Consider the following 57,671-nt stretch of genomic DNA (forward strand, 5'->3'; position numbering starts at 1 on the left):
TGAGGTGAGTTCCTAGACAGCTCCCACCACACCGGAGGTCTTCGCCATGTTCAAGACCAGACCAGTGTCAACAACGCTCGTGATCAATACACCTAGGGCAGCGCCCCCGCCCGCCGGGCCGCCACCACGGCCTCCAGACGGGTGTGGGCGCCCAGCTTGCGCATCGCCGAGCGGAGGTAGCCCTTCACGGTCTCCGGGCGCAGGCCGAGGCGCTCGGCCGCCGCCGTGTTCGTCGCACCGGAGGCGACCACCGCGAGGACGTCCGTCTCGCGCGGCGTCAGGGAGACCCCGGGGGCGGTGGGCCCCGCGCCGGAGGCCGATTCGAGGCGGCCGCAGACGGCGATGAGACGCTCTCTGAGTGAGGGGTCGACGATCTTCGGGGCCAACTCGCGCAGCTCCCCGTACGCCTGGCGGACCTCCTCCCAGGACGGGGCGGGAGGCGGAGGAGCGAGCAGCTGCCGCACCTCGTCCCGCACTGCGAGGGCCTGCTCGATGTCACGGGCCGCCGCCATCGCGGCGTCGAAGACACGCTCTCCGATCGGGAGGGACTCGCGCAGCGCCCCGTACAGCACACCGCGCACCTTGCGGCGGACGACGACGGGGACCGCGATCACCGCGCGCAGGCCCTCCGCGGAGACGGGCACGTCGTACTCGTGGGTGATGTGCCGCGAGGACGCGTAGTCCGTGACCGCGCACGGCCGCGACAGCGCCAGACACTTCCCGCCGAGACCGGAGCCGGCCGAGATCGCGAGGCCGCTCAGCGCCGGCGTCACAGCCCCGCTCAGCTCGGCGATCCGCAGCGTGCGGCCCTCCTGGAGCAGTCCGCCGAAGACGACGGGCAGCCCGCTGGCGCGCCTGAGCCGCAGCAGCGCCGTCCGCAACTCCACCGCTTCCGTCTTCTCGGGCACGGAACCACTCCTTCACCCCCGAAAGGGGGTAGTGAGACCTGGGTCACTGATTACACGATGTCCGGGACCGGTCCCGCAACGAGGAGGACACATGACGGCAGCGAGCGCGACCAGCGCGACGGAGGGGTTCCGGGCGGCCCGGGACTTCCTGCTCCGGCATCGCGACGACTACGAGACGGCCTACGAGGGCTTCGCCTGGCCCCGGCCCGACCGTTTCAACTGGGCGCTCGAGTGGTTCGACGTGATCGCCGAGGGGAACGACCGGACCGCCCTGCACCTCGTCGAGGAGGACGGCTCCGAGACGAAGGTGTCCTTCGCGGAGATGTCCGCCCGCTCGAACCGGGTCGCGAACTGGCTGCGCGCCCAGGGCGTGCGCGCCGGCGACCGGATCATCGTGATGCTCGGCAACCAGGCCGAGCTGTGGGAGACCGTGCTCGCCGCGATGAAGCTGCGGGCCGTCGTCATCCCCGCCACGCCGCTGCTCGGCCCCGCCGACCTGCGGGACCGCGTCGACCGGGGACGCGCCCGGCACGTGATCGTGCGGGCCGAGGACACCGCCAAGTTCGACGACGTGCCCGGCGACTACACCCGGATCGCGGTCGGCGGCGACGGCGTGAGCTGGCTCGGGTACGAGCACGCGGCCCGCGAGTCCGCCGATTTCGAGCCCGACGGCGGCACCCTCGCGGACGACACGCTCATGCTGTACTTCACGTCCGGTACCACCGCCCGCCCCAAGCTCGTCGAGCACACCCACACCTCGTACCCGGTGGGGCACCTCTCCACCATGTACTGGATCGGCCTCAAGCCCGGCGACGTGCACCTCAACATCTCCTCGCCGGGCTGGGCCAAGCACGCCTGGTCCAACCTCTTCGCCCCGTGGAACGCGGAGGCGACGGTCTTCATCCACAACTACACGCGCTTCGACCCGGCGCGGCTGATGAGCGAGATGGAGCGCAACGGCGTCACCAGCTTCTGCGCCCCTCCGACGGTCTGGCGGATGCTCATCCAGGCCGACCTCGGCCAGCTGAAGACCCCGCCCCGAGAGGTCGTCGCCGCCGGCGAGCCGCTCAACCCCGAGGTCATCGAGTCGGTCCGGCGGGCCTGGGGCGTCACCATCCGGGACGGCTTCGGCCAGACCGAGACCGCCGTGCAGGTCTCCAACAGCCCGGGCCAGCGCCTCAAGGAGGGCTCCATGGGGCGGCCGAGCCCCGGCTTCCGGGTCACCCTCGTCGATCCGGTGACCGGCCGCCCGGACGTCGAGGAGGGCGAGATCTGCCTCGACCTGTCGGCCCACCCGGTGGGCCTGATGACCGGCTACCACGGGGACCCGGAGCGTACGGCCGAGGCGATGGCGGACGGCTACTACCGCACCGGCGACATCGGCTCCCGCGACGAGGACGGCTACATCTTCTACGTCGGCCGGTCGGACGACGTCTTCAAGGCCTCCGACTACAAGATCAGCCCCTTCGAGCTGGAGAGCGCGCTGCTGGAGCACGAGGCCGTCGCGGAGGCCGCCGTCGTCCCCGCCCCCGACCCGGTGCGGCTCGCCGTCCCGAAGGCGTACGTCGTCCTCGCCGCGGGCTGGGAGCCGGACGAGGAGACCGCGAAGGCGCTCTTCGCCCACTCGCGCGCGGTCCTCGCCCCGTACAAGCGCGTCCGCCGCATCGAGTTCGCCGACCTGCCCAAGACCGTCTCCGGCAAGATCCGCCGCGTGGAGCTGCGCCGGCTCACCGCGGAGGGCGGCGGCAAGGAGTACCTGGAAGGAGACCTCGGATGACCAGCACGGCGAAGAGTGCCACGGGCGTCGCGGAACTCTCGTACGCGCACGGCGTGTCGACCACCGCGCTCCTCGGCGACACGATCGGCGCCAACCTCGACCGGGCCGTCGCCGCCTGGCCGGACCGGGAGGCGCTCGTCGACGTGCCCACCGGGCGACGCTGGACGTACGCCGAATTCGGCGCGGACGTCGACCGGTTGGCGTGCGCGCTCCTCGGCAGCGGTGTCGCCAAGGGCGACCGGGTCGGGATCTGGGCGGTCAACTGCGCCGAGTGGGTGCTCGTCCAGTACGCCACCGCCCGCATCGGCGCCGTCATGGTCAACATCAACCCGGCCTACCGCGCCCACGAGCTGGCGTACGTGCTCAAGCAGGCGGGCATCTCCCTGCTGTTCGCCTCCCTCGCCCACAAGACGAGCGACTACCGGGCCATGGTCGACGAAGTCCGCGGCGAATGCCCGCGGTTGCGGGAGACCGTCTACTTCGGCGACCCGGGCTGGGACGAGTTCCTCCGGCGGGGGACGCCCGACCTCGCCGAGGACCTCCGGATCCGCGCGTTCGAGCTGTCCTGCGACGATCCCGTCAACATCCAGTACACCTCGGGGACTACGGGCTTCCCGAAGGGCGCCACGCTCTCCCACCACAACATCCTCAACAACGGTTACTTCGTGGGCGAGATGATCGCCTACAGCGAGCAGGACCGCGTCTGCATCCCGGTGCCCTTCTACCACTGCTTCGGCATGGTCATGGGAAACCTCGCGGCCACCTCGCACGGCGCCTGCATGGTGATCCCCGCCGCCTCCTTCGACCCGGCGGCCACCCTCCGGGCGGTGCAGGAGGAGCGCTGCACCTCCCTCTACGGCGTGCCGACGATGTTCATCGCCGAACTCGGCCTGCCCGACTTCGCGACGTACGACCTCTCCTCGCTCCGCACCGGGATCATGGCCGGCTCGCCGTGCCCGGTGGAGGTGATGAAGCGGGTCGTCGCCGAGATGAACATGGCGGAGGTGTCGATCTGCTATGGCATGACCGAGACCTCGCCCGTCTCCACGCAGACCCGCCGCGACGACGACCTCGAACGTCGTACCGGCACCGTCGGCCGCGTCATGCCCCACGTCGAGGTGAAGGTCGTCGACCCGGCCACCGGCCTGACCGTGCGACGCGGGACGGCCGGGGAGCTGTGCACCCGCGGCTACAGCGTGATGCTCGGCTACTGGGACGAGCCCGGGAAGACCGCGGAGGCGATCGACGCCGGCCGCTGGATGCACACCGGCGACCTGGCCGTGATGCGGGACGACGGCTACGTGCAGATCGTCGGCCGCATCAAGGACATGATCATCCGGGGCGGTGAGAACGTCTACCCGCGCGAGATCGAGGAGTTCCTGTACGGGCACGCCAAGATCGCCGACGTCCAGGTCGTCGGCGTCCCCGACGAGCGGTACGGCGAGGAGATCCTGGCCTGCGTCATCCCCCGCGACCCTGCCGACCCGCCGACCCTGGAGGACGTCACGGCCTTCTGCCGGGACCGGCTCGCCCACTACAAGGTCCCGCGCAGGGTCGAGATCCTCACCGAGTTCCCCATGACGGTCAGCGGCAAGGTGCGGAAGGTGGAGCTGAGGCAGCGGTACGGCTCCGCCTGAGGCAGGGCCTCCGCCGTCAGTCGACCTCCCGGCGCATGCAGATCCGGGGCCACGCGGACAGACCGTGCGCCGCCTCGGCCCGGCTGATGGCGAGCAGGCCGTCCGTGAGGGCCGGGTCGGACTCGGCGAGCGGCCGGAAGCCGAGCCGCGCGTAGTACGGGGCGTTCCACGGGACCTCGGTGAACGTCGTCAGGGTCAGGGCCGTCAGGCCCTGCTCCCTGGCGGCGGCCGCCAGGTGCTCGATCAGCGCCCGGCCGACGCCCCGGCGGGCGGCGTCCGGGTGCACCGACACCTGCTCGATGTGGGCCGAGCCGTCGACGGTGTCCGCGAGCAGGTACGCGACCGGGCGGTCGGCGGCGTCCACCGCGACCCAGGCCCGGCCCGCGCGGCGGTACGTCTCCAGGACGTCCAGGGGCAGGGGGTCGTCGTCGGCGATCGCCGCCATGCCGAGAGAACGGAACGGCTCGCCCGCCGCCCGTTCGATGTCCTGGAGCAGCGGGAGTTCGGCCGGAGCGGCCGCTCTGATGCGCATAGGACAGTATGGCGCGGTGTCACGGACGAGACCCGCCCGTGCCGGGACCACCCTCCGGACGCGGCTGGTTCCCGTCTCCACCGTCGGCCGGGTCCGTGGAGGGGCTCCGGCGCGGGGGCCCGTCGGCGGGGTTCGGGTAGGAGCTCCGGCTCGGGGGCCCGTCGGCCGGTTCCGGGCAGGGGTTTCGGCTCGGGTCTTCGGCGGTCGGGATCGCGTACGGGTTCCCGCTCGGGGGCTCGGCGGCGGGGCGGTCCAGGAGGCCGCCTTCGCGGGAGAAGCGGGGCAGGAACAGCGCGAGCGCCGGATCGCCGTACAGGGCGACGTACAGCTGGACGAGACGCCCGTCGGTGACCTCGCTGCGGAGGGCCGGCAGCGGGTACCGCTCGCGCAGGCCGTCGAGCAGCCGCCCCGCCGCCCGGGTGGCAGGCGGCAGCCGCAGCAGCGCCACCGCCGCGAGGACCGCGGGCACGCCGGCCGCGACCGCCGCCGCGACGTGCGCACCGGAGGGCCCCGGCGCGACCAGCCCCGCCGCCGCTCCCGCCACCACCGTCAGCGGCACGCAGCCCAGCAGCACCCGGGCCGCCCACAGCCGGGCGAGCGGCCGCAGCAGCCCCGACCCGCGGAGCTCGGCGCGCAGCGCGTCCACGCCCCGCCGCGCCTCGGGGCGCGAGGCGAGGGCCCGCAGCGCGAACGCCCGGTGGAGCGCCCCGTGCACGCCGAGCTGTACGGGGTCGCTGGTCCGGCCGGGGCCGCCGTTGGCCCGAATCGTATGTTTGCGGCCCGCCGCGACCGCCCCGCGCTGGTGCAGCGCCACCAGCGCGACGGTCACCGCCGCCCGCCGCCCGCCCCGCAGCAGCGCGAGCGCCTGCGGCGGCGGCACCTCGTTCCCGTCCAGTGCACCGCTTTCCCGGCTGCGGGTTCGCAACAGCGCGGCGGCGAGGAGGAGTTCTCCCCACGCGGCACCGATGAACCACCACATCCCCGTCGTCATGACGCCCACCCCCAGAGGGAGTTGTGCCCGGCGGAACATGATCGTCACGCGTGAATGGCCGGTTTCGGATGCCGAGGTGTCGTGTGCGGGGCGCCTCGGCACCCCCTGAGCCCTCAGGCTCCGCCCGCCGCCAGCTCGTCGGCCGCGTGGTTCACCGGCTGCGGGGTCCCGGTCAGGTCGAGGACGAACAGCGGGAGGCCCACCTCGGCGGCGCGCGAACGGGCCTCCGGGGTGTAGCCGGCGAGCGAGAAGAACACGCTCACCGCCGAGGCGCTCAGCCCGTTCAGCCAGAGGCACTCGACCGCCCGCAGTCCGGTCTGCCGGGTGCTCGGGTCGACCTGGGCGACGAGCCCCGGCGCCCGCAGGTCCACCCCGGAGGCCGGGCGCTCCTCGGGCTGGACGACGTCCCGGAACCCGAGCCACCGCAGGTACCCGGCCGCGGCGGCGACCGCGTCCCGCGCGGTGCGGATCGTCACCGGCCGGAACGCGTCCCGCACGGGGGCCGGGCGCGGCGCCGTCGGAGGCAGCGGAATGTGCGCGGGGTACCGATCGGCGAACGAGCGGTGCGCACCGACCCGCGGCGGCACGCCCGCCGCGCTCTGCGTCGCCGCGCCGGGTCCGGCCGCCGCGCGCCCCGTCTCCGGCTCGTCGGCCCGCGAGGTCTCCGCCCGCGGCCCGTCCGCACGGCGGCCCTCGGCGTGTGATCCGCCCGCACGGGGGTCGTCCGCACGCGGTTCGTCCGCGCGCGGGCCGTCCTCCCGGGGGACGCCGGCGCCGTGCCCGCCGCCGGCGCCGTGCCCGCTCGCACCCGCTCCGCCCCGCGCGCCGGGCCCCCTGCCGAACCACTCCGAGCCGGGCTCGGCGGCCCGTGACCGGGCCGGGGCGGAAGGGTCCGGGCCTCCGCCGCTCCCGTCGGCGCCGCACCCGCTGCTGCCCGACCCGGTTCCGTCGGACCCCGCGGTCCCGCCTTCGTTCCCGCTCCCGCCCGCGCTCCCGCGGCCGTGTGCCGTTTCCGGCCAGGACTCGACGTGCCCGCCGCCGGACGCGGGGGCCCCGGAACCGGGGGCGGCCGGTGCTGCTCCGCCGCCCTGCGGGGCGGCTCCCGGCGCCGTACGGGTGGGGCCGGCGTCGTCCGCGCCGGGGAGGGTGCCGGGCGGGGCCGGGGAGGAACCGGGTGCGGACGCGGAGCCGGGGGCCGGTGGTGTGCCGGGGTCGGTCACCGGGCGGACCGGGACGCGGAGGACCGTGCCGCAGGAGCAGCCGAGCTCGGGGTGGGGCCAGTCGTCCTCGCGGCCGCAGGCGCCGCAGCGGACGGTGACCCATTCGTCCGTCCAGTTCCGGTGCGTGATCGGTTCCGCCGTGGCGCCGGCCGTCACCGGTGGTGCCACGGGGCTGCCGCACGCACAGGGGAAGACCGGCGCCGCGTACGCCTGCGTACGCAGGCACTCCGGGCAGCGCACCGGTACGGAATCGCCCACAACCCAACCCCCTGTCGTTCCGCCCCATCGTCCACCCTTGCGCCACCCCGGGGGAGGGTGTTCGGCCACTTCGCTGATCCCGCCGGGCGGACTTCTCTTGACGGCCCTCCGTGACCCCACCTACATTGCTTCCGTATAGCAGAACAGTATTTCCGCATTACGGAAACAGGCCGCGATGGGCTTCCGAGCCCGCAGCGCGCGCCCGTCTCCGACCGGCCGAAGCAGGAGCACCCCATGCCTCGTATGACCGCCGCCGCAGCGGCCGTTGAGATCCTCAAGCGCGAAGGCGTCACCCAGGCGTTCGGCGTCCCCGGCGCGGCGATCAACCCCTTCTACCGCGAGCTCAAGAACGTGGGCGGGGTCGGCCACACGCTCGCCCGCCACGTCGAGGGCGCGTCCCACATGGCCGAGGGCTACACCCGTGCCAAGGCCGGCAACATCGGCGTCTGCATCGGCACCTCCGGCCCCGCCGGCACCGACATGATCACCGGCCTGTACTCGGCGATCGCGGACTCCATCCCGATCCTCTGCATCACCGGCCAGGCCCCGGTCTCGAAGCTCCACAAGGAGGACTTCCAGGCCGTCGACATCGCCACGATCGCCAAGCCGGTCACCAAGGCCGCCACGACCGTCCTGGAGGCCGCGCAGGTCCCCGGCGTCTTCCAGCAGGCCTTCCACCTGATGCGCTCCGGCCGCCCGGGCCCGGTCCTCATCGACCTGCCGATCGACGTCCAGCTGACCGAGATCGAGTTCGACCCGGAGACCTACGAGCCGCTGCCGGTCTACAAGCCGCAGGCCACCCGCGCGCAGGCCGCGAAGGCGCTGAGCTTCCTCCTGGAGTCCGAGCGCCCCCTGATCGTCGCCGGCGGTGGCATCATCAACGCCGACGCCACCGACCTGCTCGTCGAGTTCGCCGAGCTGACCGGCATCCCGGTCATCTCCACCCTGATGGGCTGGGGCACCATCCCGGACGACCACGAGCTCGCCGCCGGCATGGTCGGCGTCCAGACCGCGCACCGCTACGGCAACGCGACCTTCCTGGAGTCGGACTTCGTCCTCGGCATCGGCAACCGCTGGGCCAACCGCCACACGGGCTACAACCTGGAGGCGTACACCAAGGGCCGCAAGTTCGTCCACGTCGACATCGAGCCCACCCAGCTCGGCAAGATCTTCGCCCCCGACTACGGCATCGCCTCCGACGCCAAGGCCGCGCTCGAACTCTTCATCGAGATCGCCAAGGAGCTGAAGGCCGAGGGCAAGCTCCCCGACTTCTCCGCCTGGGCCGCCTCCGCGCAGGAGCGCAAGGCCACCCTCCAGCGCCGCACGCACTTCGAGAACATCCCGATGAAGCCGCAGCGCGTCTACGAGGAGATGAACAAGGCGTTCGGCCCGGAGACCCGGTACGTCACCACCATCGGCCTCTCCCAGATCGCCGCCGCGCAGTTCCTGCACGTCTACAAGCCGCGCCACTGGATCAACTGCGGCCAGGCCGGCCCGCTCGGCTGGACCATCCCGGCCGCCATCGGCGCCGCCACCGCCGACCCGGAGACCCCGGTCGTCGCGCTCTCCGGCGACTACGACTTCCAGTTCATGATCGAGGAGCTGGCGGTCGCCGCCCAGCACAAGGTCCCCTACGTCCACGTCCTCGTGAACAACGCCTACCTCGGTCTGATCCGTCAGGCGCAGGGCGGCCTCGGCATCAACTTCGAGGTCAACCTCGAGTTCGAGAACATCAACACCCCGGAGATCGGCGTCTACGGCGTCGACCACGTCAAGGTCGCCGAGGGCCTGGGCGTCAAGGCCATCCGCGTCACCGACCCGGACAAGCTGGGCGAGGCGCTGGAGGAAGCCAAGAAGCTGGCCGTCGAGCACCAGGTCCCGGTCGTCGTCGAGGCCATCCTGGAGCGCATCACCAACATCGCGATGAGCAAGACGGTCGACATGAGCGACGTCACCGAGTTCGAGGAGCTCGCGACCGAGCCCGGCCACGCCCCGACCGCGATCAAGGCCCTCCTGGTCTGATCCCCGGAGCCGTGACCCGGCCCCCACCCCGAGGAGCACCGGGGCGGGGGCCGTCCCGCGTTCAGCGCCCCCCGGCCGGTCCCGGGCCCGCAGTCCGCTCCGGGCCCGCAGTCCGCTCCGGGCCCGCAGTCCGCTCCGGGCCCGCAGTCCGCTCCGGTCCGGGCGTCCGCTCCCGCACCGCCGTCCGTTCCGGGCCCCCGGGCCGGGCAGGGGTGTCGGCTCGACCGGGGTCCCGGCTCCGGTCCGCCGCCCGTACGAGCACCGCGCCCGCCTCCGTCCACTCGTACAGCACCGACCGGCCCGCACGGCCCCGGCGTACGAGCCCGGCGTCCCGCAGGATCTTCAGGTGCCGGCCCACCGAACCGAGGCCCTGCCCGGTGAGCGCGACCAACTGACTGGTGGACTTGGGGTCCTGGAGTCGTACGAGGACCCCGGCCCGCGCCGTTCCGAGCAACGCGCCGAGCCCTTCCGGCACGACCGGGCCCGCACCGTCCGCGAGCACGCCCGCGCACGCGTACACGACCGCGAACCGCTCCGTTCCCTCCCACGAAACCCAGCCCGTGCTCGGGGTCACCGGCACGAAGAGCAACCGCCCCCCGTCGACCGAACGCGGGGGATAGGCGCGGGTGTTGACCTGGAGACGCCCGTCGCCGAGCCAGCGCAACCGGCCCGGGCAGAGCTCGTCGAGGGCCGCCGCCCAGCCGCCCCGGCCCAACCGGGCGGTCCGCGCCACCACATCGGCCTCCAGCACCCTGCGGCGGCGCGGCCAGTCGGGCAGCACCGTCTCCCGCCACACCCAGGTCAGGACCTCCGCCATCCGGCGCGGCAGATCTCCCGCCGACCTCAGCGGCTCCGGTACGGGCCCGCCGACCGCGACCTCCAACTGGGGCACGGCGTCGCCCGGTTCGGCGTCCCGGACCGCCGCGACCTCCTCCTCGAAGGACCGCTCGCGCTCGCCGGTCGGCGTCGGCGTCAGGAAGTCGGCGTTCCAGGTGGGCCCGAGGGCGGCCCGTACGAGGAGCGCGTCCAGCGGCTCGGCCGCGAGGCGCTCCCGGTACGCGGGCAGGTGCGCGGCCAGCCAGGCCCGCTCGCCCGGGTGGGTGCCGACGGCCGCGTGCAGGGTCTTGAGCGCCGCCACCGTCTCGGCGAGCGGCGAGACGACGAACCTGCTCCCGGCCAGGGAATCCGTACCGATCTGCCACCAGCCCACGCCGCCCGCCCCGCCCTTCACCTCCGCGCACGCCCCCATGACGCGCCCGCACACCTGCCCCGACGCCGCGCCCGCACACCTGCCCGCACGACGCGCCCGCGGCCCTGCCCACCTGAGGGCCGGCCTCTGGAGGCCGGCCCGCCGATGTGACGCGCCCGCGGGCCGGCCCGCCCGGTGGCCGGCCTGCCCGCACGACGCGCCCGCCGCATCTGCCGGCGGGGTCGCCCCGCCGACGCGGCCGTCCGCCGCCCCCACCGACGTTTCGCTCCTCCGCGAAACGATATCGAGGCGGCAGCCCCACCCCGAGACTGCCCGCATGCCCCGCTACCGCACCCTCTTCCGTACCCCCGAATTCACCCCGCTCTTCCTCGCGGGCTCGGCGCAGACGGCCGCGCAGACCGTCGCGGGACTCGGGCTCGCCACGCTCGTCTTCCGGGCGACCGGCTCGCCGTTGCTGTCCGCCCTCGCGCTCTTCGGGCCCTCGCTCGCCCAGCTCGTCGGCGCGACCACGCTGCTGTCGGCCGCCGACCGGCTGCCGCCGCGCGCCGCGCTCTCCGGCGTCGCCCTGTTCTTCACGCTGGCCACCGGCGTCCTGGCGATCCCCGGACTGCCCGCGTGGGCGGTCTTCGCGGTCCTCCTCGCCGAGGGGCTCGCGGCGTCGCTGGGCGGAGGGGTGCGCCACGGACTCCTGAACGAGATCCTCCCGCGCGAGGAGTACCTGCTCGGGCGGTCGGTGACGAACATGGCCGTCGGCGTCTGCCAGATCGGCGGCTTCGCCACCGGCGGGCTCCTCGTCGCCCTGCTCTCGCCGCGTGGCGCGGTCCTCGTCGGTGCGGGGCTGTACCTCGCGGCCGCCGTCGCCGCCCGCCTCGGCCTCGGGGCGCGTCCGCCCCGGGCGGCCGGGCGGGCGTCGGTCGCCGAGACATGGCGGAGCAACGCGCTGCTGTGGTCCTCGCCCGCCCGCCGCCGCGCCTACCTCGCCCTGTGGGTGCCGAACGGGCTGGTCGTCGGCTGCGAGTCGCTGTTCGTGCCGTACGCCCCCGAGCGCGCCGGGCTGCTCTTCGCGTGCGGCGCGTTCGGGATGCTGGCCGGGGACACCGCCGTCGGCCGCTTCGTACCGGCGCGGCTGCGGGGCCGGGTCCGCTTTCCGCTCCAGGCGCTGCTCGCGGCCCCGTTCCTGCTCTTCGTCCTCGACCCGGGGCCGTCGCTCGCGGTCGCGGCCGTGACCGTGTCGGCGGTGGGATACGGGGCGAGCCTGCTGCACCAGGAACGGCTGATGGAGCTGGTGCCCGAGGAGCTGAGCGGTCACGCCCTCGGGCTGCACAGCTCGGGGATGCTCGCCCTCCAGGGGGTGAGCGCCGCGCTGGCCGGCGCCCTGGCCCAGTACACGTCACCGCGCACGGGGATGGCGGTGCTCGCCGCCGCCTCGCTCGCCGTGACGTTCTGCCTGGCCCGCGCCGAGCGCGCCGGGCGCGGGGCGGGATCTACCGAGGGGCCGTCGAGCGCAGCACGACCGTCTCCTCGCAGGGACCGTCGGCGAACAGCTTGAGCGCCTCCACCTCGTCCTTGTCGGCGGACAGGCCCCAGCGCAGTTTGGTGGCCACCCACTCGCCGACGTAGCGGCAGTACCGTCCGGCGTCCGAGGGCACCCACTCGGCCGGGTCCCGGCCCGCCTTGTCCCGCCGGCTGCGGGCCGTGACGGCGACGAGGGTCGCGGCCGCGCCCTGGTCGTTGGCGTACTCCTCCCGCCGCGCCGCGGTCCAGCCGGACGCCCCCGACTCCCAGGCCTCCCGCAGCGGGACGAGGTGGTCGACGCGGAGCATGGCCGGGTCGGTGACGTTCTGGCCGTCGTAGTACGAGGTCCAGCGGCCGCCGGTGAGGGCGCAATCCGCCCCGGCCCGGGGCGCGTCGACGGCTTCCGCGAGCAGCACCTCGGAGCGGGTGTCGCAGTCGTCCGCGGGGTCGAGCCCCTTGTTCCAGTGGCGGAACGCCGTCTCCTTGTACCCGTCCGGGTCCTCGGCGGCCTCGGTGAGTTCGGCGAGCGCGTCGGGCAGCAGGACGACGTTCGCGGACAGGGCGGGGGAGGGGGCGGCCAGGGGCGACAGGATCAGCGCGAGCGGGGTCAGGCCCCGCACCAGGTTCTTGATCATGTAAGAGTGGATAACCCCGGTGCCGCGGCGCGGCGGGCCCAACTCGCGCTGCGCTCGTCCGAGCGGGTGCGGATCTTCACCGCAGAAACGATGCGCTTGCCCCGGAGACGTGCTTGCCCCGGAACGGAGAAGAGCGCGGAACCAGGGACCGTAAACCTGGTTCCGCGCTCTCCCGCCTGATGACCGCCCGACGGCACGAGGCTGGCGCGACAGGACGTTCGCGCCGCCGGGCGGTGGCTCGGTGGTGCACCCGGGCCCCGAAGGGGCGGGCCGGGGTGGTGTGCCCGGGTCCCGAAGGGGCGGGCTGGGGCGTTGGGACCGCGGCGGTGTCGACGGGCGCGTCGGCCGGTCCCTTCTTTCAGGTCAAGAAGGGGGCCTGCGTCCTTACCACCGCACTGGCTCGACGCCGCCGCGGTCCTCACGCTTGTCCGGTCCGCCGGCCACCCCTCATCCGGGCCGGCGATCCGGACCGCGCACGGCACTGACCTCCCGTCAGGTGCCGTACGCAGTCTGGGTGTCGGGATCAGTCCTCGCGCAGGGCGCGGACCGCCTCGGCCACGCGCTTGCCGTAGTCCGCGTCGGCGGCGGCGAAGTGCGCGAGGTTCTTCTCGATGACGTCCTCGCGGGACACCTGGGACAGACCGCCGGCGATGTTGGCGATCAGGCGGCCCTTCTCGTCCTCGGACATCAGGCGGTAGAGCTCGCCGGCCTGGAAGAAGTCGTCGTCCTTGGTGTGCGCGGGCGCCTCGTGGGTGCCGGTCCAGCCGTGGATCGCGAGCGGCGCGGAGAGCGCGGCGTCGGTCTGGGCCGGGCCCTGGTACGAGTTGGGCTCGTAGTTCTTGTCGTGGCGCGAACCGTTGCGGGTGGCCATGAAGCCGTCCCGGCCGTAGTTCTGGGCCGTGGTCGCCTTGGGGGCGTTCACCGGCAGCAGGGTGTGGTTCACGCCGAGGCGGTAGCGGTGGGCGTCCGCGTAGGCGAAGAGGCGGCCCTGGAGCATCTTGTCCGGCGAGGGGCCGATGCCCGGGACGAAGTTGTTCGGGGAGAACGCGGCCTGCTCGACCTCGGCGAAGACGTTCTCCGGGTTGCGGTCGAGGACCAGGCGGCCCACGCGCTGGAGCGGGTAGTCGCTGTGCGGCCACACCTTGGTCAGGTCGAACGGGTTGAAGCGGTAGTCCGCGGCCTCGGCGGCCGGCATGACCTGGACGTACAGGGTCCAGCTCGGGTTCACACCGCGCTCGATGGCCTGGAGCAGGTCGGTCTGGTGCGAGTTCGCGTCCTTGCCGACGAGCTCGGCGGCCTGCTCGGCGGAGAGGGAGCGGATGCCCTGGTTCGTCTTGAAGTGGTACTTGACGAAGAAGGCCTCGCCCGCCTCGTTGGTCCACTGGTAGGTGTGGGAGCCGTAGCCGTTCATGTGACGGTACGAGGCCGGGATGCCGCGGTCGCCCATGAGCCAGGTGATCTGGTGCGTGGCCTCGGGGGCGTGCGCCCAGAAGTCCCAGACGTTGTCCGGCTCCTGCTTGCCCGTGAAGGGGTCGCGCTTCTGGGAGTGGATGAAGTCGGGGAACTTGATCGGGTCCTTGATGAAGAACACCGGGGTGTTGTTGCCGACGAGGTCGTAGTTGCCCTCTTCGGTGTAGAACTTCAGCGCGAAGCCACGGGGGTCGCGCACCGCGTCCGCGCCGCCGAGCGAGTCGGCCACGGTGGAGAAGCGGAGGAAGGTCTCGGTCTTCTTGCCGACCTCGGAGAGGAAGGCGGCCTTCGTGAAGCCGGTGACGTCGTCGGTCACCTCGAAGTAGCCGTACGCGCCGGAACCGCGGGCGTGCACCACGCGCTCCGGGATCCGCTCACGGTTGAAGCGCGCGAGCTTCTCCAGCAGGTGCTGGTCCTGCAGGAGGATCGGGCCACCGACGCCGGCGGTGGCGGAGTTCTGGTTGTCGGCGACGGGGGCGCCGGACTCGGTCGTAAGCACGCGCTTCGACATCGTGACCTTCCGTACGGGAGCTCTGCTGACGGTCCGAGGAGCGTAGGTTCGGCTCGAACGTAACGTCAACAGTTTGTTGAAAAGGAAGTGAGGTGTTCCGGCCGACGGCGACGCCTTGGGCGCGACAGGACAGGTGTCAGCGCCGCCGCCGACCGGAATTCAGGGGCCCCATGAGGGGGCGGGTGGGTCAGACCTGCCGGCCGGAGAGGCGCTCGACGGCGCGCAGCAGGGCCGAGTGGTCCAGGCCGCCGTCGCCCTGCGCACGCAGGGAGGCGACGAGCTGGGCGACGACGGCACCGACCGGGAGGGCCGCGCCGACGTTGCGGGCGGCGTCGGTGACGATGCCCATGTCCTTGTGGTGCAGGTCGATCCGGAAGCCGGGCTTGAAGTCCCGGTTCAGGAAGTTGTCCTTCTTGCGGGTCAGCACGGTCGAGCCGGCCAGACCGCCGTTGAGGACGTCCAGGGCGGCCTGGAGGTTCACGCCGGACTTCTCGAGGAAGACGACGGCCTCGGCGCAGGCCTGGATGTTGACCGCGACGATCAGCTGGTTGGCGGCCTTCACCGTCTGGCCGGAGCCGTGCGGGCCGCAGAGCACGATGGTCTTGCCGAGGGCCTCCAGGATCGGGAGGGCCTCGTCGAAGTCGGCCTGCTCGCCGCCGACCATGATCGAGAGCACGGCCTCGATGGCGCCGGCCTCGCCGCCGGACACCGGGGCGTCGATGACGCGGATGCCCTTCTCGGCGGCGTTCTTGGCGAGGTCGACCGAGGTCTGCGGGGTGATCGACGACATGTCGACGATCAGCGCGCCCTGCCTGGCGTTCTCCAGGATGCCGTCGGGGCCGTAGGAGATGGCCTCGACCTGCGGGGAGGCGGGCACCATCGTGATGATGACGTCGGCGTCCTTGACGGCCTCGGCGATCGACGCGGCGGCGGCGCCGCCGGCCTTGGCGAGCCGGTCCAGCTTGTCCTGCTCAAGGGTGAAGCCGGTGACCGAGTAGCCGGCCTTCAGCAGGTTCTCGGACATGGGGGAGCCCATGATGCCGAGACCGATCCACGCGATCTTGGGGAGATTGCTCATGAGGGTGCCTCTCAAAACAAGGTGATACGGGGAGGTGGCCTGCGTCAGCGGGCCGGGCGGGCCTCGGCGGGCAGCCACTCGAAGGAGGCGGCGGCGTCGGCGGCCTTGTACTCCAGGCCGACCCAGCCGTCGTAACCGGCCTTCCTCAGCTCGTCGAGCAGCTGCTCCAGGGGGAGCTCGCCGGTGCCCGGCGCGCCGCGGCCCGGGTTGTCCGCGATCTGGACGTGGCCGGTCTTGGCCGCGTACTCCGCGATGACCTGGCTGACGTCCTCGCCGTTCATCGACAGGTGGTAGATGTCGAGGAGGAACTTGGCGTTGCCGAGGCCGGTGGCCGCGTTGACCTTGTCGATGACCTCGATCGCGGAGGGGGCGCTCACCAGCGGGTAGAGCGGCGACTCCGGCTTGTTGAGGGTCTCGACGAGGAGGATCGCGCCGATCCGGTCGGCCGCGCGGGCGGCCAGGACCAGGTTCTCCAGGGCGAGGGCGTCCTGGATCTGCGGGTCGACGCCCTCGACGCGGTTGCCGTAGAGCGCGTTGAGCGCCTTGCAGCCGACCGAGGCGGCGAAGTCGGCGGCGACCTCGATGTTGGCGCGGAAGCGGTCCGACTCTTCGCCGGGTACGGAGAGGGCTCCGCGGTCCGGGCCGGGGAGCTGCCCGGCGTAGAAGTTCAGGCCCACCAGCTGGGTGCCGGCGTCCTCAAGAGCCTTCTTGAGGGCGTCGAGCTCGCTCTGCTCGGGGGTGGCGGTGTCGATCCAGGGCCACCACAGCTCGACCGCGGTGAAGCCCGCCGCGGCGGCGGCCGCGGGGCGCTCCAGGAGCGGGAGTTCCGTGAAGAGGATCGACAGGTTCACATCGAAGCGCTGGTCCGTGCCTGCGCCTACTGAGAAGCGGGCCATGAGGGGCGGCGCTCCTTCCGTATTGCGGAAGTAACTTTCTGTCTGACGGAATGTTGCAAGGGGGCCGCCTCACTTGTCAAGAGGTCCCCGCAGGTCCGGGGCTCCCGTCGGCCGGATCGGGGCCGTAGTTTGGGGCCATGGTGCGTTTGAGAGTGGAGTTCACGACCGAGCCGTTCGACCTCGACGAGGCGCCGGCGCACGCGGTCGTGGCCCGTGAGGTCATCCAGTCGGCGGAACTGGACGCGGTCGACGTCGGCCCCTTCGGCAACACGGCGGAAGGCGGCGCCGACGCGGTGCTCACCGCGGTCGACTCGCTGCTGCGCAAGTCGCTCGCGGCCGGTGCCACCCGCGTCTCGCTCCAGGTCAATGTGATCGGTGAGGGGGAGAAGTGAGCGAGCATCCCTTGGTGGCGGCGGTGAAGCCCCTGGTGGACGCCATGGGCGCCGAGCTGCTCGGCCCCGCGCAGGCGGAGGCCGACGACGTCGTCCTGTCCTGGGAGGGTGAGGACGTCCTCGCCGTACGGCTGCCGCAGCTGTCCGACTCCCTCGACCACATCCTCGCGGCGATGGAGCGGCGGCACGGGATGCCACTGGCCGAACTCGACCGCAAGGCCAAGCAGGAGGTCGTCCGTCTCCTGGAGGCGCGCGGGGCGTTCTCCGTACGCCATGGAGTGGAGACGGTGGCCGGGGCACTGGGTGTCAGCCGGTTCACCGTGTACAACTACCTGAACAGGGAGACCGCCCTGAACAGGGAAAAGACCGCCAAAGGCGAGTAGTTGATCATGTGTGGCCACAAGCCGTCGCCCGGATGTCGGGACGACGGCTTTTGTGTGGCCGAGTTTTCAACAAAGTGTTGACGTTGTGTTGCGGAGGGCGTTAGCTATCCGCAGCCCGTCCGACGCACAGCGAAAAACAGCCACGGAGGCTTCCCGTGACTTCAGGAACGACACCGGGCCTCGCCCGGTTCAACACCTCGGCGGACAGCGAGGCCGTCGCCGCGCTCCACGAGGTGTGCTCCAGTTCGGCGTGGGGGAGCAAGCTCCTCGCCCAGCGCCCGTACGCCACCGCCGAAGCCCTCTTCCTCGCCAGCGACGCCGCCATGGCCGAGCTGACCGCCGAGGACCTGGCCGACGCGATGGCGGGCCACCCGCCGATCGGTCGTCCGAAGGAAGGGGACCCGACCTCCTCCCGCGAACAGAGCGGGATGGCCGGCGCCTCCGCCGAGCTCAAGGCCGAGATGCTCGAACTCAACCTGGCCTACCAGGACAAGTTCGGTCATGTCTTCCTCATCTGCGCCACCGGCAGGACCGGCGAGCAGATGCGCGACGCGGTCCGCGAGCGGATCGGAAACGCGCCCGAGCAGGAGCGGGAGATCGTCCGCACCGAACTGGGCAAGATCAACCGCATCCGGCTGACCCGTCTCGTGGAGTCCCCCGAGTCCCCCGAGACCCCCGAGGAAGAGAGCTCCGCATGAGCACCGACACCACCGCCTCGGTGTCCACGCACATCCTGGACACCAGCATCGGCCGCCCGGCCGAGGGCGTGGCCATCACGCTCGCGGCCCGCAGCGGCTCCGACGCGCAGTGGGTCACGCTCGGCGGCTCCGCCACCGACGCGGACGGGCGCTGCAAGGACCTGCCGGCGCTGCCGGAAGAAACCACCCACGTACGTCTCGACTTCGAGACCGAGACGTACTTCGCCAAGAAGCAAGCCGAGGCGCAGCAGGACGCCCCCCGCGTAAGGGACAGCGGTGCGTTCTTCCCGGAGGTGGCGATCACGTTCGCCGTCAAGCCGGGCGAGCACTACCACGTACCGCTGCTGCTCAACCCGTTCGGCTACTCCGTTTACCGAGGGAGCTAGCAGACATGCCCACGATTCTCGGCCAGAACCAGTACGGCAAAGCAGAGAACCGCGTCGTCAAGATCACGCGGGACGGCGCCACCCACCACATCAAGGACCTGAACGTCTCCGTCGCCCTCTCCGGCGACCTCGACGACGTCCACCTCACCGGCTCGAACGCCCACTGCCTCCCCACCGACACGACGAAGAACACCGTCTTCGCGTTCGCCAAGGAGTACGGCATCGAGTCCGCCGAGCAGTTCGGCATCCACCTCGCCCGCCACTTCGTGACGAGCCAGGAGCCGATCAAGCGGGCGCGCATCCGGATCGAGGAGTACGCCTGGGAGCGCATCGCCCCCTCCGACGCCAACTCCAAGTTCATCGGCGCCGACGAGGTCAACCACTCCTTCGCCCGCAAGGGCCAGGAGACCCGCGTCACCCAGATCACCTACGACGGCGAGAAGTGGGAGGTCATCTCCGGCCTCAAGGACCTCGTCGTCATGAACTCCACCAACTCGGAGTTCTGGGGCTACATCAAGGACCAGTACACCACCCTCCAGGAGGCGTACGACCGCATCCTGGCCACCCAGGTGTCCGCCCGCTGGCGGTTCAACTGGACCGACGACGAGCAGCGCATGCCCAACTGGGAGCGGTCCTACGAGCAGACCAAGAAGCACATGCTCGAGGCCTTCTCGGAGACGTACTCGTACTCCCTCCAGCAGACGCTCTACCAGATGGCCACGCGCATCATCAACCACCGCTCGGAGATCGACGAGGTCCGCTTCTCGCTCCCGAACAAGCACCACTTCCTCGTCGACCTCGAGCCCTTCGGCCTCAAGAACGACAACGAGGTCTACTACGCCGCCGACCGCATGTACGGCCTCATCGAGGCCACCGTCCTCCGCGACGGAGCCACGGCGCTGATCCCGGTCGACATGACCAACCTCTAAGCGGCATCTGAGTGACGGTCCCGCCCGCCCGCAGTCGGGCGGGGCCGCACCAGACCGGAGGGAACCTCCATGGCACAGCCTGCAATGGGGCCGGCATCCGCCGAAGGCCCGTGTTCCACCCCGCCGGACACCACCCCCCAGGTCCATCCGGTGGACGAAAAGCTCCCCGCCTCGCGGCTCGCCCCCGCGGCGCTCCAGCACATCGCCGCCATGTACGCGGGTGTCGTCACCCCTCCGCTGATCATCGGGCAGGCGGTCGGCCTCGACGCCGCCGGAATGACCCGGCTCATCGCGGCAAGCCTGCTCATCGCCGGCTGTGCCACCATCCTGCAGACCCTCGGCATCCGGCGCTTCGCCGGCAACAGGCTCCCGTTCGTCAACGCGGCCTCCTCCGCCGGCATCGCCCCGATGCTCGCCATCGCCGAGACCAGCGCCCCCGGGCACCAACTCCCCGCCATCTACGGCGCGGTGATGGTCGCCGGCGTCTTCTGCCTCGCCGTCGGACCCTTCTTCGGCAGGCTCCTGCGCTTCTTCCCGCCGCTCGTCACCGGCGTCGTCATCACCCTCATCGGGGTCACCCTGATGCCCGTGCCCGTCGGCTGGGCCCAGGGCGGCGACAAGACCGCCGCCGACTTCGGCGCCATGAAGTACCTGGCCCTCGCCGGTTTCACCCTCGTCGTCATCCTGCTCTTCCAGCGCTTCGGCAAGGGCTTCGTCAAGCAGATCGCCCTCCTGCTCGGCCTCTTCATCGGCACCCTCGCGGCCATCCCCTTCGGCATGGCGGACTTCGGCGCCCTGCGCGAGGCACCCGTCGCGGCCCTGCCCACCCCCTTCGCCTTCGGCGCCCCCGAGTTCCAGCCCGCCGCGATCCTCTCGCTCTGCATCGTGATGCTGGTCCTCATGACCGAGTCCAGCGCCGGCATGCTCGCCCTCGGCGAGATCTGCGAGCGCCGCAGCGACGGGAAGACCATCACCCGCGGCCTGCGCACCGACGGCATCGCCACCCTGCTCGGCCCCGTCTTCGGCGGCTTCCCGACCTCGGCCTTCGCCCAGAACGTCGGCGTCGTCTCGCTGACCCGGGTCCGCTCCCGGTACGTCGTCGCCGTCGCCGGCGGCGCCCTGATCGTCCTCGGTGCCTTCCCGGTCCTCGGCGCGGTCGTCTCGACGGTCCCGATGCCCGTCCTCGGCGGCGCCGGCATCGTCCTCTTCGGCTCGATCGCGGTCAGCGGCATCCGCACCCTGTCGGAAGCCGGACTCGACGACAGCTCCAACATCATCCTGGTGGCCGTCGCGCTCGGAGCGGGCATCATCCCGCTCGCCGCTCCCACCTTCTACGCCGGCTTCCCGGCCTGGGCACAGACCGTGCTCGGCTCCGGCATCAGCGCGGGCGCGCTCGTCGCCGTCCTGCTCAACCTGTTCTTCCACCATCTCGGCACCCGGAGCCGTCACACCGCTCCGGCACTCAAATCCTCCTAGGGTCCTGCCGTGCCCGAACCATCCCCGAGGAATGAAGGAAGCACCGCCATGGCAGCACCTTCGGCAGCCCAGCGCATCGTCATCGAGAACGCGGCGATCGCGACCGTCGACGCGAACGACACCGAGTACGCCTCCGGCCACCTCGTCGTCGCCGACAACAAGATCGAGTCCATCGGCGCCGGCAAGGCACCCGAGGGCCTGGAGAACGTGGTCCGCCGGATCGACGCCACCGGCCACCTGGTGACGCCCGGTCTGGTCAACACCCACCACCACTTCTACCAGTGGATCACCCGAGGTCTGGCCACCGACCACAACCTCTTCAACTGGCTGGTCGCGCTCTACCCGACCTGGTCGCGCATCGACGAGTCGATGGTCCGCGTCGCCGCCCAGGGCTCCCTGGCGATGATGGCCCGTGGCGGTGTCACCACCGCCATGGACCACCACTACGTCTACCCGAAGAACTCCGGCGACCTGTCCGGCGCCATCATCGGCGCCGCCTCCGACATGGGCGTCCGCTTCACCCTCGCCCGCGGCTCGATGGACATGAGCGAGAAGGACGGCTTCCTGCCGCCGGACTTCGCGGTCGAGACCACCGAGGGCGCGCTCGCCGCGACCGAGGAGACGGTGAAGAAGTTCCACGACGCCTCCTTCGACGCGATGACCCAGGTCGCCGTCGCCCCCTGCTCCCCGTTCTCCATCTCGACCCAGCTGCTCAAGCAGGGTGCCGAGCTGGCCCGCCGGCTCGGCGTGCGCATGCACACCCACGGCTCGGAGACCGTCGAGGAGGAGAAGTTCTGCCACGAGCTCTTCGGCATGGGCCCGACGGACTACTTCGAGTCCACCGGCTTCCTCGGCGAGGACGTGTGGATGGCGCACTGCGTCCACATGAACGACTCCGACATCGCCGCCTTCGCCCGCACCGGCACCGGCGTGGCGCACTGCCCCTCCTCCAACGCGCGCCTCGCCGCCGGCATCGCCCGCGTACCGGACATGCTCAAGGCCGGCGTCCCGGTCGGCCTCGGCGTCGACGGCACCGCCTCCAACGAGTCCGGCGAGCTCCACACCGAGCTGCGCAACGCCCTCCTCATCAACCGCCTCGGCGCCCACCGCGAAGCCGCCCTCAACGCCCGCCAGGCCCTGCGCCTCGGCACCTACGGCGGCGCGCAGGTCCTCGGCCGCGCCGACAACATCGGCTCCCTCGAAGCCGGCAAGCTCGCCGACTTCGTCCTCTGGAAGATCGACGGCCTCGGCCACTCCTCGATCGCCGACCCGGTCACCGCCGTCGTCTTCGGCGCCGCGGCCCCGGTCACCGCCTCCTTCGTCAACGGCAAGCAGATCGTCGAGAACAACCGACTGCTGTTCGCCGACGAGGACCAGATCGCGCGCGACGCGCGCGCGGAGGCCCAGCGCCTGGCCCGCATCACGGCCCAGGGCTGATCCTCCCCACGGAGTCCGACCGAGGGGGACGGCCCTCGGTCGGTCGCCGCGGACCCGAGCGGGGTCCGCGGCAGCCGGACCGGGCGGTGCCGTACGAAGAAGACGTACGGCACCCCCGGGACGGTGAGACGTGCCCGCACCCCCACCCGGCACCCGTCCCGCGCGCCCTCCTCTCCACGCGCACCCCCCGCACCACCCGCAACGAGCCGCACCTCCTGCACTTCGCACCGCATCGCACCACCTCCCTGAACCCCGCGTCACCGCCGACGTGTAACCGACCGGAGGAACCGCCGTGGCCGCCAAGCCCCAGGTTCGCAATGCACCAGACGCAGGCTCCGCCCCCGAAGACCGTGAGAAGCATCCGGTCGACGAGACGCTGCCCCCACTCAAGATGCTCACCAGCGGCCTTCAACACGTCGCCGCCATGTACGCGGGCGTCGTCGCCCCGCCCCTGATCGTCGGAGCGGCCGTCGGCCTCTCCGGCACCGAACTCACCTTCCTCACCGGCGCGAGCCTCTTCACCGCCGGCCTCGCCACCTTCCTGCAGACCCTCGGCGTCTGGAAGATCGGCGCCCGGCTGCCGTTCGTCAACGGCGTCACCTTCGCCGGCGTCGCACCGATGCTCGCGATCGTCGACACCACCGAGAACAAGGCCGACGCGCTCCCCGTCATCTTCGGCGCGATCATCGTCGCCGGACTGCTCGGATTCCTCGCCGCACCGTGGTTCTCCCGGCTCGTGCGCTTCTTTCCTCCGGTCGTCACCGGCACCGTGATCACCCTGATCGGCGTCTCCCTCCTCCCGGTCGCCTTCGGTTGGGCCCAAGGGCCCAACCCCAAGGCCGAGGACTACGGTTCGACGACCTTCCTCTCCCTCGCCGGCATCACGCTCGTCGTCGTCCTTCTGCTGCGCCGCTTCACCCGCGGCTTCCTCAAGCAGGTCGCGGTCCTGGTCGGCCTCGTCATCGGCACCCTGATCGCCATACCCTTCGGCGTCACCGACTTCACCCCCGTCACCGAGGCGGACATCGTCGGCTTCCCGTCCCCCTTCCACTTCGGCGCACCGCAGTTCGCGCTCGCCGCGATCATCTCCATGTGCGTGGTCATGCTGGTCTCCATGACCGAGTCCACCGCCGACATGCTGGCCCTCGGCGAGATCGTCGACCGGCCCGCCGACGAGAAGACCATCGCCGCCGGACTGCGCGCCGACACCCTCGGCTCCGCGATCAGCCCCCTGTTCAACGGCTTCATGTGCAGCGCCTTCGCCCAGAACATCGGCCTGGTCGCCATGACCCGGATCCGCAGCCGCTTCGTCGTCGCCTGCGGCGGCGGCTTCCTCGTCCTGATGGGCCTCTCCCCGGTCGCCGCCTCGCTCATCTCGGTCGTCCCCCGGCCCGTCCTCGGCGGCGCGGGCGTCGTCCTCTTCGGCTCGGTCGCCGCCAGCGGCATCCAGACCCTCGTCAAGGCGGGCCTGGAGAAGGACAACAACGTGCTGATCGTGGCCGTCTCCCTGGCCGTCGGCATCATCCCGATCACCAAGCCGGACTTCTACCACGCCTTCCCCGAGACCGCCCAGATCATCCTGGACTCCGGCATCTCCACCGGCTGCGTCGCGGCCGTCCTGCTCAACGTGGTCTTCAACCACCTCGGCCGCCGACGCGACGACGACGACGTCACCGCCCCCATGGAGCCGGGCGAGGAGATCTCCGGCCACCACTCCGCGAAGGCGGCGCACGTCCACTGAACTCGCTGCCCACCCCACCGCCCGCCCCGGTCCCCGCGCACGCCGCGGGGCCCGGGGCCGTGGTGCTCGTCAACCCCAACACCTCCACCGCCACGACCGCGATGATGACCACCATCGCCCGCCGCAGCCTCGACACCACACCCCCACCTCCGGCCCCGGCCACCTGCTCCCACCCGGCCCACGCCCCTGCCTCCCGCACGCACCCGGTCCACGCCCCGGCCGCCCGCACGCACCCGACCCACGCCCCCGCCGCCTGCGCGCACCCGGTCCACGCCCCGGCCGCCCTTGCCGTGCGCGGTGTGACCGTCTCCCGTGGCCCCGGCATGCTCACCGACCCGGCCGCGCTGCGGGCCGCGGCCCCCGAGGTCCTCGCCGCGGGACTGCGGGCGGTGGCCGAGGGGGACTGCGCCGCGCTCCTCGTCGCCGCGTTCGGGGACCCGGGGGTCGAGGAGCTCCGCGCGGCGACCGAGGTTCCCGTGGTGGGTCTGGGGGAGGCGGCGCTGGCCGAAGCGGCGGCGGACGGCACTCCGTTCGGCATCGCCACGACCACCCCGCTCCTCGCCGACGCCATCACCGAGCGTGTGGCGGCTCTCGGTCTGGCGGACCGGTACACGGGCCTCCGGCTCACCGCGGGCGCCCCCGAACGCCTCTCCGCCGACCCGGCCCTCCTCCTCGACCGGCTCGAACGGGCCGTCCGCGCCTGCGCCGAACGCGACGGCGCCCGGGCCGTCGTCATCGGCGGCGGCCCACTCGGCGAGGCCGCCGACGAACTCCGCGCGCGCTGCGCGATCCCGGTCGTCGCTCCGATCCCGGCGGCGATCCGCGCGATCACCCGCATGCTGACGGCCTGAAACCAGCACACGAGCGCCGTCCGAACCCGCTCCGCGGCCCGACCCTCCGCCCGGCCCGCGCCGGGTCGCCGGCTCACCGCTCCGCCGCGATGCGGCGACGGCACTCGTGGGCCAGTGCGGGGTACGCGGCGGCGATCGCCTCGTACAGCCGCCGCCGCAGCAACCGCTCGGCCTCGCCGCGGCCGGTCGCGCCGTACAGGCCGTCGAGCAGGGCTTCGTACCGTGACAGGGCGTGCCGCAGATAGCTCACCTGCCAGCGCACCAGGGACCCGGCGGGGACTCCCGGCGGAGTCTCGGGCGGGAGCGTGGGGGACCGGCGCGGGGCCGGACTTCGGCCCGTGAGGAGATGCCGGTGGCGGACGGCACGGCGCTCCAGTTCGGGGCCGGGCAGCCGGGGCACCTCGATCGGCTCGGTGCGGATCGCGGCGAGGACGGCGGCCCGTCGCCGCCGGGCGTGCGCGGCGGCGGCAGCGGAGCGGGCGGGGGACAGCACCGAGGTCTCCGCGAACTCGGGGGTCCGCTCGACGGTCTCCACCCGGGCCAGGAGGTAGAGCCGGACGGGCGCGAGGGACCAGCGGCGGGGATCGCGCCCCTGTACGTCGGGCGTGCCGAGCAGGTCCCGCACCATCGCGTCGGTCCAGCCGCGGCGGCGTACCCCGGCGAAGGTCACATAGGTCGTACGGTCCGTCATGATTCCCCCAGTCATGGTTACAGAGCGTGACCATCACAGTGAAGCGCACCCCACTGACAACGCCCTCCGTCGCAGGTCTTGCGAGGGTGTCGCCGAGTGTGCGATATAGGTCTGGACCTTTTCGACGGACGGAGGCCGGCCCGTGCAACGCCCGCTCGCCGCAAGCCTGTCGACCGCCCTCGGGTTCGCCCTGGCGCTCGTCCTCACCGCCTGCTCCGCCCCCGCCGCACCCGAGGCGAAGGACACCCGCGCCCCCACCACCCCCGCCGGCGTCACCGCGACCGCGGGCAGCGCCGGCACCGTCCACGTCATGTGGAGCGCGGCCGGCGACGACCGAGCCGTCACCGGCTACGCGGTCTACCGGGAGGGCCGCAAGGTCAAGGACCTCCCGGCGACCACCCTCATGACCGACGTCATCGGCCTCGCCCCCGCCACCTCCCACACCTTCACCGTCCGCGCCCGCGACGCCGCCGGCAACGTCTCACCCCCGAGCGCCCCCGTCACCGCGACCACCCTCCCGGCCACCGTCGAGGACCGCACACCCCCCAGCGCCCCCACCGCCCTCCGCGCCACCCCCGACGGCAGCCGCGCCGTCACCCTCCGCTGGACCCCCGCCCACGACGACACCCGGGTCACCGCGTACGACGTGTACCAGGCCGACACCCGCGTCCACACCGTCCCCGGCACCGCCACCACCGCCCACCTCACCGGCCTGCGCCCCGGCACCGCCTACGCGTTCACCGTCCGCGCCCGCGACGCCGCCGAGAACTCGTCCCCGGACAGCGCCCCGGCCGACCTCACCACCGCCCCAGCCCCGGGTGCGCCCCCCAACACCGCCCCCGAGGACCTCACCGCCACGGCCGCCAAGGGCGAGATCACCCTCACCTGGACCCCGCCGAACACCGGAGCCCCCGTCACCCACCACGAACTCCACCTCAACGGCCGCTTCGCCACCACCATCATCTGGGGCACCACCCCACCCCCCGGCCGCGCCACCTACGCCTTCCCCGTCCCCGACCTCCCGGGCACCCGCTACACCATCACCCTCCGCGCCCGACTCCCGGACGGCACCTGGGGCGACTTCTCGGCACCGCGAACGGTCGCCGTGCGCTGACCACCAGGACCCGCGGCACCGACCGCCGAGGCACGAAGCGCCGACCACCGCGTCCGAAGCGCCGACCCGACGGCGTCAACTCCGCGGACATTGGCCGGAATCGCACCCTTTCCCCGTCGACCGTCGCCCCCCACCCTGCGATCAGGGGATGCGACGGGTTGCTGGGGGGCGCCGATGACCGAGCCGACGACCGAGCCGATCTACGTACCCGCGCTGCCCGCCCGGCGGAGCGCGCTCGCCGCGTACGGCGGGCTGACGCCGGACGTCCGCGGGGCCGTCGCGCCGCTCTGGACCGTCCCGCCCCCGGGCCGTGACCCCGACGCCACCGTCCTCGGCGACCACCTGCGCCGCGCCCTCGCCGACATCGCACAGGTCCAGGGCGGCCGCCCCGCCTGGGTCGACACCTGCCATGTGGAGGGCGGGCCCCAGGCCTTCGAGGTGGGCCCGCCGCCACTGCGGCCGGTCACCGGCACCGAGCGCGCGGCGTGGCAACAGGTGGCCTGCGCCGAAGCCGCAGCCGCGGGCGGCAGCGGTCTCGGCGTCCGGGTCCGCGCGGCCCGGGCGGACGCCGACGAGCGGTGGGTGGAAGGCGTCAGCCGCCTCCTGCACCGGATCGCGTTCGCGCGCTGCCCCCTGGACCTCCTCCTCGACCTGGGCCGGGTGGTCGACGGCGCCGACCACCCCGCCCTGCACCGGGCGCTCCACGTCCTGGACCTCCTCGTGCCGCTCCACCCCTGGCGATCCGTCGTCGTGCTCGCCGGCTCCTTCCCCCGAGTCCACCCCGAGGGGTACGGCTCACCCCTCACCGAGACCGGACGGGCCGACCGGGACCTCCGCGACCTCCTGCGTCACACCATCGGCGGGCAGCGCCCCCAGCCGCTGTACGGCGACTACGGAGCGCACGACCCGGCGAGCGCCGACCGGGTCTCGGACACGGGGGACGACCCCTTCCGCGGGGCACTGCGCTACACCACCACCCGTACGTTCCTCGTGGGCGAGATACGTGCCGACGGTCCCGGCCACCACCTCTCCGTCCGCGCGCAGGCCCGCGAGATCGTCGACACCGCCGACTTCAGAGGAGCGGCCTACAGCCTGGGCGACCGCTGGCTCCAGGCCTGCGCCGACGGCAGCGGCCCGCCCGGCACGGGCCACCCGGACGCCTGGATCTGCGCCGGCCACCTCCAGCACCTGACCCACGTCGCCCGCGAACTCCGCCGAAACCCCTGACCCGCGCCACCCGCGCCCGCACCACCCACGCCCCGCCCCGTACCGCCCGAGCACCCCGCACCCCCCCGGAACCAAGCCCCGCACCCTCCGCCCGCCGCGCCGACACACCTGGTCGAGGTGCCTTGCCGCCCGGAAGGACCGGCCCGGAACTACCCTGGGAAGCGTGGCCGAGACCGTACTCACCAACACCGGGCTCGACAGGTTCCTCGAACTTCTCGACGGAACACCCGAGCGCCGGGACCCCGTGTTCACGCGCGCCGCCGAGGCGGTGCTGGGTCTTCTCTCCCTCCGGGGAGCCGACCGGGGCACGGGAGTGCCCGAACCGACACCCGGACTCGTGCGGCAGTTGCTGATGGAGGACCTGCCGACGTTCGTGTACGCGCCGCCGGGCGAACTCGCGGCGTATCCGGCGGTCCTGGGGGCGCTCGCGGCGCGGTTCGACGGCGGGCGCGGAGAGCGGGTCGCGACTGTGGTCGCGGAGGCGGCCCCCGACTTCGAGCGGGCCATGAACGACCCCGGAAACCTCACCTGGCACCGCTGGTACGCCTCGCTGCTGCGCAGTTGCGGTGCCGACCTCGGCGATGCCGAGGACGTACGGCGCAGGCTCGCCGCCCTGGACGGGGCGCCGCTCCCCGACGGGGTGCACCGGGCGGACCTGATGGGGCGGACGGCGCTGGCGGACGTCCTGCTGGCGGAGGCGCTGACCAGGGCGTACGTGAGGGACGCGGAGGCGCCGCCGCCCACGGGGCCGCTGCTCACCGACCACGCCGTCGCGACCGGCATCGGGCAGGTGGCGGCCGCGCTCCAGGACCGGTGGACCGCCGCCGGGCTCGCCGAGCAGCTCGCCGGACCGTACGCGCGGTTCGCACCGGGACCCGACGCCTTCCCCCACCTCGTGCTCGCCGACGCGCTCCTCGACGAGCACCTGGACTACTACGGGGACTCCGCCACGCCCGTACCCCCGCCGCCCGCCGTCGAGACCGGGGCGGGTCCCGGTGCGGTCGAGGCGGACGCGGACGTGCTCATCGCCGCCGTCGAGGAGCTCGCGGAGGAGGAGTTCGAGCCCTACGGGGGCGAGGCTCCGCACCTGTTGTACGTGGTCTACCAGCGCGGGTGTCTCGCGGAGTCCGTCGCCCGCAAGGCCGCCGAGTACGAGGACTGGGCCGTCGACCCGGCGCTGGAGGACCTGCCCGTGGCGGTGCCGGCGGAGGCGCCCGCGGAGTACGCGACGCCGCCCGTGCCGGAGCTCGTACGGCTCCTGGGCACGGCGGAGCTGGACGAGGCCGACCGGGCCCGGCTCGAAGGACCGGCCGGGGAGCTGGCGGCGACCGTCGACCGGCTGGCCGCCACGGGCCTGGTGTTCCGCAGTGGTGACGCCTTCGGGCTGACCCCGCGCGGCGCGGGCGTCGTGCGGTACCTGCTCGGGGTCCGCGGGGTCGCCGCGCCCGACGCCGCCCAGGCCGCCGCGTGGAGCGCGCCGGTCGTGGTCGCCGCTGCCGAGGGCTGGTCCGCGGGCGTCGCCGCGCGCGTGCTTGCCGACTGGCTCCACGCGCGCGGGGACTCCGCCGAGGCCTGGTCGGCCCTGCTCGCCGCCCTCGGTACCGTCCACGCCGGCACCGCCGAGGCGGCCGCCGTCCGGGGCCTCTTCGCCGTCCTGGACAGCGCCTCCGCCCCCGCCGACGCCCTGCGCGGAGCCCTCCGCGACCCGGTCATCGGCGCGTACGCCCTCCAGGCCCTCCGCGACCGCGACGAGCCGGCGGACGCCATCCAGGTGGGGACCTCCGCCCGCGCCCTGTACGTCCTCGACTCACTGCCCGGCAAGAAGGGCCCCCTGGAGTCCCGCCGCACCGCCTTCGACGAGGCGGCGGCCTCCTGGCCCGGCGGCTCCGCCGCCCTCGTCCGCGCGATGACGGCGGCCGACCGTCACGAAGCCCAGCGGGTCCTCACCCCCCTCGGCATCACGATGCCCTGAACCGGGCCCCCGCAGGCGCCCGGCACCTCCGGGGCCTCAGCCGGTCGTGAGGTACATGCCCGAGGCTCCCGATCCGGCGGTGTTCCGGCAGCTCCGGTTCCCCGCCGGGACGGCGTGGATGAGCGCGAGGCAGCGGCCGAGGGCCTGCTGGCCGTAGGCGTTGGGGTGCATCGACTCCTGGACGAGTCCCTGGGTGCTCTGGCTGTCGATCCAGCGCGCCCACTCGCTCGTGGTCGCGGAGGCGGGCACCGTGGAGCTCACCTGCTTGCTGGCCTTCGCGCACACCTCACGCCCCTGCAGGGCGTCCCGCAGGTCCATGAACTGCACGCCCTTCGCCGCGGCGACGCCCTTCAGCCGGTTGGCGAGCTGGGGGACCAGGGAGTCCCGCGCCCAGTCGGAGTCGGCGTTCCAGAAGGGGCAGCCGCCGGTGTTGGTACGCGTCCAGCCGCTTTCGCCGTACCGGTTGTCGGCGGCGCGGGGGATGGGCGAGGGGTACGACTGGAGGACGATCCGGTAGTCGGACGCGGCGTATCCGGCGGCGGTCATGACCGCCCGGATCTCGTCGACGGACGTGGCGACGTCCGCCATCACGCCGTCGATCTTCGCGTCGACCTCGGCCTGCTGGTCGTCGTGGCAGTACGAGTACCAGACGATGTAGTCCTTCGCGCAGGTGGCGATGATGTCGGCGAAGCCGAGGTCGTTGCCGCCGATGGAGAGCGCGATGAGCTCCACGTCGTTCGCGGCGGCCACCGCCGCGAGCTGGTCCGCCTGCGGGGACTCGCCCTTGTAGGCCTGGCCGCCCTGGGAGGCGCGGATGACGTTCTTCGTGGTCGCCCCGGAGCAGGCGAGGTTGATCAGGGAGCTCGCGACCGGTCCGGCGCTCTTCACCTCGGCGGTGTCCGAGCGGTGACAGCCGCCGGCGGTGGACCCGTACACCCGGGACGGGTCGTATCCGCTTCCGGTCCAGGCCCGGTCGGTGCCGTTGCGGCTGCCGGAGTTGGTGAGGCTGTTGCCCAGCCACCGGCCGGCCTCTCCGGAGATGTAGCTGTCGCCCATGGCGACGACGGCGGTGGGGCCGCTGCCGTTGGACGCCTGGGCGGACGGGGCGGCGACGGAGGCGAGCCCGGCGGCGGTACACAGTGCCAGGAGTGCGCGCAGCGCACGGTGGGGGGACGAAGGCATGGCTGTGCTCCTGCGGTACGCAGTGATGTGGGGGACAGCCGCCGGCGCCGGTGACATGGCGGAATCTGACACGCCCCGGCTTATTACCGCTAGGTAGCTGCATATCTCGGTTCCGTCACGTCCCCTGTCCCCCACCAGGCCCCACACCAAAGCCCCACCCCCGGAGCTGTGCGTTCACCGGGGGTGGGGCTTGTGGCGCGGCGAGCAGGTCATATGACCTGCTCGCTTCTGTTTCGCGAACTGTCCTGCGGCAGTCCTCAGCCGGAGACGAGCTCGCGCAGCTTCTGTCTGGTCTGCTCATCCGTGGAGTAGATCACTGTCCCGATCATGCCGCGTGTCAGTAGGACTTTGTACGTGTTGCGGACGAGGCGGTCGATCTCGTCGTCAGGGGTCGACCGGCTGAAGACAGGGTCCTTCGACTGCGCCCGGTCCGTCACCCACGTCCCGTCCCGCCAGACGAGGTCGGGACCGAGTATGACCCCGCTCCAGTCGTACTCGAACCCCTGTGCCGTGTAGACGCAGCCGACCTGACCGAAGCCGGCGGGGTCGGTGGCCCAGAGCGCCGACGGCGGCGCGCCGGCGACCGCGCGATCGCCGAAGACGTTCCACGGACGGGCCCAGTCGCCGATCACGACGTCGGCGGGGAGCGCCTGACCCGGGGAGGTCTCCTTCGTCCACTTCCAGCAGTACCCGGCCGACATGCGCGCGCTGTGGCCCTGAGCCCGCTTGCTGTCGAGAAAGGCCTCCATCTCGTCGGGGGTCTCGGCCACCCTGAGCTCCATCTTGTCGTCCGGGTCCCACGTCACTGGGTCGCCAGGCGACAGCCCGAGGAGGCGCAGCACCCAGCGGAGGTAGGCGGCGCTGCCGCCGCACCGGAACTGACTGTCGAGGGAGACGACCGTGCAGTCGAGGCCCTTGGTCGCGGCGGCCGCCCGGATCTGGTCGACGTTGCCCATCTCGCCCGGCCGTACGATCTGGTGCTCGTCGAGGAGGAAGACCGGAACGCGTGCGGCGTCGATGAGTTCTTCCACCTGCGGTCGGTCACTGCGCCGGCTCGCCGGGGTGTATCGATTCGCCGATGTCCTGCGCATGCGATGGGCTTCGTCGCAGAGGATGACGTCGAGCGCGTTCTTCTCGGCGGTCATGAAACTGTTGAAGTACTTGAAGAGGTCCTGCACCTCACGCTTGCGTGCCCCAGCCACCTTGCGCATCGTCTTCGTGAAGGACTGGGATCCCGTCGCGTGGAGAGTCGGCCGCCCCTGTCGGTACAGCTCACCCAGCAGCGAGAGGGCGATGACGCTCTTGCCCGTTCCGGGACCGCCGGTGACCACGACGACGTTCTTGCGGTCCGCCTGGGCGGCATGGCGAACCGCGCGCATCACGGTCTCGTAGGCAACGCGCTGTTCGTCCAGAAGTACGAACTGCTCCCTTTCGCGCACCTCTTGGGCGGCGACGGCCATGAGTGTCTTCGAGGGGGCGGTCTTGCCGGCCAGCAGCTCGTCGGCGGCAACAGCACCACTCGTGGGTGCGAGCCGTGACTGGAGGAAGGCGATGAAGGCGCCCCGGCGCTGCTCGCTGTACAGCCTCCCCCGCTCGGATTCGCCGACCTCGTAGAGTCCTGCGATGCCGAAATCCGTGGCGTTGTGCAGGTAGGCTGCTCCCGCGATTCGCTCGGGTTTCTCCGCCAGGGCTCCGTTGAAGGAGGCGAGGTAGTCGCAGTAACCCCGCACCTGTGCGATGGGGTTGAGCACCGGCCGGGTGTAGGCGTCGACCCGACACAACAGCGGCTCCCCGTCCTCCGGTGCCGCCTGACTCCATTGCTTGAGTTCTATGACGACATAGGACGGTTCCCCGGATCCCGGGTGAACGCCGGCCAGCACCGCGTCGGCGCGCTTACTGGTCAGCGGCAGCCCGTACTCCAGGAGCACGGTCACTTCCTGAAGTCCCGCTTCGACCAGCACGCTCATCAGGGCGGGCAGGCTGCGTTCCCACGACTTGACCTCAGCCGCGTTCGGTTTGTGTCCGTGATCGTGCGTGAACTGTTCCGCCAGTCGCTGGGACAGCATGCCGTTCAGTCCCTGAGCTGCGGCGTTGGCGACGGAATCACGAATCAAGGTGTGGGCTCCCAAGTACGGCGATAAGGAAACGGGGTGCGAGGACGCGCACGGGGGCGTCCGGGACTCCGCGGACGGTCGGGGTGTCGGCCAGGACTGTCGTGGTGCGGTTCTCCACGAGGGCTCGCGCCCTTGAATCGGAGTGCTGGAATCCAGGCGGAAGCGAATCGTTTCTCTGTATTCGGGCACGGGGCCGGCAGCGCTCTGGCCGATGCGGGCGACGTTTCAGGCGCGAGGGGCGCCGTGCGGCGCTGTGCCCTCATGGGTGCGGCCCTGCAGGCAGCAGGGGCGGGACGAGACAGGCCCCGGGGTGTGAGCGGCTACGGCTCGACGTGCAGGCATGCGTGCTCTCCCTACGGTGGGGGCGTGGTCCGACTTCGACAGCCCGGCGGGTTCCGTAAATAGCCCGGGATGCTAGCACGCCCTGTAATGTCCATGGCCATAGGCTTGTGGGGAGTGAGCCGCTCGCGAAGCGGCTGCCTCGGGTAAGGTCGGTGACCTGCAGCCTTGCGCCTCATGGCGTACTGAATCACCGCGGAGGTCGGACCGTGACGGCAGCTGGTACGCCGGCGACGCCCAAGCCAGGGATGCCGCGCAAGGAGCGTTGGTTCCAGCCCCGCCGGTCCGCTCACACCTGGGAACAGGAAGGGCTCGACCACATCCGGCAGTTGATGCCGTCGGCCGAGCCGTATCGAGCCTGGGCCACGTTCTCCTTCACCGCAGCCTCCGGGCGCACCAACGAGTGCGACCTCTTCATCGCCGTCCCCGGAGGCCTCTATCTCCTCGAGCTCAAGGGACACCCCGGCCGCGTCGTCAATCATGGAGACACCTGGCAGTTTCATGCAGACCGGGTGCGCACCCTCAAGAATCCTCTGCATCTGACCGATCTCAAATGCAAAGAGCTGAAGGGGCAGTTGGAGCGGGCGGCTCGGTCGATGGGAGTCGACCCGCGGCGCGTCCCCTTCATCAAACCCGCAGTCTTCCTCCACGACTCCGGGCTGGTCGGCGGACTTGACGAGTTCCAGCGGATCAACGTCTACGGCCGCAACGACGGTGCGAGCGGCCTGGGCAGAATCTGGGACGACCTGCTCGGCAAGCCGCCGGAGCGGGAGAGCTGGCGCATCACCCCGCAGTCCTCGCAACTGCTCGAGCAGCTGATGCAGAAGATCGGCATCAGCCACTCCACCGCCCATTTGCGTTTCGGTGACGACTGGAAACTCGAGCCGAGCGTGCTCGACGCCGGTCCCGGCTGGGAGGACCGTCTCGCGGTCCGCGTCGACGGCCTTGTCCAAGAGGAGGGTCGGGTCCGGATATACCTCGTCGAGCAGATGGCCGGCGAGGCCGCCCGGCGGGCCGCGGATCGAGCTGCCCGCCGCGAGTACCAGGTACTGCAGGGCATTACCCACCGAGGCATCGCCCAGGCTGCCCAGATTCATCAGCATCAAGGCGGTCCGGCGATTCTTTTTCGCCATCGCCATTCGGATCTGCGGCTCGACGCCTACCTGGCGGCATACGGCGGCAAGCTCACACCCGAGGTCCGACTCGACCTCGTGCGCCAGCTGGCCGAGGCCCTCCGCTACGCGCACAATCGGTCGCTCTATCATCGGGCCCTGTCAGCCCGATCGGTGTACGTCTCGGCCAAGGAAGACGGCTCCGCTCCGGCCGTACGCATCACCGACTGGCAGACCGCCGCACGTGACTTCGAGACCACGTCGATGCGTTCGATCGGAGACACGTCGCTCGACGGAGGGCTGATCGAGGACTCCGCCCAGGTCTACCTGGCCCCGGAAACAGACCAGGAGTTCGCCGACCCTGTCGATCTCGACCTCTTCGGGCTCGGCGCCGTCTCCTACCTGATCCTCACGGGGGAGGCGCCTGCCCCTCAGCGCAGTGCCCTGATCGAAAGGCTGTCAGCCGAGGGCGGACTGCACCCGTACGCCGTGGCCGACGGACTCTCGGACAGTCTTGACGACCTGATCTACCGGGCCACCCGCGCCGAGGTCGTGGACCGGCTGCCCGGAGCCGACCGCTTTCTCGACCTCCTCGACGAGGCTGAGCAACAGGCCGCGACCCCGGACCAGCCCGCGACGGTGGAGACCGATCCGCTGACGGCACTCCCCGGCCAGCCCGTGGACGAGGTCTGGACGGTCAAGCGGGTCCTCGGGACCGGCGCCACCGCACGGGCACTGCTGGTCGAGCGAGTGGTCGAGGAGCCTGTCGGGCCCGATGACAAGACCGTCGTCGTGGAGCGGGTCTTCAAGGTCGCGCTCGACCAGGACAAGGACGCACGGCTTTACGCGGAGGCGACCGCCCTCAAGACGGTGGGCGGGGGTCGGATCATCCGGCTGCTCGAGGAGCCGAGGGAGATCGCCGGCCATACCGTTCTGGAACTCGAGTACGCGGGGGAGACCTCCCTGGGCGCGCGACTGCGCGGCGAAGGGCGTCTCACCTACGATCAGTTGGAGCGGTACGGCAACGACCTGTTCATCGCGCTCGACCAGCTTGCCGCCAAGGGCGTGCGGCACCGCGACATCAAGCCGGACAACCTGGGGCTGCACAAGCGTGACGACGGCTCGTGGGAGCTGCTGCTGTTCGACTTCTCGCTGGCCGACGCGTCCGAACGAGACATCACCGCCGGAACACGCGGTTACCTCGACCCGTTCCTCGGCAGCGCGCGCCGCTCGCTCTACGACGACCACGCCGAGCGGTACGCGGCCGCCGTGACGCTGCACGAGATGGCTTCCGGCGAGCGGCCCGTGTGGGGAGACGGTCAGAGCGATCCTCGAGTGAGCGAGGACGTGGAACTGTTCGTCGCCGCCGAGCTGTTCGAGCCCGGGCTTCGTGACGGGCTCACCGCGTTCTTCCATCGCGCGCTGCACCGTGACGTCGACCGACGCTTCGACACGTTCAAGCAGATGGAGGACGCCTGGCGGCAGATCTTCCGTACCGCCGACTCCGCGAAGCCGGTCACCACTCCTGCCACCGTGGGCGCCCTGACGGCGACCACGGAGGAAGCACGCGAGACCGCGGCGGCGGCGGCAGAGCCGACCACGGCCCTGGACGCGGCCGGGCTCTCCCCGCGAGCCGTCTCCGTCGCCAACGGTCTGGGCGCGGTGACGGTCGGCGAACTCCTCGACGTGCCCCCGCACACCATCGCCCGCGCGCGAGGTGCGGGCACACTCGTGCGCAGGGAACTGAACCGGCGCCACAAGCAGTGGACCGCGATGCTCAAGCGCCCGACCGTGACCTCGGAGCGCCCCGCAACTGCGCTGGAGACAGCCCTTTCCGATGCTCTGGCATCCACGCCGCAGGACGAGGCGCGGCTGATCGCCAACGAGTCGGTCGACTCTCTGGCCGCCAGACTCGCTCCGGGCCCCGCACGGAAGGGCAACCTGCGCCCCGACGTCGTACGCCTGACTCTGGGGCTGCCTCGCACCAAGGAGGAGGGAGGCGACCTCTCTCCCCTCGGTTCCTGGCCGCCGCAGACGCTGATCGCCAAGCACCTCGGCAGCAGCCAGCCCACCGTGTCCCGGCACCATGTCGCGGCGATCGAGGAGTGGTCCACCACCGGCTGGATCACGCACGTCCGGGACGAGCTGGTCCAGATCCTGGCCCAGGCGGGCCGCGTGATGACCGTCCAGGAAGCCGCGGCCGAGCTTCGCGTACGCCATGGCGCCGGCGACGACACCGCCGAGCGAACGCTGGCGAAGGCACTTGCCGTCGTCCGCGCGGCGGCGGACGCCGAGGCACTGCAGCGGGGCAACGAGCAGGATCCGCGGCTCGAAGTGCTGCGCCGGGGGTCCCGTGTGCTGCTCGCGCTCGACTCCCTGCCCGGCACCGACGATCCCACTCCGCAGGAGCTGGCCGACTATGCCGCGGCACTCGGCGCGGCCGCCGACCGGATGGCCGCGGAGGACCCGCTGCCGGGCCGGGCCACGGTCGTACGGACCCTTCGGGAGGTGCCTGCGCCGGAGGGCATGACCCCGCTGGCCGACACCCGCCTGGTCGGGCTGGCGGCCGTGGTGTCGCAGGATGCCTCCGCGTCGCCGCGACTGGAGATCTACCCCAAGGGGCTCGGTCTTGCCCGCGCCATTCGCATCTCTCAGGCGGTAGCCGGTGTCCGCCGTGAGGTCGGCCTCTCCATCGGCGAGCTCATCGCCCGGGTCAAGGCACGCTTCCCCTCCCTGCCCCTCTCGGAAGCGCCCACGCACATCGAGATCGAGGACGCGCTTGCCGAGGCGGGATTCCCGCTGGAGTACGACACCGTACGCAAGCGTTTCTTCCCCCCGGCGGTCGAGGGGACCCGCTGGACCAGCTCCACCTACACGCGTACGAGCGTGCTCGTAGCGGAAGCACGGTCGGCGGTGGCCGCGGGCCGCGATCCGCAGGCCGTCGTGCGCGCCAAGCTGACGGGGGCCGCCGAGCGCGGAGGCTTTCTGGCCCTCACGCTCAAGGGTGCGGACCTGCCGGGCACAGCAGCCGCTCTGACAGAGGAGTTCGGCCTGACCGCGGTGGATTTCAACGCCGAGTTCCTCGCGGCCTTCCGGGCGCTGGCCGTGGAACTGGGGACCGACTGGACCAAGGTCCTGCGCGCGGACGCCGCCTTCACCAGCGGAGGCGAGCTGAAGCCCGGACTGCGCTCCTACGTCCAGCGGGTCACCGATCGGCTGGCGGATCAGTTCACCACGCGGGCCGAGGAAGCGGGCCCCAGGGCGGTGCTCTTCTTCCACAACGCGAGCCTGCTGGCACGTTACTTCGACGGCGGCGGACACGACCTGCTGGTGAACCTTCAGCAGGCCGCCCGGCGCCCTGCGCAGCTTCCGCACGGTCTGTGGTGGCTGTGCCCGATGGAAGACCCCAAGCAGACACCGTCGTTGGACGGACGCACGGTGGAAGTCGTCGACCGCGCCACCGAGTGGACGCTGCTCGACTCGCTGTTCCTGAAGAGGCTCAAGGAGGAGAGCGCGGGCGAGGAGCGCTGAAGATGCGTGTGGTCGACAACGGGTTCATACTGAGTTGTGGATCTCGGGCGTGTCCTGAGGGACGGGCTGGTAAGCAGGTGTCTCCAGGGGGGCCTGTGAGTGTGGACACCCCTGTGCGCTCAGCTCAGGAGGTCACCCCATATGCCCCATCAGCGTCAGACCCCGCGTACCGCGACGAGCGATCCCGGTGTCGACCGGCTGAAGGTCGTGCTGGAAGGCTGGCGCCACTCGCTGCTCGACCTGGGCGGCCGTAACCGGTTGCTGAACTTCCGCCACACGAAGACGGCGACACTGGAGCTCACATCGCCCAGCGCCGCGACACTCCTGAACGGACTCGCCAGAGGTTGGGACTTCGCCCCGGTCGCGCCGGATCCCGCGGAATCCGAGGACGACGGCATCGAAGTGCCGGCCGAAGGCTCCGGAACCGGGGTGGTGACGCAGAAGCCCACTCAGGCGGCGCTCGACAGTGCCCTGTACCAACTCCGGCAGAAGTCCGGCCAGACGTTCAACGACTACGGTCTGTGGGTGCTGTGGCTGGGCGTCGGCATGCTGGACTGGCGTGAGCCAGGCGCCGAGGAGAGCAGTGCCGCGCCGCTGCTGCTGGTACCCGTGGAGCTGCGCCGCGACAAGGACCGTCGCTACCGAATCCATCCGGCCGACGGCCAGGACCGCATGCACAATCCCGCCCTCGCGGTGAAGCTCGAGCGGCAGGGAATCGACTGGAGCCGCGTCACGGACACCGACGTCACCGACCTCTCCGCCGTGATCTCCGCGGCTCGCTCGGCCGCAGCCAGCCAAGCAGGCTGGAAGGTCGACGAACGGGTGGTGCTCGGCCTGTTCGCCTCGCACCGGGAGGCCATGTACCAGGACCTCCAGCAGAACGAGGAGCGCATCCTCGGACATCCGTTGGTGAAGGCCGTCGCGCTCGGCCCTGCCGCCGGTCTGCCGGACGATCTGATCGGCTTCGAGCCTCCGGAGCTCGACAGGATCGACGAGGTCCAGTTGCCCGAGGAGACACCGCTCGTCCTCGACGCGGACGCCTCTCAGCGGCAGTGCATCGCGGCCGCGCTCGACGGTCGTTCCTTCGTGGTGAGCGGTCCTCCTGGCACGGGCAAGAGCCAGACCATCACCAACATGATCGCCGCACTCATGCACGCGGGCCGCAGTGTGCTGTTCGTCAGTGAGAAGGCCGCGGCCCTGGATGTCGTGCGCAACCGTCTGCGGAGTGTGGGCCTCGGCGACTTCGTCATGGGGCTGCACAGCGCTGATACGAGCAAGAAGGCGGTGGCCACCGAACTGGCCCGGGTGCTGACCACCGAGGCCCGGGCCACGGGAGCGGCGGAGCACGAGCTGAAGCAGGCCCGCCGGCTGCGCGAGGAGTTGTCCGCCTATGCGGCGGCGATGAACCAGACGCGTGAGCCTCTGCAGCGCGGTCTCCACGACGTCCTGGGCCGCTTGATCCAGCTGGAGCTGGCCGACACCCCGCAGCTTGCGCTGTCCGGGCAGAACGCCCGGACGGTCGACAGACTGAGCGCCTATGCGCTGCAGGAACTGGTCTCCGCCGCCGAAGCCGTCAGCCGTGCCTGGCGACCGGCCGCCGAGGGGGATTCCTTCCCCTGGCGGGGGCTGGCCGGGAACTCGGCGCCCTCCGTGCTCTCCGAGGCGGCCGACGCACTGAGTGCCGTACGGGCCGCTGCGGTCCGACGCCCGTTCGCTGCGCATCAGGGCGAACCCGCCTCGGTACGTGAACTCCAGCAGGCCGTCCGCGCACTGCGGGACGGGCTCCCAGGGCAGGACGGTGCGGCGGACGGAGGTCTGCCCGAGGACGTCTCCGACCAGCTCGCCCAACTCGCGGATCTCTTCGGTGTGCCGAAGCCGAACGGAGCCGAGGCCGCCTTCGCGCTCTGTGAGCTGGCGGATCTCACGAAAGCCGATCACCGTCCGCCGGCGGGATGGTTCGACGACGGCGTACGGAGCACGGCACATCGCGCCGCACGGGAACTGCACCAGGCGCTGGCCACCGAGGCCGCGGCGCGGGCAGCAGCGGAGGACGTCTTCGGCGAGCAGGTACTGAGCGCGACCGAACTACCGGAACTGGTGGCGCGATTCGCCGACCAGCACAGCGGACTGCTGGCCCGCTTCTCGGCGCAGTACAAGGCCGACCGGGCCGCGGTGGCGGCACTGACGCACAGCGGCACCTGGGACAAGAAGCTCCCCGGCCGTCTAGAGCAGGCACTCGGCTGGCTTCACGCGACGCAGGAGCTGCAGCGTCTCGCCGATCAGCACACCACCCTCCTCGCACGCTGGACACCGCGCACCGCGTCGCAGGCCGAGGATCTCGACCGGGCACTGGCGACCGCCGACCGCATCGCCGAGCTGGGCGGAGGGGCCGCCCGACGCGAGCGACTGATCGGCCAGCTGGCCGACGGCTCCGACACCGACCCGTTGCCCACGCTGCTCGCCGCGAACGTACGGAGCGCCCTTGCCACGTGGTGCACCACGGCGAGCCGCCGCGCCGAACGCTGGTCCGCGTCCGCGGCAGCACTCCTCGGCCTCTTCGACCCGGCCAGGAGCACCCAGCTCTCCCCGTCCCTGCTGGGTGGCTTCGAACAGGCGCAGCAGCTGATCGACGTACTCCTCGCCGATCCGCACGGCCCGGACGAATGGCAGGCATACCGCGCCGGTGTCGCCGTCCTCGCCCGTCACGACGCCGACGACCTCGTCGCGAACGCGGCCGAGCGCGGCATCGACCCGAAACAGCTGCCCGCCATCGTCGAGCAAGCGGTTCTCCGCTCCTGGGCCGACGCGGTCCTGGCCGGCGACGACCGGCTCCGCACCACCCGCTCCGAGGACCTCGACGCCCGGGTGGCGGACTTCCGCGCCGCGGACCGCCGCCTCATCGCGGCTGCCGGCGGGGCGGTGATCGAGCAGTGCAACAGACGCCGCCCGCGCAATCACAGCGGTGGCGGCAGCGCCGTCATCAAGCGCGAGGCGGAGAAGAAGACCCGGCACATGCCCGTACGCGAACTCCTCGGGCGCACGCGCGAGGTCGTCCAGTCGATCAAGCCGTGCTTCATGATGAGCCCGCTCACCGTCAGCCAGCACCTGCCTCCGGACTTCGCCTTCGACGTCGTCATCTTCGACGAGGCGTCCCAGGTCCGCCCCAGCGACGCGATCAACTGCATCTACCGGGGCCGCAGCCTGATCGTCGCGGGCGACGACAAGCAGCTGCCGCCGACCTCGTTCTTCGACTCCTCGGTCGAGGACGACTCGGACGAGTACGCGGAGGACGTTCCCGACTCCTTCGAGTCCCTGCTGCACGCCTGCAAGGCCGGGGCCATGCGGGAGCTGTCGCTGCGCTGGCACTACCGCAGCCGTCACGAGGACCTGATCACCTTCAGCAACCGCGAGTTCTACGCGAACTCGATGGTGACCTTCCCCGGCTCGCTCGACAAGGGCAACGACGTCGGCGTGGACTTCCTCAAAGCGGACGGCGTGTACGACAAGGGAGGCCGCCGGGACAACCGCAGCGAGGCGGAGTTCGTGGCCGAGCGGGTCATGCACCACTTCGACACCCGCCCCGGCAGGACACTCGGCGTCGTCGCCCTCTCCCAGGCACAGGCCTCGGCCATCGACCTGGCCGTCCAGCAGGCCCGCATCGCGCGTCCCGACCTGGAGCACTGCTTCACCGAGGACCGCCTCGACGGCTTCTTCGTGAAGAACCTCGAATCGGTCCAGGGCGACGAACGAGACGTCATGATCATGTCCGTCGGATACGGCCCCGACGAGCACGGCACCCTCGGACTGAACTTCGGCCCCATCAACAAGGGCGGCGGTTGGCGCCGTCTGAACGTGGCGGTGACCCGTGCCCGCTACCGCATGGAGGTCGTCTCCTCCTTCCGCGGCGCACAGCTCAAGGACAGCCCCAATGTGAGCGTCCAGCACCTGAAGCGCTACCTGGAGTACGCCGAGCAGGGCCCCGCGGTCCTCGCCCGTGACGTCGTCCAGGGGGACGCCGAGCCCGACAGCCCCTTCGAGGAGTCCGTGCTCGAGGTGCTGCGAGGCTGGGGATACCAGGTCCAGCCCCAGGTCGGTGTCGCCGGCTACCGCATCGACCTCGGCCTGCGCCACCCCGAGCTGCCGGGCGCGTACGCCCTCGGCATCGAATGTGACGGCGCGATGTACCACTCCTCCAAGACCGCGCGCGACCGCGACCGGCTGCGCGAGCAGGTGCTCAACGGCCTGGGCTGGCGGCTGTACCGGATCTGGGGCACGGACTGGTACCGGGGACGGAAAGCGGCGGAGCTGCGGCTGCGGGAGGCGGTGGAGCAGGCGATCGAACATGGCCCCCTGGCAGCGTCGGGGCCGAAGCCGGTGCAGGACGCCGGGGTCGGGACGGCTGCCAGCGCGGCGGCCCACGGCCGCGGGCGGGTGGTGACCGTTCCTGTCGAGGAGCCGCAGGTCGAGGTCGAGTACGAGCGCGTACCCGTGGACACGGGAGTGGAGCGCGAGTGGGCTGCTCCGTACCGCCCCAGCCGGCTGACCGTGAGTTCGACGTACGAGATGCACACGGCCGAGGCACGGCCGGCCCTGCGCAAGGCGCTGATGCAGATCATCGAGGCCGAGGGGCCGATCCACCTGGACCTGCTCGTTCTGCGGGCGCGGGAGGCCTGGGGCGTGGGACGGGCCGGGAGCCGGATCCGGGACAACGTGACCTTCGTGGCGCGGAGCCTGGTGAACGCCGAGGCTGCTGCCCGGGAGGGCGATTTCTACGACGCGAAGGACCGGGGCGGACTGGACGCACTGAAGGCACGGCGCCCGGAGCCAGGGGACACCCCACGGAAGGTGACCCTCATCGCCCCGGCTGAGCGGCAGCTGGCCCTGTACGAGATTGCCGTGGAATGCCCCGGTATGTCAGAGGACGAGCTGATCAAGCAGATCTGCGACTTCTTCGGCTGGCGCCGGATGGGCGGCGATATCCGCGAGGCGCTCACTGCGGACATCGCCGAGCTCTACCGGCGCGGCAGGCTCGAAGGCGGACCGGGAAGGGTCGGCGCGGTCCGCTGACGGTGGGAGCACGACAGGTCCGGACATTCCTCCTGAGCTGGCAGGATGGACGGACCGTAGGTTTGGAACGGGTTGTGTGTTACGGAGAGAAAGGCGCCGCCTCGTGGACAAGGCCGCACTGCTGAAGGACCTGCGCAAGCAGGTCACCGCGCTGGAGGACGACCTCAGGGCGCGGACGGACTCGGAGGACGAGTTCCGTGTGGCGCTCGAGCGCGAGTACAAGGCGGCGCGAGAGGCCCAGCGCACGGCGGCCACGTACGGAGCGTGGCGGGACGAACGCGTCACGCAAGCGGCGGCGGCGTGGATCCTCGCGACGGTCTTCGTCCGCTTCTGCGAGGACAACGGGCTCATCACCGACCCGTACATCGCAGGCCCGGGGGAGCAGCTGGCGGACGCGGAGGACCGGCAGGCGGCGTTCTTCCGGGAGCGGCCCGAGCTGAACGACCGGGACTGGCTGGTCGCCGGCTTCGAGGCGCTGGCCGGCTCGCACGAGGCGGTGGCGGGGCTCTTCGACCGTGGCCACAACCCGCTGTGGGAGCTGACCCCGTCGTACGAGGCGGCGACGCGGTTGCTCGGCTTCTGGCGGGAGCGGGGCGCGGACGGCGAGATCGTTCATGTGTTTGCGGACGACGAGCTGGACACGCGGTTCCTGGGCGACCTGTACCAGGACCTGAGCGAGCACGCGCGGAAGACGTATGCGCTGCTGCAGACGCCGGAGTTCGTGGAGGAGTTCATCCTCGACCTGACGCTGGAGCCGGCGGTCGAGGAGTTCGGCCTCGACCCGGTGTGGAAGCACAAGCCGAAGGGCTGGCAGGGGACCGACCCGATCGCGCGGGGGCTGCGGTGCATCGACCCGGCGTGCGGGTCGGGCCACTTCCTGCTGGGGATGTTCGGGCGGCTGTTGGAGAAGTGGCGGGCGGCAGAGCCGGGCACGGACGACTGGGAGCTGGTCCGGCGGTCGCTGGAGTCGGTGCATGGGTGCGACAAGAACCCGTTCGCGGTGGCGATTGCGCGGTTCCGGTTGTTGGTGGCGGCGCTGAAGGCGTGTGGGGAACGGCGGCTGAGTGCGGCGCCCGCGTTTCCGATCAATGTGGCGGTGGGGGACTCGCTGCTGCATGGGCGGGGGGCGGAGTCTGTTACGGAGACGCTGGACACGTTGTTTGGTGGCGGGGACGAGGGAATGTTCGCGTACCGGACGGAGGATGTGCGGGAGTACGCAGAGCGGGTAGATCTGCTGGGGCGGGGGACGTATCACGTTGTAGTGGGGAATCCGCCTTACATCGAGGTTAGCGACGAACAGGAGATCAAGAACTATCGGGCAGCGTATGTCTGTTCCAATAAATTCCCGCTCTCCGTTCCTTTTGCTCAGAGGCTGTTCGAGCTCGCTGTTCGTTCGAATGTCTTGGAAGTCCAGGGGGGTCGCGTTGGGCAGATCACTTCCAATTCGTTCATGAAGAGGAATTCAGGTAAGCGTCTAATCGAGGAGTTCTTTCCCGGGGTTTCTCTGAGTCATATTATTGACGTTTCGCGTGCGCATATTCCCGGACATAATCGCGAGGGTACGCCAACGGTCGTCTTGGTCGGCGAAAACAGGATTCCTTCTCGCCGCACTTCGGTGCGGATGGTGACTGGCTTGAAGGGGGGCGACGGTTCTGCCGGAGACGGCCCAATTCATCAGCGTCAACCGTGGTTGTCTATCGCGGATCAGGCGAACGGAATCGGGGACGCGGAGGATGGCTGGTCTGCTGCTGGTGAGGTCCCGCGAGACTATCTGGCGAAGCATCCTTGGATGCTCCCTGGAGGTGGACGGGAGCAACTGCGTTCCACTCTCGCGAATGGTTCAACGCCTCTGAAGTCCATTATCGAGCCGCCGATTGGGCGAGCTGTGAGAGTTGGCGCGGATGCGGCCTTTGTGCGACCGCTGCATTGTATTGGACGGGGTGAGGCGAACGCAAAGTTCCTTAGGGGGTTCTTGACTGGCCGCTCGGTGCGGGATTGGAGTGCCGTCGGCGCGGAAGGGATTCTCTACCCCTATGCTGGCGAGGCGTCTCCGGAGGTTCTGGCTCGCGAGCTCTGGCCGTGGAGGACCCTCTTGGCTGCACGTCGCACCTTCAAAGGGGATATGGCCGATGCTGGGCTCGAATGGTGGGAGTACATGCAGCACACGGAATCTGCATATGCGACTCCACTTTCGATCACATTTGCCTTCAAGGCGTCGCATAATCATTTCAGCCTGGATCGCGGGGGTAACGTTTTCAATCGACATGCCCCGATCATTAAGCTAACGTCCAGTGCGGATTTGCGTGCTCATTACTCCCTGCTTGCCGTTCTGAATTCTTCTGTGTCGTGTTTCTTGATGCGGGAAGCCGCGCAGCATCAGGGCGGCGGCTCGGCCGGGCATCCCTGGTCGTGGACCATGGAGTTCACCGGAGGAATTGTCCAGAATCTACCGATCCCTGATGGGTCGTTTGACTCCTTCGGGGAGGAGCTGGATGAGCTTTCGCGTACTCTGCTTTCGCATGAGCCCGCTAATGTACTGAATTCTGGCATGCCGAGTCGTCAGCGAATGGAGGCTGCGCGAGCCGAGGACGAGCAGACGCGCGCCAACATGATTGGCCTGCAGGAGGAGTTGGACTGGGTTGTGTACGGTGCTCATGGTCTCCTCGATCGCGCAGAGATCGCCCGCACGTTGCTGCCTGACGGGATCGAACCGCCCAGGGTGGCTCTGGGGCAGCGGGCATTTGAGATCGTTCTAGCTCGAAAGGAAGGTGACGGCGAAACTAGTTCGGGATGGTTTAATCGGAGTGACGTGATTCGTAGCACGGAGATTCCTGACGACTGGTCTGACCAATATAAGGCCATTGTGCAGGCTCGGATCGATGTTATTAACTCCAGGCGAGACATCGCTCTCATTGAGAGACCTGAATGTAAGCGTCGATGGGAAAGTAGGCGATGGGAGGACAGAGAGAAGGAAGCGCTCAAATCCTGGCTGCTTAACGCTTGTGAGCGCCGAGATTTGTGGTTCCATCTCAGGGATGGATTCCCTTCCCCGCGAACACTGAGTGTCAACCAGCTTGCCGATGCACTCCGCAGTGACCCTGAGGTGAGTGTCGTCGCTGAACTGTACGCCGAGCATTCGGGAAGTCGAGATGTTACCCTTGTGGACATTCTTGCGGACGTACTCGACGTGGAGCATGTGCCGTATCTGGCTGCATTGCGTTACACAGACTCTGGGCTGCGCAAGCACGCGCAATGGCGTGATGTTTGGATCAGGCAGCGACGAGAGGACGAAGGAGTATCTCCTAGTGATATCTCCGTCCCGCCTGAGTATGTGAATAGCGGCAGTCGACTCGACTTCCTCAAGGCGTCCTACTGGTCCCACCGCGGCAAGCTGGACGTCCCCAAGGAGCGGTTCATCTCGTACCCGGACGCGTCGCCCGACTCCGACCCGACCATTCTCCTCGGCTGGGCTGGCTGGGATCACAAGGATCAGGTGCAGGCGCTGGTCAACGTAATCAACGACCGCACCGAGCAGGCCGGTTGGGACACGCCGCGGCTCACCCCGCTCATCGCCGGCATCCAGGAACTGATGCCCTGGGTCCACCAGTGGCACGGCGAGCATGACGAAGAGTGGGGCGGCACGCCGTCCGAGGAGTACCAGGCGTACCTGGACGAGCAGCGCGCCAAGCATGGCCTCTCAGTGGAGGGCCTTACGGCCTGGCGCCCGGAGAAGAAGAAGGGCGGTAGGGCCAAAAAGGCCGACTGAGCCCGCGTGTACAGCCGCGTATAGATGAGGGCGCCCCGCCGACGGCACGGTCCGTTGGCGGGTGCCCTCGTCAATGCAGTGCTCAGCCTTGCGCGGTGAACTCCACGAAGGCAGCCCATTTTTCAGGCGCCAGGGACAGGCGCGGCCCTTCCATGTCCTTCGAATCCCGGACGTACACGGTGCCGGGGCGTACAGCGACCTCAACGCACTGGCCGCCCTCGGCGCCGCTGTAGCTGCTCTTGCGCCATGCGAGTTCGAGGGCGCTAGCGGTGGTGTCTGCGACGTTCATACTTCTCCCAGCAGCTTCTCGATGAAGGCCAGAGACTCCCATGGGGTGAGAGCCTGCGCTCGGATGATCCCATAGCGCGCCGCAAGCGCGCGGACCTCCTCTCGATCCGTCACCAGCGTGCTCCGCCCCTGGGCCTCCATGTATCCGAACTGATTGCCACCGCGTTGAGTCATCAGCGTGAAGGGGCCGTCCACGCCGGCGTTGTCCTGTCGGTCGAGCGGCATGACCTGGAGCTCGACGTTGCGCCTCTGTGCGACCAGACGGATCTGTTCGAGCTGGCCCCTCTGCACAGACCTTCCGCCGAGCGGGCGCCGCAGGGCGGGCTCCTCCATGACGAAGCTGAGCAGCGGAGAAGGTTGCCGATTGAAGATCTCTTGGCGAGTCATCCGAGCCGTAACGCGCTGCTCGATGATGTCCTCATTCAGTAGCGGGCGGCGCATGGTTAGTAGAGCTCGGGTGTACTCCTCTGTCTGCAACAGGCCGTTGACTACGTGGTTGTCGTACACGTGAATCTCAGCGGCCTCCATCTCCAACCGCGCCGCGTCCCGAAAGAACGCCGGATACTGCGCCCGCGCCACCTCCCTCTTCCCCGCCTTCAACACCCCACCCGCATCCAGCACCTCATCCGCCTGGTCGATGAACCTCGGCGGCGGAATCCGTCTCCCCTGCTCGAACGACGCGATCGTCGACGCCGAGTACCCCGTCCGCGCCCCCAGCTCCGCCCGTTCAACCCCCGCCCGCACCCGGCACAGCTTCAACTGCTGACCGAAGAGGTGCAGGATCCCCGATCCGGACTCATCCCCGCCCCCACCCCTGGCCTCGTAGCTGTCCTCGGACCCCTGCTGCTCCACCACGCCCGGCACCTCCGCAACCCGCCCCGCACCACGTACACCGCGCGCCACCAACGCGTACAGCCCGTACCGTCAGCGCGTCACTCCTGGTCAACGGTACGCACGCTCCGCAACCGTTCTCCGCATGAACCAGGCAATTACTCCTCCCGTGGTGGAACAACAACACCCGACCACCACCCACGAGTTCACGATGCAGTTCACCTCCACCCCACGCGGAGCCCGTCTCGCCCGCCGGCTCGTCTCCCACCGGCTCGACGACTGGGGCCACCCCTACACCTCCACCCCCAACGAGACCCTCACCCTCATCGCTGCCGAACTCACCGCCAACGCCGTCCGCCACGGCCACGTCCCCGGCCGCGACTTCCGCCTCCGCCTGCTCCTCGTCGCCACAACCCTCCGCATCGAGGTCACCGACACCCGTACGGAGAGGCAGCTCAACACCGACCTCACGCACGCACCACCGCCGACCGAGGAATCAGGCCGGGGCCTCTACCTCGTCCGCCACCTGGCCGACCGCCTCGGCTGGTTCCCTCGTGTAGGCGCTCCCGGTAAGACGGTCTGGGCCGAACTCGACCTCCTCGCACCACCACTCGCCGCATCCTCATAAAAGTGAAAAGATCTGAAATAGCGTCATCTGTCTCGCTAGCCTTGATCCGTCCCAGCGGGCCCCAACGGGCCCGCCCGCACCACGTTTCAGGACGACCGTGAAGATCAAGCGTGTACGCATCGAGAACTTCTGCTGCCTGCACAAGGTGGACATCGCCTTCGACGAGATCACCTCGTTCATCGGCCCGACCGGCGTCGGCAAGTCCACCGTGCTCCGCGCACTCGACTGGTTCTTCAACGGCGAAAAGTCGGTGGCCCTCACCACTGACGACATCCACTCGGCGGTGGCAGGTGCCGGCGGCGAGCGCATCTCCGTCGAGGTCGAGTTCGACGGACTGACCGACTTCGACCGAGAGGCCCTCGGCCGGTACGCCCCCGACGACGCCACCACCGTGAGCATCTGGCGTACCGGGGACAACGGTGAGGACAAGATCACCGGCAAGGCACTCGCGTACGCGCCCTTCGACGAGATCCGGAGCGTGCTCGGCGGCGCGATGACAAAGCGCAGGGCGTACAACGCCCTCCGGGACAGCACCCCGAGTCTCGGGATGCCTCCCGCCGGCAGCGAGAAGGCCGTGAACGAGGCCATGCTCGCCTGGGAGCGGGCGCACCGGGACCAGCTCACCGAGGCGGAGGTCGAGGACACCCACTTCTTCGGGTTCGCCGGGCAGAGCAAGCTCGCCCAGTTGATCGACTTCGTCTTCGTCTCCGCCGACCTGCGCGCCTACGAGGAGGCCGACGACCAGAAGGCCTCTGCCATCGCTCGCATCCTCGACCACGCCGTCGACCGTACCGAGGCCGACGCCCAGCTCGGTGAGATCGAGGAGAACGCCCAGCTCGCCCGCCAGGCGGTCCACGACAACGTCTACGGTCCCGCTCTGAAGGACATCTCCGACGCGCTCTCCGCCGAGGTCGCGAAGCTCACCACCGGGCGCCAGGTCATAGTCACCCCGACCGTACGGGCGCCGAGGCCGGCCAAGACCGCGTTCCAGGTGAGCATCAAGGACGGGGGTGCCGAGACGTCCGTGTACCGCCAGGGGCACGGCTTCCAGCGGGCGCTGATCATTGCCGCGCTGAAGTACCTGGCCGACCGCAGGCGGCCGGAGGGCGGGACCCGGACGCTGTGTCTGGCGGTCGAGGAGCCGGAGCTGTTCCAGCATCCGCCGCAGGCGCGGACGTTCGCGAAGGTACTGCGCGAGCTGGTGACCTCGTCCGCCGAGGGGCGTACGCAGGTGATGTACGCGACGCACAGTCCGGTCTTCATCGACCCGGCCGGCTATCACCAGGTCCGGCGGCTCACTCGCGACGCCGGGGCAGAGCACCCGGTCACCCGGGTGAGGCAGGTGACGGAGGACGAGCTGTGCCGGTCCCTGGAGGGGCTGGTGAAAGAGGAGGCCGTCCGGCGGCGTAGCGGCGTCGCGATGGCGGGGTCGCTCGCCGAGGCGTTCTTCGCCCACGCGGCGGTCCTGGGCGAGGGGACGACCGACGGCGCGCTGCTCGACGGCTGTGCCGAGCGGAACGGGATCAACCTCGGCGCCGAGGGAATCACCTACGTCGACGTGACCGGCAGGGATAATCTCCTGCTCAGCCACGCGATCCTGTCCGCGATGGGCGTGCCCTGCCACGTGGTCTTCGACGGTGACGCCGGGATGGAGGAGCGCAAGCGCGAGTCGGTGCGGCACTTCGACGAGGAGAAGCGTGCGGAGAAGGAGGCTGCGTTCGAGCAGCAGGCGCGCAAGATCTCGGGGAGCAACGCGGACCTGCTCGGGTACTTGGGGGAGTCCAGGTCTCCCTGGCCGGAGACCGGTTCGGCCGGTACGTACACGGTGTTCGCGGACAACCTGGAGACGTATCTCGGGGAGAGCTGGCCCTCCTGGGGTGAGCGGCAGCAGCAGCTGATCGCCGCGGGCGAGGGCGTCTCGGACAAGAACGCGGCCACGTACCGGGAGGCGGCCCGCACGGCCGCGACAGCCCCGCCGTACGTACTCCAGGCGATGCTGGAGAACGTCAGGGGGATGGTTCGCTGACCCTTGGGCTTCCGCTCCGGCCGGGACGGGGGGGAGGGGGAGGGGGCACGGCACCCGCTCCAGCCGTCCCGGGCCGCAGACACTGCCTCAACTGCACGCCCGAGACGTTTTCTCCGTCACCGCCACATCCTCCAGACGAACGGAAAGGGGCTCGCCCCGCCGTGGATCCCACAGCCAGACCCGGTCACCGGACGGGCCGAACGTCAGCAGCGGGCGAGCGGAGGCAAGCGGCCCGTTGAAGACCGCGATGTCCTCGCTCAGCGGCTTCACGCAGACGAGGCTGCCCTGGATCCCGTAGTACCGAGCCGGATCGCGGCCGGACGCCACCGCCGCCCGCGCCCGGGACGAGTCGATCTGAGCAACGGCGATTCCGGTCAGCAGAGTCATGCCCACGACGAAGAGGGTCATCAGCGCAAGTCCCACTCGCTCCATGCCGCGCACCCGAATGAGGTGGAAATGGCGGGCCCACCCGGCGAGGGCCAGAACAACCGTGACACCCAGGGCTGCGGCGCCGACCGGCACGAGTGATGCCGCGTAGGACCAGTACACAGACACGGAGGCGGCTTCTGACGGAAGATCGAACGCACGCCGCAGGTAGACCGTGTGCATCAAGCCTCCGAACCAGGGGAGGGTGAGCCCGAGCGCGGGGATCAGAGCGGGCACCGCCCAGTTGGCGTTGCGGCTGAACCAGGAGTGCACGAAGGCGTACCTGAGGCCGTACGACACCGGGGGAATGAGAACCACGGTGACAGCGGCCCATGCGACCGTCTCTGCGGAGGGCGTACTCGCCACGATGCCCGGGACCTGCATCCCGATCACGACCGAAATGCCCACGAAGAGTGAGCCTCTTACAAGCGGGACGATCTGAGCCCCGGGCTCGCGACGGGGGGCGAGTTTCGTACCTACCGGCCACACCAGCGCGCATGCGATGAGGATCGGGAGCAGGACGAGCAGGGCTTCCGAAAGGGCGGCCACGTACCCGCATGCCACTCCTGCGATGGTGTAGGCCGAAAGGAGCAGCGCAGCAGGCCAGAGGTTGAAGGACTCAGCAGGGGCGTCCTCGGGATTCCGTCCTTCCATTCCCGCGGGGATACGCAGGTGGAGAATCCCTGGGTCGTAAGGGCGACGAGTGAAGGCCCCGCGCGCCAGCAGCTCAGCTACTGCCTCGACACGCGGTCGGCCGTCCTGCTTGATGATCCGGACACTCGTCACCAAGCCCAACAGCTCACGCCAGGCGAAGATGCGGCTTCTGAAGTCCTGCCGTACGGAGGGTCCGGCCAGTGCCTCCCGACGCCCGCGGTAGGCATGCAGCACCGTCCGGTGGTCCACGGACAGCTCGTGTTCGACGAGTGCCGCATCCACCACCCACATCCCCGCCTGATGCCGCCGTGCCAGCCACTCGATCTCCGAGACCGCCGCCTGCACCGCGCCGAACCGGGCTCCGTGCAGGCGCACTTCCACCAGCAGCCCCCGACGTCCGCTCCCCAGAGCGTCTTCCTCTTCGTCGCCGGGCACCCACGGCCGTACCGACCACCCCCGCCCCTCCAACAGCTGCGTCGACAGCTCCGACTCCTCCGGGCTGTCGACCACCGCGACGAGTAACTCGACCCGCCGGTTGAACGGCTCGACAGGCAGTGGCGAGGGCGCCGGGTCCGCGCTGTCCTGGCGGCCACCGGAGCCATTGCCATCCCGCTGAGCCGGAATCGCCCTGCCCGTCCTGCCCGTCGTACGCCGAGACACCCGTCGCATACCTGACACTCCACACCTCCGTGGTCCGACTTCAGCCCAGGCGAGATTTGGCCGAGAGGTCACTCCCGCACCTCGGTCGATCCTGGAACCATCCCTCCTATGCCCGAGGCATGTACCGGGCCAACGAGGGGAAGCGCACAGCAGTATGGGGTACAAGGACAACCCGGAAGGCCAGACCACCGGACGCGGGATCTTCGACTGCGACGGGGCCCACCGCACCCCGCTCAAGAGCGACTACGAGCGGGTCTTCCAGTCCGGGATGATCGTCCTCGACACCAACGTGCTGCTCAACCTCTACCGTTCCAACGCCCGCACCCGGCAGGACACCTTCGCTGTCCTCTCCAAGCTCCGCGACCGGCTCTGGGTCCCGCACCAGGTGCTCACCGAGTTCTGGCGCAATCGCGAACTCAGGTCGATCCGCCATCACCACAGCACCCGGGCGAAGGAGACCTCCCTCGCCCTCGACAAGGCGCGCAGGTCGGCGCACGACGCCGTCGACCGGTGGGTGAAGGACGTACGTCTCAAGCAGGACGAGGGCGTCACCCTGCGCATCGACGAAGGGCTCAAGACGCTCGCGGAGGCGATCGACGGACTACGGGAGATCATCGACGCGCAGGCCGAGCGGGATGCTCTCCTGGGCACGGCCGAGACGCACAGCGACCCCGTACTGGCCGACCTGGAGCCGCTCCTGCAAGGCCGCATCGGGGAGCCGCTGCCGACCGACGAGTACGACAAGGCGGTCCAGGCGGCGCAGAAGCGAGCGGACGAGGAGATCCCGCCCGGGTACGAGGACTTCAAGACGAAGCCGCCGGAGCGCGCGGCCGGCGACTACCTCCTCTGGGTGCAGCTCCTCAAGGAGGCGCAGAACCACGAAGGCGACGTCTTGCTCGTCACCGGTGACGTCAAGAAGGACTGGTGGCACCCGAAGGACGGCGACATCTCCGCCCGCCCTCGAGCCGAGCTGGTGGTGGAGCTGCGTGAGCACGCCGGTGTACAGCTCTACATGCTGACCCCCGCCGACCTGCTCAAGTGGGCAGAGGAGCTGCTCGAGGGGCTCGATGTCGACAAGGACTCCGTCGACGACCTGGAGCAGCTTCGTGAGGCGGACCGCGAAGAAACGACGGCCGAGACCGGCTGGACCCGACAGTCCCTCGGAATCTTCGTCGAGCACCTGCGGGTGCGCTACCCGGCACACGCCAAGGTGATCATCGCCGCCGCGGCGAACGGCGGCTTCGTGGACAGGGCCACCGTGTACGACCTGGCGGGATATCCCGACGACCGGCGGCTCAAGGGCTTCACCCGGCCCATCAGCACCGTGGCACGGGAGCTGGAGGACCAGGGGCTGCTGACGGGCGAGGAGTCCTTCCTGCTCCACACCATCTACGGTTCGCCTACCGAGCCCTCGTGGGCCACCGGGTTCCGGATCCCGGACGAGGCCGTGCCGATACTTCTGGAGACGTTCGTGGAGCCGGGGCGGTCGCCGCAGCCCCCCAAGGGCGAGGGCGACCCCGGCGACGGCTCGAAGCCTTCAGAGACCGAGCGGTAGGAAGAACAGGTCCGTGGCACCGGCGCCGCGGCTCCTGCCCCGAGGCTGAAATCGCACCCTTGCCCTCCTCGTATCTCCCTGTCACACAAGGGAGAGCGGATCGAGGACAGGGGGCAACCGTGAGCGGGGGCACAGAGAGCAGCGGAGGCGCCGCGGCGCCGTCACGGTGGGCGCGGGAGTGCTTCGGAAAGCAGGCGAGCGGGCTGGTCGCGGGGATTCCGAAACGGCTGGCGCGTGCTCATCAGCGGGCGAGGATCGCGCACGACCAGGCCGATCTCAAGAAGCGCGGGCCGTACGGGCACGTCCTGGCCGAGGCCGTGCTGGAAGAGCTGGCGGACGAAGCCCGCGCCCTCGGAGGATCGGTCCGTGAGCTCCGTGGCTACGACTTCGCCGTCCTCAACGGATGGGCCCTCTTCCCCTTCAAGTATGCCGACCGGCCGGTCCCTCTCGATCGTGCCCGGTTGCGTGCCGACGTTTCCGCCCAGCGAAAGCGCCTGCTGACAGCGCACGGTCCCGAGCCGCGGGAAGGGCTGTTTCCCCTGGAAGAGGTTTCGACCACCCCGGAGTACGACAAGATCCACGAGGTGTTCGAGGAGCTCGGACGCAGCACCAAACTGGTCTCGGTCTTCTTCACCGCCAGCCGCGGTGAGGGCATCCACTCCATTCACTGGGGGGAGGCGCACCTCGAGGACGACCGCACCTTCACCTGGTCGCCGGTGGAGCCTCTTCCTCTGTACACGGCCAAGGGCCGGTGATGATCGACTGGCTGCCGCGGAAGTTCCCATGCCCCCGCTGAGAGCCCCCGCGAGCTGGCAAGATAGGGGGGACGAGCGCGCTGCGCGGACCATGTGAACCGCCGAGTGAGGGAACGAGAGCCACCGATGTCCACGAATGAGCTCTTCCTGCGGGATGTCATCGACATCAAGGAAGACGTCCACGCCGGCGATTTCAAGGTGGAGCTCACCGGGGGCTTCACCGAGACCGCCGCCAGGGTCGCGGAATACGTGGTCACCGACCAGCTGAAGCTTGCCTTCGGCAAGGCCCTCGGAATCGTCCGCGCCGCCGTGCGGGGCGGGAACTCCCACGCCGCCTACCTCCACGGATCCTTCGGTTCGGGTAAGAGCCACTTCCTGACCGTGCTCCACGCCGTCCTCAACAACGAGCCGTCGGCACGCTCCAAGCCCCGGCTCCAGGAAGTCATCGCCGAACACGACGAGTGGCTTCGGGGCAAGCGGTTCCTGATGGTGCCGTACCACCTCGTCGGCTCCACCGACCTGGACTCGGCCCTGCTCGGCGGGTACGTGGCCGAGGTGCGGCGCCTGCACCCGGGCGCCCCCACCCCCGCCGTCTACCGTGCCGACTCGATGCTCGCCGACGCGGCGAAGCTCCGGAACAGCATCGGCCACGACGCTTTCGTGGCGCTGCTTCCCTCCGCCGGTACGGATTCCGGCAACTCGGACGGTGACCTCGACGATCTCGATGTGATCGACGGCTCGGGGGTGGCCTGGACCTCCGGCGATCTGGACGCGGCCTTTGCCGCGCCCGCGGGCGACGCCCGACGCGACCGGCTGGTGTCGGCGCTGCTGACCGGGCCGATGTCCTCCTACGCGGAGGGCGCCCGAGGCGACGCCCAGGCGTTCCTGCCGCTGGAGAACGGTCTCGCCGTCATCAGCAGGCACGCGAAGTCCCTCGGATACGACGGTCTCGTCCTCTTCCTCGACGAGCTGATCCTGTGGCTCCAGGCGCACATGTCGAACCGGGAGAAGGTGAACTCCGAGGTCAGCAAGCTGGTCAAGCTGATCGAATCCGGCGACAGCGCCCGCCCCGTTCCCATCGTGTCCTTCATCTCCCGCCAGCGTGACCTCTCGCAGCTCGTCGGCGCGGACGTCGTCGGTGCCGACGTGAAGAACCTGGAGCAGCAGGTCGAGTACCTGGCGGGTCGCTTCGACGTCGTGAGTCTCGAGGACCGCAACCTCCCGGAGATCATCAAGGAGCGCATCCTCAAGCCCAAGGACGAGCAGGCCCGGGCGGCTCTGGACGGGGCTTTCGGAGCCATCGAGTCCACCAGCTCGCAGGTCAAGGACGTCCTGCTCGACGCGCACGGCGCCACCCATGCCGACTGGGCGGACTTCCGGGCCGTCTACCCCCTCTCGCCCGCGCTCCTCAACGTCCTCGTGGCACTCTCCGGCGCGCTCCAGCGCGAGCGGACGGGTCTCAAGCTGCTGCAGGAGATGCTGCGGCGCCGGCGCGCCGACTTCAAGCTGGGGGAACTGATCCCCCTCGGCGACCTGTGGGACGTGCTCTCCGACGGCACCGGAGAGGCGTTCACCGACCGCCTCAAGAACGAGGCGGAGGCTGCGCACACCTTCCACACCAAGGTGCGGGCCCACCTGCTGGAGAAGTACGGATCGGAGGAGAGCGAGAAGTTCATCGCCGACGACCGGTTCGTCAAGACTCTGCTGCTCGCCGCGCTCGCCCCTGACGTACCCGCCCTCAAGCGGCTCACCGGGGGTCGGATCGCCGCGCTGAACCACGGCTCCATCCGCTCCCGCACCGTCGCTCCGGGCTCGCTGGTCGTGACGCGACTGCGTGAACTGCAGGCCGAGTTCGGCGAGATCCGGGCCGACGGCGACCAGGACCCCGTGTTCACCCTCCACCTGTCCGATCTGGACATCGAGCCCCTGCTCGACATGGTGGCCGACGAGGACCGCACGGGAGCCCGCCGCATCTGGGTCAAGGACCAGCTCTGGAAGGCGCTCGGGCTCAAGGACACCGGCGCCTTCGTCTGCGAGCACGACATCGTATGGAAGGGCAGCAGGCGCACCGCCGAGTTCGTCTTCGAGAACGTCCGCGACACCGCGCAGCTCCCCGCCGAGCAGTTCCGTCCCGGCGTGGACGGCCGTGTGCGGTTCATCCTCGACTACCCCTTCGACGACGGCCAGCACTTCCCCAACGACGACGCCCAGCGGGTCGAACTGCTGCGCTCCGAAGGGCTCATGGCGCCGACCCTCGTCTGGCTGCCGTCGTTCTTCTCCGAGCAGAAGAACGCCCAGCTGGGGCGCCTCATCAAGATCAACTATCTTCTTGAGCGCGACCGTCTCGACGACTACGCCGGGCACCTCGCCTCCGACGACCGCGTCCGCGTCCGCCATCAGCTGGCCGCCCAGCGCGACACCCTGACCTCGCAACTGACCGCCACGCTCGCACAGCTCTACGGCATCGCCAAGGTCGACGAGAACAGCGTGTCTGCGGAAGTCAGCGAGGGGAAGCACATCCTCTCGCTGCTGCCCGAGTACAGCCGGCCCCAGCTGCAGGGCGGCAAGTCCTTCATGGACAATCTGCAGCACCTGGCCGACGGCGTCTTCGGCGCCCTCTACCCCAAGCACCCCGACTTCGACCGGGCCGGTGACCGCAAGCCCGTCACGCCCGCCGAGCTGAAGACCGCGCTCACCTGGATCACCCGGGCCATGGACGACGGCGGCCGCCGCATCGAGGTCGACAGCCACCACCTCAAGACCGTCAAGAAGATCGTCGA

General features: G+C 70.4%; 38 protein-coding genes and 1 pseudogene (1 of these 39 running past the window's edge). 24 read left to right on the forward strand and 15 right to left on the reverse strand.

Annotated elements, in window-relative coordinates:
* Nucleotides 1-92: 92 nt before the first annotated feature.
* The gene (locus OO54_RS16550) at nt 93-908 is read right to left on the reverse strand and encodes a helix-turn-helix transcriptional regulator (protein ID WP_033203880.1); all 816 of its coding nucleotides are present in this window, start codon (nt 906-908) and stop codon (nt 93-95) included.
* Nucleotides 909-999: 91 nt separating this feature from the next.
* On the opposite strand from OO54_RS16550, the gene OO54_RS16555 reads away from it, so the two are divergent.
* A complete protein-coding gene (locus OO54_RS16555; RefSeq protein ID WP_033203882.1) occupies nt 1,000-2,685 on the forward strand; it encodes an AMP-binding protein in 1,686 nt (561 codons plus the stop codon).
* On the forward strand, nt 2,682-4,322 hold the full coding sequence (locus OO54_RS16560; protein WP_033203884.1) for an AMP-binding protein: 1,641 nt from the start codon (nt 2,682-2,684) through the stop codon (nt 4,320-4,322). The genes OO54_RS16555 and OO54_RS16560 overlap by 4 nt, the downstream gene beginning before the upstream one ends.
* A gap of 16 nt (nt 4,323-4,338) precedes the next feature.
* Here the strand turns inward: OO54_RS16560 and OO54_RS16565 are convergent, their stop codons facing one another.
* The 3 genes and pseudogenes from OO54_RS16565 to OO54_RS16575 all read right to left on the reverse strand — a co-directional run.
* The gene (locus OO54_RS16565; RefSeq protein ID WP_033203886.1) at nt 4,339-4,854 is read right to left on the reverse strand and encodes a GNAT family N-acetyltransferase; all 516 of its coding nucleotides are present in this window, start codon (nt 4,852-4,854) and stop codon (nt 4,339-4,341) included.
* Between the two features lie 19 nt (nt 4,855-4,873).
* Nucleotides 4,874-5,845, reverse strand: a complete 972-nt coding sequence (locus OO54_RS16570; RefSeq protein WP_234439219.1) for a TIGR04222 domain-containing membrane protein — start codon at nt 5,843-5,845, stop codon at nt 4,874-4,876.
* A gap of 113 nt (nt 5,846-5,958) precedes the next feature.
* Nucleotides 5,959-6,387, reverse strand: a pseudogene (locus OO54_RS16575) (hypothetical protein); the annotation flags it as partial.
* Nucleotides 6,388-7,566: 1,179 nt separating this feature from the next.
* Here OO54_RS16575 and gcl point away from each other — a divergent pair.
* A complete protein-coding gene (gene gcl, locus OO54_RS16585; protein ID WP_033203889.1) occupies nt 7,567-9,345 on the forward strand; it encodes a glyoxylate carboligase in 1,779 nt (592 codons plus the stop codon).
* A gap of 61 nt (nt 9,346-9,406) precedes the next feature.
* Here gcl and OO54_RS16590 read toward each other — a convergent pair whose 3' ends face one another.
* Complete coding sequence (locus tag OO54_RS16590) at nt 9,407-10,594, reverse strand: ArsR family transcriptional regulator (protein WP_342450915.1); 1,188 nt, start codon at nt 10,592-10,594, stop codon at nt 9,407-9,409.
* Nucleotides 10,595-10,871: 277 nt separating this feature from the next.
* Between OO54_RS16590 and OO54_RS16595 the strand changes: the two genes are divergently transcribed.
* On the forward strand, nt 10,872-12,104 hold the full coding sequence (locus OO54_RS16595; RefSeq protein ID WP_033203891.1) for an MFS transporter: 1,233 nt from the start codon (nt 10,872-10,874) through the stop codon (nt 12,102-12,104).
* Here the strand turns inward: OO54_RS16595 and OO54_RS16600 are convergent.
* The 4 genes from OO54_RS16600 to OO54_RS16615 all read right to left on the reverse strand — a co-directional run bounded on the left by OO54_RS16600 (nt 12,040) and on the right by OO54_RS16615 (nt 16,660).
* Entirely contained in the window at nt 12,040-12,705 is a 666-nt protein-coding gene (locus tag OO54_RS16600; RefSeq protein WP_033203893.1) for an HNH endonuclease family protein, read from the reverse strand. The genes OO54_RS16595 and OO54_RS16600 overlap by 65 nt on opposite strands.
* 523 nt (nt 12,706-13,228) lie before the next feature.
* On the reverse strand, nt 13,229-14,686 hold the full coding sequence (locus OO54_RS16605) for a catalase (protein WP_033203895.1): 1,458 nt from the start codon (nt 14,684-14,686) through the stop codon (nt 13,229-13,231).
* A 187-nt stretch (nt 14,687-14,873) separates the two neighbouring features.
* A complete protein-coding gene (locus tag OO54_RS16610; RefSeq protein WP_033203897.1) occupies nt 14,874-15,764 on the reverse strand; it encodes a 2-hydroxy-3-oxopropionate reductase in 891 nt (296 codons plus the stop codon).
* A 44-nt stretch (nt 15,765-15,808) separates the two neighbouring features.
* A complete protein-coding gene (locus OO54_RS16615; RefSeq protein WP_033203899.1) occupies nt 15,809-16,660 on the reverse strand; it encodes a TIM barrel protein in 852 nt (283 codons plus the stop codon).
* 140 nt (nt 16,661-16,800) lie between these two features.
* Here OO54_RS16615 and OO54_RS16620 point away from each other — a divergent pair, with 140 nt between their 5' ends.
* The 9 genes from OO54_RS16620 (at nt 16,801) to OO54_RS16660 (ending at nt 24,953) form a co-directional block, all read left to right on the forward strand.
* Nucleotides 16,801-17,052, forward strand: coding sequence for a YkoF family thiamine-binding protein (locus tag OO54_RS16620; protein ID WP_033204009.1), 252 nt, complete (start codon nt 16,801-16,803; stop codon nt 17,050-17,052).
* Nucleotides 17,053-17,096: 44 nt separating this feature from the next.
* Nucleotides 17,097-17,435, forward strand: coding sequence for a helix-turn-helix domain-containing protein (locus tag OO54_RS16625; RefSeq protein WP_051786996.1), 339 nt, complete (start codon nt 17,097-17,099; stop codon nt 17,433-17,435).
* Nucleotides 17,436-17,590: 155 nt separating this feature from the next.
* Entirely contained in the window at nt 17,591-18,133 is a 543-nt protein-coding gene (gene uraD / locus OO54_RS16630) for a 2-oxo-4-hydroxy-4-carboxy-5-ureidoimidazoline decarboxylase (protein ID WP_033203903.1), read from the forward strand.
* Nucleotides 18,130-18,519, forward strand: coding sequence for a hydroxyisourate hydrolase (gene uraH / locus OO54_RS16635; RefSeq protein WP_017236881.1), 390 nt, complete (start codon nt 18,130-18,132; stop codon nt 18,517-18,519). Before uraD ends, uraH begins: the two co-directional genes overlap by 4 nt.
* A 5-nt stretch (nt 18,520-18,524) precedes the next feature.
* On the forward strand, nt 18,525-19,448 hold the full coding sequence (pucL, locus tag OO54_RS16640) for a factor-independent urate hydroxylase (RefSeq protein ID WP_033203905.1): 924 nt from the start codon (nt 18,525-18,527) through the stop codon (nt 19,446-19,448).
* Between the two features lie 69 nt (nt 19,449-19,517).
* Nucleotides 19,518-20,924 carry a nucleobase:cation symporter-2 family protein gene (locus OO54_RS16645; RefSeq protein ID WP_033203906.1) on the forward strand — a complete coding sequence of 469 codons (1,407 nt, stop codon included), beginning with the start codon at nt 19,518-19,520 and terminating at the stop codon, nt 20,922-20,924.
* Nucleotides 20,925-20,972: 48 nt separating this feature from the next.
* Nucleotides 20,973-22,361 (forward strand): 8-oxoguanine deaminase, encoded by a 1,389-nt coding sequence (locus tag OO54_RS16650; protein WP_017236878.1) that lies wholly within the window; start codon nt 20,973-20,975, stop codon nt 22,359-22,361.
* A 292-nt stretch (nt 22,362-22,653) separates the two neighbouring features.
* Entirely contained in the window at nt 22,654-24,102 is a 1,449-nt protein-coding gene (locus OO54_RS16655; RefSeq protein ID WP_033203908.1) for a nucleobase:cation symporter-2 family protein, read from the forward strand.
* A 59-nt stretch (nt 24,103-24,161) separates the two neighbouring features.
* Nucleotides 24,162-24,953 carry an aspartate/glutamate racemase family protein gene (locus tag OO54_RS16660; RefSeq protein ID WP_033203910.1) on the forward strand — a complete coding sequence of 264 codons (792 nt, stop codon included), beginning with the start codon at nt 24,162-24,164 and terminating at the stop codon, nt 24,951-24,953.
* A 73-nt stretch (nt 24,954-25,026) separates the two neighbouring features.
* Here the strand turns inward: OO54_RS16660 and OO54_RS16665 are convergent, their stop codons facing one another.
* A complete protein-coding gene (locus OO54_RS16665) occupies nt 25,027-25,644 on the reverse strand; it encodes a hypothetical protein (RefSeq protein WP_033203912.1) in 618 nt (205 codons plus the stop codon).
* A gap of 142 nt (nt 25,645-25,786) precedes the next feature.
* On the opposite strand from OO54_RS16665, the gene OO54_RS16670 reads away from it, so the two are divergent.
* The 3 genes from OO54_RS16670 (at nt 25,787) to OO54_RS16680 (ending at nt 29,957) form a co-directional block, all read left to right on the forward strand.
* Nucleotides 25,787-26,758 carry a fibronectin type III domain-containing protein gene (locus OO54_RS16670; protein WP_033203914.1) on the forward strand — a complete coding sequence of 324 codons (972 nt, stop codon included), beginning with the start codon at nt 25,787-25,789 and terminating at the stop codon, nt 26,756-26,758.
* 174 nt (nt 26,759-26,932) lie between these two features.
* On the forward strand, nt 26,933-27,985 hold the full coding sequence (locus tag OO54_RS16675) for a beta family protein (protein WP_033203916.1): 1,053 nt from the start codon (nt 26,933-26,935) through the stop codon (nt 27,983-27,985).
* A 163-nt stretch (nt 27,986-28,148) separates the two neighbouring features.
* Complete coding sequence (locus tag OO54_RS16680; RefSeq protein ID WP_033203918.1) at nt 28,149-29,957, forward strand: hypothetical protein; 1,809 nt, start codon at nt 28,149-28,151, stop codon at nt 29,955-29,957.
* A 36-nt stretch (nt 29,958-29,993) separates the two neighbouring features.
* Here OO54_RS16680 and OO54_RS16685 read toward each other — a convergent pair whose 3' ends face one another.
* Both OO54_RS16685 and OO54_RS16690 read right to left on the reverse strand, forming a co-directional pair.
* Nucleotides 29,994-31,139: a GDSL-type esterase/lipase family protein gene (locus OO54_RS16685; RefSeq protein WP_033203920.1), complete on the reverse strand. Its 1,146-nt coding sequence runs from the start codon at nt 31,137-31,139 to the stop codon at nt 29,994-29,996.
* Nucleotides 31,140-31,396: 257 nt separating this feature from the next.
* Nucleotides 31,397-33,205, reverse strand: a complete 1,809-nt coding sequence (locus OO54_RS16690) for a DUF2075 domain-containing protein (protein ID WP_051786990.1) — start codon at nt 33,203-33,205, stop codon at nt 31,397-31,399.
* Between the two features lie 596 nt (nt 33,206-33,801).
* On the opposite strand from OO54_RS16690, the gene pglW reads away from it, so the two are divergent.
* The 3 genes from pglW (at nt 33,802) to pglX (ending at nt 47,068) form a co-directional block, all read left to right on the forward strand.
* Nucleotides 33,802-38,235, forward strand: coding sequence for a BREX system serine/threonine kinase PglW (gene pglW / locus OO54_RS16695; RefSeq protein WP_033203924.1), 4,434 nt, complete (start codon nt 33,802-33,804; stop codon nt 38,233-38,235).
* 141 nt (nt 38,236-38,376) lie between these two features.
* On the forward strand, nt 38,377-43,302 hold the full coding sequence (locus OO54_RS16700; protein WP_033203926.1) for a DUF3320 domain-containing protein: 4,926 nt from the start codon (nt 38,377-38,379) through the stop codon (nt 43,300-43,302).
* Between the two features lie 103 nt (nt 43,303-43,405).
* A complete protein-coding gene (gene pglX / locus OO54_RS16705) occupies nt 43,406-47,068 on the forward strand; it encodes a BREX-2 system adenine-specific DNA-methyltransferase PglX (protein ID WP_234439402.1) in 3,663 nt (1,220 codons plus the stop codon).
* Nucleotides 47,069-47,150: 82 nt separating this feature from the next.
* On the opposite strand, the gene OO54_RS16710 is transcribed toward pglX, so the two are convergent.
* Complete coding sequence (locus OO54_RS16710) at nt 47,151-47,357, reverse strand: DUF397 domain-containing protein (protein WP_033203930.1); 207 nt, start codon at nt 47,355-47,357, stop codon at nt 47,151-47,153.
* Nucleotides 47,354-48,211, reverse strand: a complete 858-nt coding sequence (locus tag OO54_RS16715) for a helix-turn-helix domain-containing protein (RefSeq protein WP_418953261.1) — start codon at nt 48,209-48,211, stop codon at nt 47,354-47,356. Before OO54_RS16715 ends, OO54_RS16710 begins: the two co-directional genes overlap by 4 nt.
* 121 nt (nt 48,212-48,332) lie before the next feature.
* Here OO54_RS16715 and OO54_RS16720 point away from each other — a divergent pair, with 121 nt between their 5' ends.
* Nucleotides 48,333-48,815 (forward strand): ATP-binding protein, encoded by a 483-nt coding sequence (locus tag OO54_RS16720; protein ID WP_078905223.1) that lies wholly within the window; start codon nt 48,333-48,335, stop codon nt 48,813-48,815.
* A 97-nt stretch (nt 48,816-48,912) separates the two neighbouring features.
* A complete protein-coding gene (locus tag OO54_RS16725) occupies nt 48,913-50,841 on the forward strand; it encodes an AAA family ATPase (protein WP_033203933.1) in 1,929 nt (642 codons plus the stop codon).
* Nucleotides 50,842-50,928: 87 nt separating this feature from the next.
* On the opposite strand, the gene OO54_RS16730 is transcribed toward OO54_RS16725, so the two are convergent.
* Nucleotides 50,929-52,431 (reverse strand): hypothetical protein, encoded by a 1,503-nt coding sequence (locus OO54_RS16730; RefSeq protein ID WP_157856489.1) that lies wholly within the window; start codon nt 52,429-52,431, stop codon nt 50,929-50,931.
* Between the two features lie 304 nt (nt 52,432-52,735).
* Here OO54_RS16730 and OO54_RS16735 point away from each other — a divergent pair, with 304 nt between their 5' ends.
* The 3 genes from OO54_RS16735 to OO54_RS16745 all read left to right on the forward strand — a co-directional run.
* Nucleotides 52,736-54,136 carry a PIN-like domain-containing protein gene (locus OO54_RS16735; RefSeq protein ID WP_033203937.1) on the forward strand — a complete coding sequence of 467 codons (1,401 nt, stop codon included), beginning with the start codon at nt 52,736-52,738 and terminating at the stop codon, nt 54,134-54,136.
* Between the two features lie 317 nt (nt 54,137-54,453).
* On the forward strand, nt 54,454-54,891 hold the full coding sequence (locus tag OO54_RS16740) for a hypothetical protein (protein ID WP_234439403.1): 438 nt from the start codon (nt 54,454-54,456) through the stop codon (nt 54,889-54,891).
* 126 nt (nt 54,892-55,017) lie between these two features.
* Nucleotides 55,018-57,671 carry the 5' portion of a BREX-2 system ATPase PglY family protein gene (locus tag OO54_RS16745; protein WP_033203941.1) on the forward strand. 1,207 nt of this gene lie beyond the right edge of the window, so only the first 2,654 of its 3,861 coding nucleotides appear in the window; its start codon is at nt 55,018-55,020; its stop codon lies off the right edge, out of view.

Source organism: Streptomyces wedmorensis (assembly GCF_000716445.1).
Taxonomy (GTDB): Bacteria; Actinomycetota; Actinomycetes; order Streptomycetales; family Streptomycetaceae; genus Streptomyces; species Streptomyces wedmorensis.

Bases quoted from the DNA above. Each gene is read 5' to 3' on its own strand.
- OO54_RS16555 (WP_033203882.1), top strand. From the start codon at position 1,000: ATGACGGCAGCGAGCGCGACCAGCGCGACGGAGGGGTTCCGGGCGGCC.
- OO54_RS16665 (WP_033203912.1), bottom strand. From the start codon at position 25,644: ATGACGGACCGTACGACCTATGTGACCTTCGCCGGGGTACGCCGCCGC.
- gcl (WP_033203889.1), top strand. From the start codon at position 7,567: ATGACCGCCGCCGCAGCGGCCGTTGAGATCCTCAAGCGCGAAGGCGTC.
- OO54_RS16720 (WP_078905223.1), top strand. From the start codon at position 48,333: ATGAACCAGGCAATTACTCCTCCCGTGGTGGAACAACAACACCCGACC.
- OO54_RS16645 (WP_033203906.1), top strand. From the start codon at position 19,518: ATGGCACAGCCTGCAATGGGGCCGGCATCCGCCGAAGGCCCGTGTTCC.
- OO54_RS16565 (WP_033203886.1), bottom strand. From the start codon at position 4,854: ATGCGCATCAGAGCGGCCGCTCCGGCCGAACTCCCGCTGCTCCAGGAC.
- OO54_RS16700 (WP_033203926.1), top strand. From the start codon at position 38,377: ATGCCCCATCAGCGTCAGACCCCGCGTACCGCGACGAGCGATCCCGGT.
- OO54_RS16570 (WP_234439219.1), bottom strand. From the start codon at position 5,845: ATGACGACGGGGATGTGGTGGTTCATCGGTGCCGCGTGGGGAGAACTC.
- OO54_RS16625 (WP_051786996.1), top strand. From the start codon at position 17,097: ATGGGCGCCGAGCTGCTCGGCCCCGCGCAGGCGGAGGCCGACGACGTC.
- uraH (WP_017236881.1), top strand. From the start codon at position 18,130: ATGAGCACCGACACCACCGCCTCGGTGTCCACGCACATCCTGGACACC.
- OO54_RS16595 (WP_033203891.1), top strand. From the start codon at position 10,872: ATGCCCCGCTACCGCACCCTCTTCCGTACCCCCGAATTCACCCCGCTC.
- OO54_RS16690 (WP_051786990.1), bottom strand. From the start codon at position 33,205: ATGCTGTCCCAGCGACTGGCGGAACAGTTCACGCACGATCACGGACAC.
- OO54_RS16710 (WP_033203930.1), bottom strand. From the start codon at position 47,357: ATGAACGTCGCAGACACCACCGCTAGCGCCCTCGAACTCGCATGGCGC.
- OO54_RS16560 (WP_033203884.1), top strand. From the start codon at position 2,682: ATGACCAGCACGGCGAAGAGTGCCACGGGCGTCGCGGAACTCTCGTAC.
- OO54_RS16615 (WP_033203899.1), bottom strand. From the start codon at position 16,660: ATGGCCCGCTTCTCAGTAGGCGCAGGCACGGACCAGCGCTTCGATGTG.
- OO54_RS16685 (WP_033203920.1), bottom strand. From the start codon at position 31,139: ATGCCTTCGTCCCCCCACCGTGCGCTGCGCGCACTCCTGGCACTGTGT.
- OO54_RS16735 (WP_033203937.1), top strand. From the start codon at position 52,736: ATGGGGTACAAGGACAACCCGGAAGGCCAGACCACCGGACGCGGGATC.
- OO54_RS16605 (WP_033203895.1), bottom strand. From the start codon at position 14,686: ATGTCGAAGCGCGTGCTTACGACCGAGTCCGGCGCCCCCGTCGCCGAC.
- OO54_RS16600 (WP_033203893.1), bottom strand. From the start codon at position 12,705: ATGATCAAGAACCTGGTGCGGGGCCTGACCCCGCTCGCGCTGATCCTG.
- OO54_RS16590 (WP_342450915.1), bottom strand. From the start codon at position 10,594: ATGGGGGCGTGCGCGGAGGTGAAGGGCGGGGCGGGCGGCGTGGGCTGG.
- OO54_RS16610 (WP_033203897.1), bottom strand. From the start codon at position 15,764: ATGAGCAATCTCCCCAAGATCGCGTGGATCGGTCTCGGCATCATGGGC.
- pucL (WP_033203905.1), top strand. From the start codon at position 18,525: ATGCCCACGATTCTCGGCCAGAACCAGTACGGCAAAGCAGAGAACCGC.
- OO54_RS16675 (WP_033203916.1), top strand. From the start codon at position 26,933: ATGACCGAGCCGACGACCGAGCCGATCTACGTACCCGCGCTGCCCGCC.
- OO54_RS16650 (WP_017236878.1), top strand. From the start codon at position 20,973: ATGGCAGCACCTTCGGCAGCCCAGCGCATCGTCATCGAGAACGCGGCG.